At 71.0% G+C, this 57,671-nt stretch carries 52 protein-coding genes, 1 tRNA gene and 1 other RNA gene (1 of these 54 running past the window's edge); 27 read left to right on the plus strand and 27 right to left on the minus strand.

Annotated features, from left to right (window positions below):
• Positions 1–359 (minus strand): hypothetical protein (locus ACXJKD_RS19395; protein ID WP_457256576.1); only part of this gene is annotated, 359 nt, incomplete at its 3' end.
• A 234-nt stretch (positions 360–593) separates the two neighbouring features.
• On the opposite strand from ACXJKD_RS19395, the gene ACXJKD_RS19400 reads away from it, so the two are divergent.
• Positions 594–1,115: a hypothetical protein gene (locus tag ACXJKD_RS19400; RefSeq protein WP_457256577.1), complete on the plus strand. Its 522-nt coding sequence runs from the start codon at positions 594–596 to the stop codon at positions 1,113–1,115.
• A gap of 7 nt (positions 1,116–1,122) precedes the next feature.
• On the opposite strand, the gene ACXJKD_RS19405 is transcribed toward ACXJKD_RS19400, so the two are convergent.
• Entirely contained in the window at positions 1,123–2,673 is a 1,551-nt protein-coding gene (locus ACXJKD_RS19405; RefSeq protein ID WP_457256578.1) for a phytoene desaturase family protein, read from the minus strand.
• A gap of 295 nt (positions 2,674–2,968) precedes the next feature.
• Here ACXJKD_RS19405 and ACXJKD_RS19410 point away from each other — a divergent pair, with 295 nt between their 5' ends.
• Positions 2,969–5,377, plus strand: a complete 2,409-nt coding sequence (locus ACXJKD_RS19410; RefSeq protein WP_457256579.1) for an immune inhibitor A domain-containing protein — start codon at positions 2,969–2,971, stop codon at positions 5,375–5,377.
• A gap of 74 nt (positions 5,378–5,451) precedes the next feature.
• Here ACXJKD_RS19410 and ACXJKD_RS19415 read toward each other — a convergent pair whose 3' ends face one another.
• The gene (locus ACXJKD_RS19415) at positions 5,452–5,835 is read right to left on the minus strand and encodes a hypothetical protein (RefSeq protein ID WP_457256580.1); all 384 of its coding nucleotides are present in this window, start codon (positions 5,833–5,835) and stop codon (positions 5,452–5,454) included.
• Positions 5,836–6,105: 270 nt separating this feature from the next.
• Positions 6,106–8,418 (minus strand): immune inhibitor A domain-containing protein, encoded by a 2,313-nt coding sequence (locus tag ACXJKD_RS19420; protein ID WP_457256581.1) that lies wholly within the window; start codon positions 8,416–8,418, stop codon positions 6,106–6,108.
• A 326-nt stretch (positions 8,419–8,744) separates the two neighbouring features.
• On the opposite strand from ACXJKD_RS19420, the gene panB reads away from it, so the two are divergent.
• The 4 genes from panB to ACXJKD_RS19440 all read left to right on the plus strand — a co-directional run bounded on the left by panB (position 8,745) and on the right by ACXJKD_RS19440 (position 12,618).
• The gene (panB, locus tag ACXJKD_RS19425; protein ID WP_457256582.1) at positions 8,745–9,647 is read left to right on the plus strand and encodes a 3-methyl-2-oxobutanoate hydroxymethyltransferase; all 903 of its coding nucleotides are present in this window, start codon (positions 8,745–8,747) and stop codon (positions 9,645–9,647) included.
• 102 nt (positions 9,648–9,749) lie between these two features.
• Positions 9,750–10,814, plus strand: a complete 1,065-nt coding sequence (locus ACXJKD_RS19430; protein WP_457256584.1) for a M36 family metallopeptidase — start codon at positions 9,750–9,752, stop codon at positions 10,812–10,814.
• A 128-nt stretch (positions 10,815–10,942) separates the two neighbouring features.
• On the plus strand, positions 10,943–11,950 hold the full coding sequence (gene fgd / locus ACXJKD_RS19435; protein ID WP_457256585.1) for a glucose-6-phosphate dehydrogenase (coenzyme-F420): 1,008 nt from the start codon (positions 10,943–10,945) through the stop codon (positions 11,948–11,950).
• A gap of 41 nt (positions 11,951–11,991) precedes the next feature.
• Entirely contained in the window at positions 11,992–12,618 is a 627-nt protein-coding gene (locus ACXJKD_RS19440; protein ID WP_457256586.1) for a class I SAM-dependent DNA methyltransferase, read from the plus strand.
• A gap of 69 nt (positions 12,619–12,687) precedes the next feature.
• Here the strand turns inward: ACXJKD_RS19440 and ACXJKD_RS19445 are convergent, their stop codons facing one another.
• Complete coding sequence (locus ACXJKD_RS19445; RefSeq protein ID WP_457256587.1) at positions 12,688–12,870, minus strand: methionine aminopeptidase; 183 nt, start codon at positions 12,868–12,870, stop codon at positions 12,688–12,690.
• Positions 12,871–12,921: 51 nt separating this feature from the next.
• Between ACXJKD_RS19445 and map the strand changes: the two genes are divergently transcribed.
• A complete protein-coding gene (gene map / locus ACXJKD_RS19450; RefSeq protein ID WP_457256588.1) occupies positions 12,922–13,785 on the plus strand; it encodes a type I methionyl aminopeptidase in 864 nt (287 codons plus the stop codon).
• Between the two features lie 29 nt (positions 13,786–13,814).
• Positions 13,815–14,588 (plus strand): polyphosphate--glucose phosphotransferase, encoded by a 774-nt coding sequence (ppgK, locus tag ACXJKD_RS19455; RefSeq protein ID WP_457256590.1) that lies wholly within the window; start codon positions 13,815–13,817, stop codon positions 14,586–14,588.
• 40 nt (positions 14,589–14,628) lie between these two features.
• On the opposite strand, the gene ACXJKD_RS19460 is transcribed toward ppgK, so the two are convergent.
• The 5 genes from ACXJKD_RS19460 to ACXJKD_RS19480 form a co-directional block, all read right to left on the minus strand.
• Positions 14,629–16,200, minus strand: coding sequence for a hypothetical protein (locus tag ACXJKD_RS19460; RefSeq protein WP_457256592.1), 1,572 nt, complete (start codon positions 16,198–16,200; stop codon positions 14,629–14,631).
• Positions 16,176–17,000, minus strand: coding sequence for an ABC transporter ATP-binding protein (locus tag ACXJKD_RS19465; RefSeq protein WP_457256593.1), 825 nt, complete (start codon positions 16,998–17,000; stop codon positions 16,176–16,178). Before ACXJKD_RS19465 ends, ACXJKD_RS19460 begins: the two co-directional genes overlap by 25 nt.
• A gap of 17 nt (positions 17,001–17,017) precedes the next feature.
• Positions 17,018–17,230, minus strand: a complete 213-nt coding sequence (locus ACXJKD_RS19470; RefSeq protein WP_457256595.1) for a hypothetical protein — start codon at positions 17,228–17,230, stop codon at positions 17,018–17,020.
• 71 nt (positions 17,231–17,301) lie between these two features.
• Positions 17,302–17,961: an MBL fold metallo-hydrolase gene (locus tag ACXJKD_RS19475; RefSeq protein ID WP_457256597.1), complete on the minus strand. Its 660-nt coding sequence runs from the start codon at positions 17,959–17,961 to the stop codon at positions 17,302–17,304.
• A 60-nt stretch (positions 17,962–18,021) separates the two neighbouring features.
• Positions 18,022–18,453 (minus strand): DUF309 domain-containing protein, encoded by a 432-nt coding sequence (locus ACXJKD_RS19480; protein WP_457256598.1) that lies wholly within the window; start codon positions 18,451–18,453, stop codon positions 18,022–18,024.
• A gap of 109 nt (positions 18,454–18,562) precedes the next feature.
• Here ACXJKD_RS19480 and ACXJKD_RS19485 point away from each other — a divergent pair, with 109 nt between their 5' ends.
• A complete protein-coding gene (locus ACXJKD_RS19485) occupies positions 18,563–19,855 on the plus strand; it encodes an MFS transporter (RefSeq protein WP_457256599.1) in 1,293 nt (430 codons plus the stop codon).
• Between the two features lie 34 nt (positions 19,856–19,889).
• On the opposite strand, the gene rnpB is transcribed toward ACXJKD_RS19485, so the two are convergent.
• Together rnpB and ACXJKD_RS19495 are read right to left on the minus strand one after the other, a co-directional pair.
• Positions 19,890–20,287: RNase P RNA component class A (gene rnpB, locus ACXJKD_RS19490), an RNA gene on the minus strand.
• A gap of 1,198 nt (positions 20,288–21,485) precedes the next feature.
• Positions 21,486–22,934, minus strand: coding sequence for an RNB domain-containing ribonuclease (locus tag ACXJKD_RS19495; RefSeq protein WP_457256601.1), 1,449 nt, complete (start codon positions 22,932–22,934; stop codon positions 21,486–21,488).
• Positions 22,935–23,008: 74 nt separating this feature from the next.
• Between ACXJKD_RS19495 and ACXJKD_RS19500 the strand changes: the two genes are divergently transcribed.
• Together ACXJKD_RS19500 and ACXJKD_RS19505 are read left to right on the plus strand one after the other, a co-directional pair.
• A complete protein-coding gene (locus tag ACXJKD_RS19500; RefSeq protein WP_457256603.1) occupies positions 23,009–23,758 on the plus strand; it encodes a YaaA family protein in 750 nt (249 codons plus the stop codon).
• Positions 23,745–24,896: an SLC13 family permease gene (locus ACXJKD_RS19505; RefSeq protein WP_457256660.1), complete on the plus strand. Its 1,152-nt coding sequence runs from the start codon at positions 23,745–23,747 to the stop codon at positions 24,894–24,896. The genes ACXJKD_RS19500 and ACXJKD_RS19505 overlap by 14 nt, the downstream gene beginning before the upstream one ends.
• Before the next feature lie 31 nt (positions 24,897–24,927).
• Here ACXJKD_RS19505 and ACXJKD_RS19510 read toward each other — a convergent pair whose 3' ends face one another.
• The 9 genes from ACXJKD_RS19510 to ACXJKD_RS19550 all read right to left on the minus strand — a co-directional run bounded on the left by ACXJKD_RS19510 (position 24,928) and on the right by ACXJKD_RS19550 (position 31,881).
• A complete protein-coding gene (locus tag ACXJKD_RS19510) occupies positions 24,928–26,163 on the minus strand; it encodes a low temperature requirement protein A (protein WP_457256604.1) in 1,236 nt (411 codons plus the stop codon).
• Between the two features lie 22 nt (positions 26,164–26,185).
• Positions 26,186–27,385: an O-succinylhomoserine sulfhydrylase gene (locus ACXJKD_RS19515; protein ID WP_457256605.1), complete on the minus strand. Its 1,200-nt coding sequence runs from the start codon at positions 27,383–27,385 to the stop codon at positions 26,186–26,188.
• Positions 27,382–27,840, minus strand: coding sequence for a rhodanese-like domain-containing protein (locus ACXJKD_RS19520; protein ID WP_457256606.1), 459 nt, complete (start codon positions 27,838–27,840; stop codon positions 27,382–27,384). Before ACXJKD_RS19520 ends, ACXJKD_RS19515 begins: the two co-directional genes overlap by 4 nt.
• A gap of 217 nt (positions 27,841–28,057) precedes the next feature.
• Entirely contained in the window at positions 28,058–29,206 is a 1,149-nt protein-coding gene (locus ACXJKD_RS19525) for a bifunctional RNase H/acid phosphatase (protein WP_457256608.1), read from the minus strand.
• Between the two features lie 11 nt (positions 29,207–29,217).
• A complete protein-coding gene (locus ACXJKD_RS19530; protein WP_457256661.1) occupies positions 29,218–29,958 on the minus strand; it encodes a zinc ribbon domain-containing protein in 741 nt (246 codons plus the stop codon).
• The gene (locus ACXJKD_RS19535) at positions 29,955–30,815 is read right to left on the minus strand and encodes a Nif3-like dinuclear metal center hexameric protein (RefSeq protein WP_457256609.1); all 861 of its coding nucleotides are present in this window, start codon (positions 30,813–30,815) and stop codon (positions 29,955–29,957) included. The genes ACXJKD_RS19530 and ACXJKD_RS19535 overlap by 4 nt, the downstream gene beginning before the upstream one ends.
• A 1-nt stretch (position 30,816) precedes the next feature.
• Positions 30,817–30,889 (minus strand) — tRNA-Val (locus tag ACXJKD_RS19540).
• Positions 30,890–30,962: 73 nt separating this feature from the next.
• Positions 30,963–31,433, minus strand: a complete 471-nt coding sequence (locus ACXJKD_RS19545) for a peroxiredoxin (protein ID WP_457256610.1) — start codon at positions 31,431–31,433, stop codon at positions 30,963–30,965.
• Between the two features lie 22 nt (positions 31,434–31,455).
• Complete coding sequence (locus ACXJKD_RS19550) at positions 31,456–31,881, minus strand: DUF3052 domain-containing protein (protein WP_457256612.1); 426 nt, start codon at positions 31,879–31,881, stop codon at positions 31,456–31,458.
• Positions 31,882–32,018: 137 nt separating this feature from the next.
• Here ACXJKD_RS19550 and ACXJKD_RS19555 point away from each other — a divergent pair, with 137 nt between their 5' ends.
• Positions 32,019–34,352: an FdhF/YdeP family oxidoreductase gene (locus ACXJKD_RS19555; protein ID WP_457256614.1), complete on the plus strand. Its 2,334-nt coding sequence runs from the start codon at positions 32,019–32,021 to the stop codon at positions 34,350–34,352.
• On the opposite strand, the gene ACXJKD_RS19560 is transcribed toward ACXJKD_RS19555, so the two are convergent.
• Positions 34,349–35,803, minus strand: coding sequence for a PH domain-containing protein (locus ACXJKD_RS19560; protein WP_457256616.1), 1,455 nt, complete (start codon positions 35,801–35,803; stop codon positions 34,349–34,351). The two genes, ACXJKD_RS19555 and ACXJKD_RS19560, sit on opposite strands and share 4 nt — an antisense overlap.
• Positions 35,800–36,321 (minus strand): PH domain-containing protein, encoded by a 522-nt coding sequence (locus ACXJKD_RS19565; protein WP_457256617.1) that lies wholly within the window; start codon positions 36,319–36,321, stop codon positions 35,800–35,802. The genes ACXJKD_RS19560 and ACXJKD_RS19565 overlap by 4 nt, the downstream gene beginning before the upstream one ends.
• A gap of 71 nt (positions 36,322–36,392) precedes the next feature.
• On the opposite strand from ACXJKD_RS19565, the gene fdhD reads away from it, so the two are divergent.
• On the plus strand, positions 36,393–37,220 hold the full coding sequence (gene fdhD, locus ACXJKD_RS19570) for a formate dehydrogenase accessory sulfurtransferase FdhD (RefSeq protein WP_457256662.1): 828 nt from the start codon (positions 36,393–36,395) through the stop codon (positions 37,218–37,220).
• A 42-nt stretch (positions 37,221–37,262) separates the two neighbouring features.
• On the opposite strand, the gene ACXJKD_RS19575 is transcribed toward fdhD, so the two are convergent.
• From ACXJKD_RS19575 to ACXJKD_RS19585, 3 genes are read right to left on the minus strand one after another with little or no spacing between them, the layout of a single operon-like run.
• Complete coding sequence (locus tag ACXJKD_RS19575; RefSeq protein WP_457256619.1) at positions 37,263–38,066, minus strand: DeoR/GlpR family DNA-binding transcription regulator; 804 nt, start codon at positions 38,064–38,066, stop codon at positions 37,263–37,265.
• A gap of 30 nt (positions 38,067–38,096) precedes the next feature.
• Positions 38,097–39,131 (minus strand): 4-hydroxythreonine-4-phosphate dehydrogenase PdxA, encoded by a 1,035-nt coding sequence (pdxA, locus tag ACXJKD_RS19580; protein ID WP_457256621.1) that lies wholly within the window; start codon positions 39,129–39,131, stop codon positions 38,097–38,099.
• A 31-nt stretch (positions 39,132–39,162) separates the two neighbouring features.
• Positions 39,163–40,398 (minus strand): four-carbon acid sugar kinase family protein, encoded by a 1,236-nt coding sequence (locus tag ACXJKD_RS19585; RefSeq protein ID WP_457256623.1) that lies wholly within the window; start codon positions 40,396–40,398, stop codon positions 39,163–39,165.
• Positions 40,399–40,628: 230 nt separating this feature from the next.
• On the opposite strand from ACXJKD_RS19585, the gene ACXJKD_RS19590 reads away from it, so the two are divergent.
• From ACXJKD_RS19590 to ACXJKD_RS19640, 11 genes are all read left to right on the plus strand, one after another.
• Positions 40,629–42,263 carry an ABC transporter substrate-binding protein gene (locus ACXJKD_RS19590; protein ID WP_457256624.1) on the plus strand — a complete coding sequence of 545 codons (1,635 nt, stop codon included), beginning with the start codon at positions 40,629–40,631 and terminating at the stop codon, positions 42,261–42,263.
• Positions 42,264–42,266: 3 nt separating this feature from the next.
• The gene (locus ACXJKD_RS19595) at positions 42,267–43,199 is read left to right on the plus strand and encodes an ABC transporter permease (protein ID WP_457256626.1); all 933 of its coding nucleotides are present in this window, start codon (positions 42,267–42,269) and stop codon (positions 43,197–43,199) included.
• Complete coding sequence (locus tag ACXJKD_RS19600) at positions 43,199–44,098, plus strand: ABC transporter permease (RefSeq protein ID WP_457256628.1); 900 nt, start codon at positions 43,199–43,201, stop codon at positions 44,096–44,098. The genes ACXJKD_RS19595 and ACXJKD_RS19600 overlap by 1 nt, the downstream gene beginning before the upstream one ends.
• Positions 44,098–45,018, plus strand: coding sequence for an ABC transporter ATP-binding protein (locus tag ACXJKD_RS19605; protein WP_457256629.1), 921 nt, complete (start codon positions 44,098–44,100; stop codon positions 45,016–45,018). Before ACXJKD_RS19600 ends, ACXJKD_RS19605 begins: the two co-directional genes overlap by 1 nt.
• On the plus strand, positions 45,015–45,911 hold the full coding sequence (locus ACXJKD_RS19610) for an ATP-binding cassette domain-containing protein (protein ID WP_457256631.1): 897 nt from the start codon (positions 45,015–45,017) through the stop codon (positions 45,909–45,911). The genes ACXJKD_RS19605 and ACXJKD_RS19610 overlap by 4 nt, the downstream gene beginning before the upstream one ends.
• Complete coding sequence (locus tag ACXJKD_RS19615) at positions 45,908–46,894, plus strand: aldo/keto reductase (protein ID WP_457256632.1); 987 nt, start codon at positions 45,908–45,910, stop codon at positions 46,892–46,894. The genes ACXJKD_RS19610 and ACXJKD_RS19615 overlap by 4 nt, the downstream gene beginning before the upstream one ends.
• A gap of 8 nt (positions 46,895–46,902) precedes the next feature.
• Positions 46,903–47,694 (plus strand): HpcH/HpaI aldolase family protein, encoded by a 792-nt coding sequence (locus tag ACXJKD_RS19620; protein ID WP_457256633.1) that lies wholly within the window; start codon positions 46,903–46,905, stop codon positions 47,692–47,694.
• Positions 47,691–48,965: a sialidase family protein gene (locus ACXJKD_RS19625; RefSeq protein ID WP_457256635.1), complete on the plus strand. Its 1,275-nt coding sequence runs from the start codon at positions 47,691–47,693 to the stop codon at positions 48,963–48,965. Before ACXJKD_RS19620 ends, ACXJKD_RS19625 begins: the two co-directional genes overlap by 4 nt.
• A complete protein-coding gene (locus ACXJKD_RS19630; RefSeq protein WP_457256637.1) occupies positions 48,962–49,651 on the plus strand; it encodes an SDR family NAD(P)-dependent oxidoreductase in 690 nt (229 codons plus the stop codon). Before ACXJKD_RS19625 ends, ACXJKD_RS19630 begins: the two co-directional genes overlap by 4 nt.
• 182 nt (positions 49,652–49,833) lie before the next feature.
• Complete coding sequence (aceE, locus tag ACXJKD_RS19635) at positions 49,834–52,599, plus strand: pyruvate dehydrogenase (acetyl-transferring), homodimeric type (RefSeq protein WP_457256639.1); 2,766 nt, start codon at positions 49,834–49,836, stop codon at positions 52,597–52,599.
• Between the two features lie 122 nt (positions 52,600–52,721).
• Positions 52,722–53,609 (plus strand): NAD-dependent epimerase/dehydratase family protein, encoded by an 888-nt coding sequence (locus tag ACXJKD_RS19640; RefSeq protein ID WP_457256642.1) that lies wholly within the window; start codon positions 52,722–52,724, stop codon positions 53,607–53,609.
• A gap of 2 nt (positions 53,610–53,611) precedes the next feature.
• On the opposite strand, the gene ACXJKD_RS19645 is transcribed toward ACXJKD_RS19640, so the two are convergent.
• Positions 53,612–54,778 (minus strand): glycerophosphodiester phosphodiesterase, encoded by a 1,167-nt coding sequence (locus ACXJKD_RS19645; RefSeq protein WP_457256644.1) that lies wholly within the window; start codon positions 54,776–54,778, stop codon positions 53,612–53,614.
• A gap of 126 nt (positions 54,779–54,904) precedes the next feature.
• Between ACXJKD_RS19645 and ACXJKD_RS19650 the strand changes: the two genes are divergently transcribed.
• From ACXJKD_RS19650 to ACXJKD_RS19660, 3 genes are all read left to right on the plus strand, one after another.
• Entirely contained in the window at positions 54,905–56,095 is a 1,191-nt protein-coding gene (locus ACXJKD_RS19650) for a PucR family transcriptional regulator (RefSeq protein WP_457256646.1), read from the plus strand.
• Between the two features lie 151 nt (positions 56,096–56,246).
• Complete coding sequence (locus tag ACXJKD_RS19655) at positions 56,247–57,215, plus strand: ACP S-malonyltransferase (protein ID WP_457256648.1); 969 nt, start codon at positions 56,247–56,249, stop codon at positions 57,213–57,215.
• A 1-nt stretch (position 57,216) separates the two neighbouring features.
• Positions 57,217–57,671, plus strand: partial view of a beta-ketoacyl-ACP synthase III gene (locus ACXJKD_RS19660; protein ID WP_457256649.1) — the beginning only. 565 nt of this gene lie beyond the right edge of the window; 455 of the gene's 1,020 nt are visible here — the first part of the coding sequence; its start codon is at positions 57,217–57,219; the stop codon falls past the right edge of the window.

The following is a 57,671-nucleotide window of genomic DNA, read 5'->3' on the forward strand; positions in this document are numbered from 1 at the left end:
GCGCACACCACCCGGCGGGCGTGGTCGATCCGGGTCGACATGGTCCGCGGCGACACGTGCAGCAGCGCCGCGAGCGACCCCGCCGCGACCGCATGACCGGACAGCCGCTGACGCCGGCCACCGGACGCAACCGCGTCGGCCGCGTCGAGCTCGCTGCGCTCGTCGCACCGCCTCGCGACGGTCTCCATCGCCGACCGCTGCCGCGCCACCGCCGCGCTAACCACCCGCTGCGACGCCAGCACCAGCGCCTCGGCCGCCTCAACGGGCAGCTCGGCGATCTCGTCGTCGGTGAGGGTGAACAGCGCACCAGCAAGGACCGCCGGCTCGGTCACCTGCACGCCCTGCACGCTCTCGAACATGTATCCCATCGTAGAGACCACCACCGACAGCCGAAGGTCACCCATGGGGAAAACGGTTGGGACGAAAGGCGATTGCGAGCCACGTCGCCAAGCACTTCAGGGACAACAGCCGCACCCTCCAGACCCCGCCACCAGACCGGCCGGGCTCCCCGCGAGCGGCCGCCAGGACCACGGGCTACCCCGAATCTCCCCGATCGCGCGCCGGCCGCTGGACGCGGCACCTACCCTTGCCGCGTGCCCAGCGTCCAGGTCTCCGAGTCGACCTTCCGCCTCGTCCCGCTCCCGCGGGTCTGCGTCAAGACCGGGATCCCGACCGCCGACGTACTGACCATCAAGGGCAGCGCGGCACCCGGCTGGTCCTGGGTCATGATCGTCTTCGGGTTCTTGCCGTGGTTGTTCGCCAGTCTGGCCAGCTCGAAGAGCTACGAGATCCAGGTCCCCATGCAGGCCGCCGTGTGGCGTCGCCATCGCCGCGTGCGTCGAGCGGCTTTCGTCCTCTTCGTGGTCGGAGTGACCCTCGCCATCATCGCCACGACCCAGGGCCGCCAGAACTCCGCGTTCCTGCTCTTCCCAGCGTTCGTGGGGTTGGCCGTCTACGCCGGCAACGAGTGGTTCAACACCATCGGGGTCCACCTCTCGAGGGATGGCGGCCTCCTGCTCACCCGCGTCCACCCGGAGTTCGAGCGGGCCCTGCTCGACTTGACTGCGCGGGAGCCGCGCGGGAGCCGCGGGGCAGACCACGCCCCAGGGACCTGACGACCCCTCAGCCCTTGAGCACCGACATGGCGGCGTTGTGGCCCGGGATGCCGCTCACCCCTCCGCCGCGGCGGGCGCCGGCTCCGGCGATGCGAATCGTCGGGTACACCGTCTCCACACCCCAGCTGCCGACCTCGGACTCGCTCTCGGCCCACGGCCACTGCAGCGAGCGGTGGAAGATGTTGCCGCCCGGGAGGCCCAGCTCCGCCTCGAGCTCGACGGGGGTGCGCGCCTCCAGGCAGTACGCCCCCTCGGGGTCGCGCAGGAGCACGTCCTGGATCGGCTCGGCGAGCACCGAGTTGAGCGACCCGAGCGTCCGGGCGAGCGCGAGGTCCTTCGCCGCGTCGTGCTCCTCCCTGGTGCCGCGGAACAGCCGAGCCGGCAGGTGCAGGCCGAACAAGGTGAGCGTCTGCGCGTCGGTGGCCGCCAGCTCCGGGCCGAGGATCGACCGGTCCGAGAGGCTGTGGCAGTAGATCTCGCACGGCGGCAGCTGGGGCACCCGCCCGGCGTCAGCGGCGGCATACGCCTCGTCGAGCTGCGTCCAGCCCTCGTTGATGTGGAACGTGCCGGCGAAGGCGGCGGCAGGGTCGACCGACTCGTCACGCAACCGCGGGAGTCGCGAGAGCAGCATGTTGACCTTGAGCTGGGCGCCCTCGGACGCTTCCTCGGTGGGCACCGGGTCGGCCCCTGCGGCGCCGAGCAGCGAGTTCAGGACGGCGGGCGCGCAGGCCGCGTGGATAGTGGCCGCTCGCGCCGAGCCGCCCTCGAAGTGCACCTCCCCGTCCGGGTCGACCGCCAGCACCCGGGTGGAGGTGCGAAGCTCGGCACCGGCGGCGACCGCCGCCCGGGCGAGCCCGTCGGTGACCGAGCCCATGCCGCCAACCGGCACGTCCCAGTCACCCGTCCCGCCACCGATGAGGTGGTAGAGGAAGCAGACGTTCTGCCGCAGGTCCGTGCCACCCATCCGCGCAAAGGTGCCGATGAGGGCGTCCGTCGCGACGATGCCGCGCACCGTGTCGTCCGAGAACTCGGCCTCGAGCACCTCGGCCAGCGGGCGGCGCACCAGCGCGTCCCACAGGTCGTCGTCGCCGACGAGCCCGGCCACGTCCGCTTCGGTGCGCAGGGGCTCGAGCACGGTCGGGAAGACCCGCTCGGCCAGGTGCTGGACCCGCCCGTAGAACCGCTGCCAGGCGGCATACTCCCGCGGGCTGCCGGTGAGCTGCGCGAAGCCGGCCGCGGTCGCCCCGGGGTCCCCGTGGTCGACGAGCAGCCCGCGGGCGGGCTGCGACGGGACGGGAGTGAACGACGAGAACCGTCGCCGGATCAGCCGTACGTCGAGGTCGAGGTCGGTGATGACCTGCCGTGGCAGTAGTGAGACGAGGTACGAGTAGCGGGACAGCCGCGCGTCCACGCCTGGGAACGCCTGCGCCGACACGGCGGCACCACCGACGTGGTCGGCCGCCTCCAGCACGAGCACGCGCCGGCCTGCACGGGCGAGGTATGCCGCGGCCGTGAGCCCGTTGTGCCCCCCACCGATGACGACGTCGTCGTAGTCCACCGGGCGAGCCTACGGGCCGCCCGGGGTGGCCTCGACGCCACCCTCCCCCGGGCTGCGAGCGCTGGCCGCGAGCACATGACATCTGTCATGCCGGGCGCGGGGGACGACCCCGTCCGCCCCACACGACCAAGCCAGCGGAGGTCGTGATGTCACGAATGGATAACAAACCGGTTGTGGGGTGATCACATTTCGGACAGGCAGGTCTTCACTGTGAAAGTCCAGGTCACCCGCGTTCTTGTGGAGCGTCGCGGCCGGGCGCCAGGAGGAGTTCCCACCGATAGAAGGCAGGGTCCACGTGACACACACGGTCCACTCAGGAAGGCGCAGGGCATACAGCCTGGTCGCCATTGGCAGCATGGTGCTCGCCGGCTTCGTCGCCAGCACCGGCTCTGCCGCAGCCGTTCCACCCACGGACAAGGCTGGCGGAAAGATCAAGCACGGCAGCGACAACCTCCGCCCGCCGTTGGCGATCAAGCAGGACGCCCTGCGACAGACCGCTCTCCAGCGCAAGCTCAAGGGCGACAAGGCGATGCAGGGCTCGGTCGCCAAGCTCGGCAAGGGTCAGTACGTGGACCTCGCGAACGAGGGCACGGACAAGATCTTCGTCGTCATCACCGAGTTCGGTGACCAGCAGTACCCGAACCCGATCTTCCAGGGCCCGCCGCCTGACGGCAGTACCACGGACGTGACCGGACCGCTGCACAACCAGATCCCGGCGCCGGACCGCAGCGTCGACAACTCCACGCTCTGGCAGCAGAACTACGACCGCGCCCACTACGAGGACATGTACTTCAACCGGATGAAGAAGTACTACGAGACGCAGTCCTCGGGGCGCTACTCCGTCGACGGTGCTGTCACCGAGTGGGTGAAGGTCCCGTTCAACGAGGCCCTCTACGGACGTGACTACTGCGGCGACATCGTCTGCAACACCAGCAAGGCGCTGGTGCGCGACGCGCTCGCCGTGTGGGTCAAGGCCCAGCTGGACAGTGGCCAGACGATGGCCCAGATCCAGGACTACCTGAAGACCTTCGACCACCAGGACCGCTACGACATCGACGGTGACGGCAACTTCGCCGAGCCCGACGGCGTCATCGACCACTTCCAGATCGTCCACGCCGGTGGCGACCAGGCTGCCGGTGACCCGAACCAGGGCTCGGACGCCATCTGGAGCCACCGGTCCGGTGCCAACATCCAGGCTGGCGGCCCGCTCGGCGTCGGCGTCAACGTCGGCTCCAACGGCGGCATCGTGTCCAGCTCGCTGGTCCCCAACAACCCGACGGGCGTGTGGGTCTACGACTACACGGTCCAGCCCGAGAACGGTGGCCTCGGCGTGTTCGCGCACGAGTTCGGCCACGACCTCGGCCTGCCCGACCTCTACGACACCTCGGGCAACACCGGTGGGGCGGAGAACAACACCGCGTTCTGGAGCCTGATGTCCTCCGGCGCCAACATCGGCGACGGCAGCCCTGACGGCATCGGCGACGCCCCGACGGACCTCGGCAACTGGGAGAAGTTCCAGCTCGGCTGGCTCAGCGCCCAGGGCACCAGTGGCCCGTTCTACGAGGTGGCCCATGCCGGTGCGAAGTCGACCCACAAGCTTGGCCCGAACACCCCGGCCACCAAGTCGCCGCAAGCGGTCTTCGTGCTGCTGCCCGACAAGAAGCGCGTCGATGACGTGGGTGTGCCCGCGTCCGGGACGCAGTTCTTCTACAGCGGACAGGGCAACGACTTCACGCACACCATGACCAAGACGACCGGGATCACTGCCGGGTCGCTCACGGCCAAGGTCCGCTACAGCACCGAGCCCGACTTCGACTACGCCTTCCTCGAGGCCTCCAGCAATGGCGGCACCTCGTGGACGCCGGTGCTCACCAACCGGTCCAGCACCACGGACCCGAACAGCAACAACCCGTCGCACACCGGGATCACCGGCACGTCGACCGGGTTCGCCACGGGTGCCTACGTCGACCTGACGGCGACCCTGCCGGTAGGCACCAACGCCCTGCGGTGGCGCTACACCACCGACCCGGCGGTGATCGGTTACGGCATCGCCGTGGACGACGTCGCCATCAACGGGACCGTCGTCGGCAACGCCGAGACCGACGAGGGCTGGGTGCTCGACGGCTTCACCCGCACCACCGGAAAGGCCGAGAGCTTCCACTTCAACGCCTACGTGCTGGAGAACCGCCAGTACGACGGCTACGACGCCTCGCTCAAGACGGCCTACAACTTCGGGTTCCTCAACACCAGGCCCGACTGGGTGGAGACCTACCCGTACCAGAACGGGATGCTCATCAACTACTGGGACGAGTCGTTCGGCGACAACAACGTCGGCGAGCACCCGGGCGGCGGCCTGATCCTGCCGGTGGATGCCCACCCGCAGTTCAGCCACTGGCCGGACGCGACCCTGATGCGGCCCCGCATCCTGGCCTACGACTCGACCTTCGGGCTCGAGCGGACCGACGCGATCACGCTGCACAACAACAGCGTGGCTGGGTCGATCGCCTCCAAGCCGGCGGTGGCAACCTTCGATGACACCAAGTCCTGGTGGTCCAACTCCGACGAGCACGCCGCCACCGGCGCGCACGCCGGTCGGTACCAGCCCGGCTGGTACGGCGTGAACGTCCCCAAGACGGGCACGACCGTCAAGGTCAACGGCATCGCCAGCGGTGGTCACCTCAACATCACGGTGGCCCCGAAGTAGGTCTGCTGGCCAGCCAGCGCAACGAAGGGCCCCGTCAGCCAGCAGGCTGACGGGGCCCTTCCATGTGGCGGGTGCTAGCGCGGCGGCTGGTCGTCGACCGGTGCGCGCTCGCGCGAGGCGTCGACGCCGGCTGCGACGGGACCGTCTGCGGCCGAGTCCTCGGACCCTGGTGCCGCGGTCGCCGCACTGGTCCCCTGGTCGGCCGGCGGGGCGTCGTCGGCATCGGTGAGCTCGGGGATCTCGGGGTCGATCTCCTCGTAGCGCCGGTGCAGCTCGGAGGCGTCCGGCTCCAGGCCGATCTCCTCCAGCTCGGACGCCACGGCGGCGACCACGGCGTCGGGCCCCTGGCCGGCCGCCTTCGCCTCGCCGCGCAGCTGCGCGGCGACGACCTCGTGCCGTTGCTCCTCGGTCAGCTCGTCCTCCGAGCTGCTCTGTGCGACCTCGAAGCTATCTCCCATGAACTCCTCCTCAGTCGTGTCGCCGCACGGTCGGGCGACCTGCTTCGAGTCTGTCCCCGCGACCCGGATCGCACCACTGGAGTCCTCCACCCTGCCGGAGCTGGACGCGGCTGTCGGGGGTGGACGCGGCTGTCGGGGGTGGACGCGGCTGTCGGGAGTGCACGCGGCCAGCGCCGCTGTCGCCCAGGAACAGCGAAGCAGGGCCCCGAGATCGGTGATCCCGGGGCCCTGCCGTGTCGTGCGCGCACTGACCTCGGTCAGCGCGTCAGGTCACTTGAAGCTGACCTGGACCTGCAGCTGGTTGCCGCCGTCCTCCGACTTGTTGACCTTCATGACCGTGCCCGAGCCGGCAACCTTGACCGAGGACCAAGGGTTGGCTGCGGACCAGTACCTGTTCGGGTCGCTGTCGTCGAAGACCGGGATGGCCGGCTGCGACGGGACGTTCAGCGCGGTGCCGTTGCGGTGGAAGGTCACCGCGTCGGTGCGCTCGAGCCCGAAGGTGGCGTCCCACGGCTGACGCCGGTTGCCCAGCTTCACACCGTCGGCGAACCTCACCGGGGCCGGACGGGCGTCCACCGGCAGCGACTGGCCGCCACCCGGGTGACCCGAGGTGTTGTTGTCCGTGAACTCGCCGTCGACGTACCAGACCAGCAGGCCGTTCTGGTACGGGAACCGCTCCACCCAGTCGGGCTTGGTGTTGCCCCAGCCGAAGTTGTACGGGCCGGTCTTGAGGGTGTTGTCGTACCCGGTGTACGTGCGGTTCTCAGCCAGGTAGTAGTGGCTGACGACCTCGGACGTGGAACCGGTCATGCGGGTGAACCCGTTGGCCGTCCAGCCGTTGGTGCCGCCCTCGACGTCGTCGGTGACGGTGGTGCCGCCGACCGTGATGGCCAGGTCGTCGAGGAACGGGCCCTCGAAGTGCAGGCCGCCGTCGGTGGCGTAGCGGAAGCGGAACTGGACGCTCTTGCCGGCGTACGGCGTGAGGTCCCACGACTTCTGGGCCCACGGGGTGAGGCCGGCGTTGTCGGACGGACCGGAGATCGGCGCTGCCGCGTCCTTCCAGGTCGCGCCACCGTCGGTGCTCACCTCGGCGTACAGGTAGTCGTAGTCCTGCTCGATGTTGTACTGCAGCCAGGCCGAGACCGAGCCGGTGGTCGCGTTGGTGAGGTCCACCGTGCGGGTCAGGGTGTTGTTGAGGCTGTCGTTCGCCCCGCCCCACCACTCGTACGAGCCACCGTGGGGGGTGTTGTAGTCGGTCTTGACCGTCTTGTCCGGCAGCGTGACCGCGAGGGCCTGGTAGGTCGAGGTGCTCTTGGGCTGGTCCGCCGAACCGAGCTTGACCGTCATGTCCGTGCCGTAGGGCACGGTCTTGTAGTCGAGCCAGCCGAGCTGCAGCTTCTCGAGCGGGCCCATGTAGCCCGGGGTGGTGCCGATCGAGTCGGTGCCGTGGTTGAGCCACGAGCCACCGGACATCAGCGTCCAGAAGCCGGTGCCGTTGTCGCCACCCGCGGTGTCGTAGTAGTCCGGCAGACCGAGGTCGTGGCCGAACTCGTGGGTGAAGACACCGAGGCCACCGTTCTCGGGCTCGGTGGTGTAGTCACCGATCCAGATGCCGGAGTTGCCGAGCGGCACGCCGCCGAGCTTCGCACCCTCCGGGCCGGTCTTGCCGGCGTCGGTGGAGTACGCGTACCAACGGTGCGACCAGATGGCGTTGGTGCCCTGTGCACCACCGCCGGCCTCCTCGCCCTCACCGGCGTGGATGGCCTGGAAGTGGTCGATGTAGCCGTCCGGCTCGTTGAAGTTGCCGTCCTGGTCCGCGTCGTAGCGGTCGACCTTGTCGAACTGCTTCAGGTAGGTCGTGATCTCGGCGTCGCTCTTGCCGGCGGCCTTCTGGGCGTTGTACCAGGCCGTCGCGGTGTCCTTGACGTAGTTCCAGTAACCGTCGGCGTTGTTGCTCTTGCCGTAGCGAGCCTCGTTGAAGGGCACCGTGACCCAGTCGGAGACGTCACCCTTGGCCACGAAGCGACCGTTCGACTGCTTCAGGTAGAAGTCCTTGAACGACTCACCCTCGCCGAACATCATGTCCTGGTAGTGGGCGCGGTTGAAGTCCGCGGTCCAGTACGTCGAGTTGTCGTCGGTGGCGTTGCCGTCCCAGACGCGGTCGGGCGCGGGGATCTGGTTGTGCACCGGGCCGGGCGTCGCGTCGAAGCCGGTCTTGGTCTGGGTGCCGAAGTCGGTGAGGACGGTGAAGATGTCCTCCTCGCGCTCGACCGGGTAGGACACGAACCGGTCCGTCGCGGCCTTGCTCCCCTTCGGAGCCTTGGCGTTGCCCGCGAGCTTGATGACGCGCTGGCCGCCGCGCATCTCGGTGGTGGCCTCGCCCTTGACGAGCTTGTCGACGGCCTCCTTGCGGAGCGCGCGTGCGGCGTCGCCCAGGGGGTTCGGCAGGTCGTGCTCCCGGTTGGCAGCCTTGGGCTCCGAGTCCTTGGACGCAGGGGTCGCCTGCGCGGGAGCGGAAACCAGACTCAGGGTGACGGCCGCGATGGCCGCACCCGAGAGAGCGCTCAGATGACGTCTCTTCACAAATCCTCCAGTTGAAATTGGCGGTCCTTGTTCGGACACGCAAGGGCGACCCAAACACGGTTGCGCTACCAGACCAATGGTTCGGTGGTTAAGAACTTGGTAAAGAAACCTTTGCACGGCGGAGAAGGGCGTACGTGGGAGCACGAACCCCGAAAGATCCGCGGTTCACCGCGCCCGTGCCCGACAACGCCGCAACTGTTCCCCTCGCCCGAAATAACCGATCTTCCGGAGCCAGCGCCCGGAGGGCCGGGAGGACGGAGGTGGCTCTCACGGTCGGCACCCACGGTCGACTCCCACGGGGTCCGGCCCGTCGATAGGGTCCTTGCATGAGCGAGCAGCCCCCGAGTTCCGCGCCGGTCCCCGGCTCCACCGCCGCCGCAGCCGGGGAGGTGGCCGCGCCCTATGGCACCGGCGCCCAGGCCGCGCCGCAGCGCCGCGTGCGCATCCCCCACCTCCGGGCGATGAAGGAAAAGGGCGAGAAGTGGGCCATGCTCACGGCCTACGACATGTACTCCGCGGAGATCTTCGACGAGGCCGGGATCCCCGTGCTGCTCGTCGGCGACTCGGCCGGCAACAACGTCTACGGCTTCGAGACCACCGTGCCGGTCACGGTCGACCACCTCGTGCCGCTGGTGCGCGCGGTGACGTCGGCGGCCAAGCACGCGATGGTCGTGGCCGACCTGCCGTTCGGGTCCTACCAGGCCAGTCCGCAGCAGGCGCTGGCCACGGCCACCCGCTTCATGAAGGAGGGCCTGGCCCACGCGGTCAAGCTCGAGGGCGGGAAGCCGATGGTGCCCGAGGTCGAGCTCCTCGTCCGGGCCGGCATCCCGGTGATGGGCCACATCGGCTTCACGCCGCAGAGCGAGCACGTCCTCGGCGGCTACCGCGTCCAGGGCCGTGGCGACTCCGGCGACCGCCTCGTCGAGGACGCCGTCGCGCTGGAGAAGGCCGGTTGCTTCGCCATCGTCATGGAGATGGTCCCGGCTCCACTGGCCGCGCGGGTGACCGAGGTGCTGTCCATCCCGACCATCGGCATCGGTGCGGGACCCGACTGCGACGCGCAGGTCCTCGTGTGGCAGGACATGGCCGGACTGCGCGGCGGCAAGGCGCCGCGGTTCGTCAAGAAGTACGCCGACCTCCGTGGCGAGCTCGCCAGGGCAGCCGCCGCGTATGCCGCGGACGTCGCCTCCGGCGCGTTCCCCGCCGGGGAGAACTCCTTCCTCGAGTGAGCCGAAACTCCCGCATCGGTAGGACGCGACTCGGGGATCTCACCCGCTAGCGTCCCCCCGGTGGGTCCCGACCGGGCCCGCCCCACACCGAGGAGGACACCCGTGCCCCAGCGACTTCGCACCACTGCGCTCGTCACCGTCACCGCCGCCTGCACCGCCCTGGCGCTGGCTGCCGCCACCCCGGCAGCGGCCACCAAGCCCGGGAGCGGCAGCGCGACGGGCACCGGGAAGGTGTTCATGGTGAACCCCGTCCAGTCGTCCGGCGACCAGACGCTGACCGACCAGAAGGACTCCGACGCCGCGGTGCCGGCCAGCGCCTACGCCACCGTCCCCCTGCGCAACCTCGACGGTTCCGGTTACCTGCGCGGCAAGTGGGCCAACGTCGAGTCCTCCACGGGCACACCGGCATTCAGCACGACGAACACCTTCAACTACACCCGGCACCAGGACCAGTTCGAGCAGGTGATGGGTTACTTCTGGGTCAACCAGGCACAGGAGTACCTGCAGTCGCTCGGCTTCGGGTCGGCCCTCCCGGGCATCGTCAAGCAGCCCTTCGAGGTCAAGATCGACCAGTACGGCGGCGACAACTCCTACCAGACCTCCAAGCCCTACCGGATCCGTCTGGGCAAGGGTGGCGTCGACGACGCGGAGGACGCCGAGGTGATCGTGCACGAGTATGGCCACGCCGTGCACGAGTCCCAGGTCCCCGGCTTCGGCAGCACCCTGGATGCCGGCTCGATCGGTGAGTCGTTCGGCGACTACCTCGCGGTGTCGGTCGGGCTGGCCGCCGCAGGTCAGTACGGCTGGCCGGTGCGCGCCGAGCAGGCCTGCCCGATGGACTGGGACGCGACGTCCTACACCGATGCGCCGCACTGCATCAGGCGCTTCGACACCGGGATGACCGTGAAGACCCGGGAGGGCGAGGTCCACGCCGACGGCCAGATCTGGAGCCAGGCGCTCTGGGAGATCCGACTCGGGTACGTCGCGATGGGCAAGACGACCCGCAACTGGGACACCACGCTCATCGACGCGCAGTTCCGCTTCGCGCCGGACACGTCGTTCTCGGCTGCGGCCAAGACGACCTATGACACCGCCCTGGCCCGTGACGGCGCGACCGCCGCGGCGTTGGTCAAGGCGCGGTTCGCAGCGCGCGGCATCAGCTTCTAGTCCCCCGCTGCGGCGGTGCACCGCACCGCCGCAGCGCCATGACGGCACAGCCCAGCGCCACGTCGGGCGGCTCCCCGGGCAGCCCGACCGGACAACGCACGGCCGGCCACGCGGCATACGGTGGGGCCATGACCCTGCGCATCGGTTACAAGGCCTCCGCTGAACAGTTCGCGCCCCGAGAGCTGCTCGACTTCGGGGTGCTCGCCGAGCAGGTCGGGCTCGACAGCGTGCTCGTCTCCGACCACTTCCAGCCGTGGCGCCACGACGGAGGGCACGCCCCCTTCTCGCTCGCCTGGCTCGCGGCGCTCGGCGAGCGCACCGAGCGGGTGCAGGTCGGCACCTCGGTCATGACACCGACGTTCCGGTACAACCCGGCGGTGGTGGCCCAGGCCTTCGGCACCCTCGGCGCGCTGTACCCCGGTCGCGTCATGCTCGGCATCGGCACCGGGGAGGCGCTCAACGAGGTCGTCGTCGGGTCGGTGGACGAGTGGCCCGAGTTCAAGGAGCGGTTCGCGCGGCTGCGCGAGGCGGTCACGCTGATGCGCACGCTCTGGACCGAGGAGCGGGTCACCTTCGACGGCGACTACTACCGCGTCGTGGACGCCACGGTCTACGACCGTCCCGACCAGCCGGTGCCCCTCTACGTGGCCGCGGGCGGCCCCCTCGTGGCGCGGTATGCCGGTCGGTCCGGTGACGGGTTCATCTGCACCTCGGGCAAGGGCGAGGAGCTCTACCGCGACAAGCTGCTCCCCGCGGTGGACGAGGGGCTGGCCAAGTCCGACCGCACCCGCGACGACCTCGACCGGATGATCGAGATCAAGCTGTCCTGGGACCCGGACCGCGAGCAGGCCGTGACGAACTGCCGCTTCTGGGCGCCGTTGTCGCTCACCGCCGAGCAGAAGCACGGCACCAGTGACCCGGTCGAGCTGGGGCGGCTCGGTGACGCGCTGTCGGACGAGCAGATCGCCTCACGATGGATCGTCTCCGACGACCCGGACGAGGTCGTCGCCGCCGTGCAGCCTTACGTCGACTGGGGTTTCAACCACCTGGTCTTCCACGGGCCGGGGCACGACCAGGCCCGCTTCCTCACCACGTTCGCCGACCGGGTCCTGCCCGGGCTGCGCGAGCTGGGCTGACCGGGTTCCCCTGCACCCCAACCGAATCTAGGCTGGATGGCATGACCGAGATGGGGCCCCGCACCCGGTGGTCCGAGGTGTCCGGCGGCCCGGGCGCCGCGACCGCGTACCAGCGCCGGTTCGACGACCTGGCCGCCCAGGGCATGGACATCCACGGCGAGGCGGCCTTCGTCGCCTCGGTCCTGTCGCCGCCCGCCCGGGTGCTCGACGCCGGGTGCGGCACCGGTCGGGTCGCCACGCAGCTCACCGCCCTCGGCTACCACTGCGTCGGGGTCGACGCCGATGCCGCCATGATCGAGGTGGCCGCGCAACGCGACCCCGCGACGACGTGGGTGCGCCAGGACCTCAGCCGGTTGCAGCTGCGGTCGCAGGCGTTCGAGCTCGCCGTGCTCGCCGGCAACGTCATCCCGCTGCTGGCCCCCGGCACCCTGCTCGCCGCCGTGCTGCGGCTGGCCGCCCACCTCCAGCCCGGCGGCCTGCTCGTGGCCGGCTTCGGGCTCGATGGCGCCCACCTGCCCCAGGGCTGCCCGGTGACCCCCCTGGACGACTACGACCGGGCCTGCGAGGTCGCCGGACTGACCCTCGTGCGGCGGCACGGCACGTGGGACCGCGAGTCGTGGCGGCCCGACTCCGGCTACGCCGTGTCCGTCCACCGCCTCGGCGGCTGACGGGCTGGAGGGGGCAGTAGTTCCCAGCAGCTCAGTCCGCCCACGCGGAGCGTGGGACCCGGGAGCGGCTCAGTCCTCGCCTTCCTCCCACGCCTTGTCCTCGGCGTCCCACTTCTCGGTGCGCTCGCGTGCGGTCTGCAGCGCGTTGGACGCCTCTTCCTGCGAGTCGTAGGGACCCATCAGGTCGTCCCCCTGGCTCTTGTTGTCGTCGCTCTCGACCTGACCGCTGCTGACGTTGTACCAAAAGGCCATGGGGGTGCCCTCCAACTCGACGGATCTGCGTACGTCCCTAGACTCCACCGTATGCCGTTGACGTACGCAAGCGTGGCACCGGGCGTGGTCTCCCCACGCCGTCCGGTGCCCGCCTCGATCGTGCGGCCCGAGTACGTCGACCGGCCCGCGCCGGCACGGGACACCGGGTCGGAGGTCAAGGACCCGGAGACCATCGACCGGATGCGGGTGGCCGGGCGGATCGCCGCCCAGGCCATGGCGGCAGCCGCCGCGGTCATCGCGCCGGGAGTCACGACGGACGAGATCGACCGGGTCGGCCACGAGTTCCTGCTCGACCACGGCGCCTACCCCTCGACCCTGGGGTACAAGGCCTTCCCGAAGTCGCTGTGCACCTCCGTGAACGAGGTCGTCTGCCACGGCATCCCCGACGACCGTCGCCTGGAGGACGGCGACATCGTCAACATCGACATCACCGCCTTCATCGACGGGGTGCACGGCGACACCGACGCCACCTACCTCTGCGGCGACGTCGACGAGGAGTCGCGGCTGCTGGTCGAGCGCACCCGCGAGGCGATGATGCGCGGCATCAAGGCCGCCATCCCCGGCCGCGAGATCAACGTGATCGGGCGGGTGATCCAGAGCTACGCGCGGCGCTTCGGCTACGGCGTGGTGCGGGACTTCACCGGGCACGGGATCGGGCGCAGCTTCCACAGCGGCCTGGTCATCCCCCACTACGACGCGGCGCCCTCCTACAGCACCGTGATCGAGCCGGGCATGACGTTCACCATCGAGCCGATGCTCAACCTCGGCACCCCCGAGTGGGAGATGTGGGACGACGGGTGGACGGTCGTGACAGCAGACCGCCGTCGTTCGGCACAGTTCGAGCACACCATCCTCATCACCGAGACCGGCAACGAGATCCTCACGCTGGCATAGCACGGCAACACCGCACGGAAGGCGGACCGATGGCGAAGGAAGCCAAGCAGGCCAAGCACGGACTCCCGTTGGGGATCGACGTGGGTGGCAGCGGCATCAAGGGTGCGCCCGTCGACCTGGCGAAGGGCTCCTTCGCGTCGAAGCGGATGAGGATCGACACCCCCACGCCCTCGACCCCCGAGGCCGTCGCTGCGGTGATCGACCAGATCGTCGACCACTTCGACGACGTCCGAGGCGACTCCCCCATCGGCGTGACCATCCCCGGGGTGGTGACCCACGGCATGGTCCGGTCCGCCGCCAACATCGACAAGTCCTGGCTCGACTTCGACGCCGAGCCGATGCTCGAGAAGGTCCTGGGCCACGACATCGTCCTGGTCAACGACGCCGACGCCGCAGGGGTCGCCGAGCTGCACTACGGCGCTGCCAAGGGCCAGAAGGGCCTGGTCGTCATGACGACGCTGGGCACCGGCATCGGCACGGCGCTGATCTACGACGGCGTGCTCATCCCCAACTCCGAGCTCGGGCACCTCGAGATCGACGGCTTCGACGCCGAGTCGCGCGCGGCCTCCTCCATCAAGGACAAGGAAGACCTCTCGTACCCCGTGTGGGCCGAGCGCCTGCAGCGCTACTACAGCCACCTCGAGGCCCTGTTGTGGCCCGACCTCATCGTGGTCGGTGGCGGAGTGTCCAAGGACGCCGAGCAGTTCCTGCCGCTCCTCAAGCTCAAGACGCCCATCGTGCCGGCGACGCTGGAGAACAAGGCGGGGATCATCGGCGCTGCCCACCTCGCCGCCCACAAGTAGGCCAGCCCGCTCGAGGGACCCGGCGGCCGCCGCCGGGTCCTCAGCGCATCGCGACGAGGTCCTGCAGGAGCAGCGCCTGGCGACGACGGAACAGGTCGGCGCCCAGCCGGGTCCCGACCGCCAGCGCCACCCCGCCCAGCAATGGGCCGAGCACGAGCGCGGCCCAGGCCGCCCACTCCACGCCGAGGTATGCCGCGACCGCCAGTCCCAGCGCCGGGAGCGACAGCGTCCACACCGCAACGCCGCAGACGGCCTGGACGCCGAGCGTCACCCCGGCCGACCCCGGACGGCTGGTGAACGGGTTCTCGCCCGGTGCCGGCACGGCATACTGCTTCACCGCGCTGGTGACGCAGGCCACCGCGAAACCGTTGAGCGCCAAGGCGCAGGCAGTGCCGAAGATCGCCGGCAGCATGCGCCACGGCGCGCCGAACACGGGTCCCAGCAGGCAGTAGACGGGGATGCAGACCACGGCCATCAGTCCTGAGGGGAAGAGCCGGCCCAGCCGGTCGCTGACCCCGTCGACCCCCGAGGCGACGTGCAGCCAGAACGCCGTGGAGTCGTAGCCGACGTCGTTGTGCTGTCCCCAGCCGATGAGGTAGGCCGACGCCAGAGGCATCCCGAGGAGGGCCGCCTGGGACCCGGAGCCGAGGCCCGGGATGAGCAGCCCGGCCGGCAGCAGGATGGTCATGATGGCCGGGACGTTGAAGCGGGGGTCGCGGACCCAGTAGGTGCCGGCCCGTGCCGCGATCGCGCCCATCGGGGTCGCCGGGAGCCTCCCGAAGAGCCCCAGTCCCGCCGAGACCTTGCCGCCGTCCGCGGAGGCCGACCGCGGGTTGCGCAGGACGGAGATGAGGAGCCGTTCCCAGACCACGAGGAGGACCAGGACGAGTGCAGCAGCCAGGGCGAGGTGCGTGAGCCCCGTGCTCCACTCCCCCAGGGTGAAGTCGCCGGCCGCCGCCCAGGCCCAGCCCAAGGGGGTCCAGGCCAGCACGTGGGCCGCGCTGTCCAGGGTGGAGCGGTCGATGCCCCCGTCGGAGAGCCCGCCGATCAGCGGGCCGGCCACGATGAACAGCAACAGGCCCCCGACCCCCGCCACATCGCGGCCGCGACGGGTGGCGAGGACGGCCGCGGCTGCTGCGGTGACGATCCTGCTGAGGAGGACACAGGTCAGCAGGCCGAGCAACCCACCGACGAGCGCGGCCACGGTGGCGGACACCGAGCGCGAACCCGCCACCACGGTCCCGAGCACCAACAGGATCGTGGCGACCCCCGGCAGCCCGACCAGGGCCGTGAGGACCAGGCCGACCGCCAGCGTCCGCTCTCGGACGGCGAAGGTCGCGAACCTGGTGGGGTCGAGGGTCGGGTCGACCCCGAAGAGGATGATCGGCAGCAGTGACCAGCCGGCCACGAGCACCGACCCCGTCACCACGACGACCGACCCGGGGAGCTCGAGGTCGCCCTGCGCGCGCAGCGCCACCAGACCGGCGAGGGCGAGCACCACGAACCCACCGCCGTAGATCACGCCGATCACCATTCCCACGACCGCCGCGACGCTGCGCCGCAGGCCGTTGCGCAGCAGGTGGAGCTTCAGTCGGACGAGGTGCGCAACCACGCCAGCCCCTCCACGGTCGTGCTGCCGCCGACGAGGTCGAGGAACCGGTCCTCCAGGCTCGCGCCGGCTCGGACCTCCTCCAGGGCGCCCGAGGCACGCACGACGCCGGCGGCGATGATCGCCACGTCGGTGCAGATCCGCTCGACGAGGTCCATCACGTGGCTCGAAAGGACCACGGTCCCGCCGTTGGCCGCGAAGTCCTCGAGGATGCCCCGGATGGTCCGGGCGGACACCGGGTCGACGGCCTCGAACGGCTCGTCGAGGACCAGCAGGCGGGGGGCGTGGATGAGGGCGCAGGCGAGGGTGATCTTCTTGGTCATGCCCGCGGAGTAGTCGATGACGAGCTTGTCCTTGGCGTCGGTCAGCCCCAGGGCCGCGAGGAGCTCGGCGGTGCGCTCCGCGACGAGCTGGCGGTCCATGCCGCGCAACAGGCCGGCATACGTCACCAGCTGCTGGCCGTTGAGGCGGTCGAACAGGCGCAAGCCGTCGGGGAGGATGCCGATCTGGGACTTGGCGGCGACCGGGTCGTCCCAGACGTCGACGCCGAGCACGTGGGCCGTGCCGGAGTCCGGGCGCAGCAGCCCGGTCGCCATCGAGAGCGTCGTGGTCTTGCCCGCTCCGTTGGGGCCCACGAGGCCGTAGAACGAGCCCCTGGGCACATCGAGGTCGAGGTGGTCGACGGCGGTGGTCTGGCCGAAGCGCTTGGTCAGCCCGCGCAGGCCCAGGGCGACCTCGGGCACTCGCGTGGTCACGGGCGTGGCCCCTGCGGCTGGCTCGGTGGTGGTCTGCGGGTCCGACATGGGACGACGCTAACCCGTCACCGCTGTCGCGCGACGAGCATTGCCTTCTTCGGCACGTTCTTCTCGACCGTGTAGCGCCGCGGCTTGTCCGCGTCGCGCTCGGCGTAACCCATCTTCTCCAGGCGCATGAGCACCACAGGACAGAGCGCGCAGCGGGGCTTGTCCTTGCAGCACTTCTTCTTCGCCTTGGCGACCTTGGCTCCCTTGGGGGCCTTGGAGTTCTTGGGCACGGAAGGAGAGTAGGTGAGGCTAACCTAAGAACAAAATCCGACTCGCCCCGTGGACGGACGACTGGGCCTGGTCAGCCGGCGGCGAACTCCTGCGGCTCTCCCCCGGCGAGGTCGTGGATCCGCGTCTCCTTCGACCCGAGGTTGCCCGCCTGGGTGAGGTAGAGGGTGCGGCCTGCTGCGTTGAGCAGCCCGTCGTGCACCGGGATCGCGTGCGGGGCGGCCAGCCGGCGCAGGAAGGCCGTCATCTCGCGGCTGCGCGCCCACGGGGCGTTGAGGGGAAAGGCCAGCACGTCGACCCCCTCGGGCTCGGCGTCGAGGGAGTCACCGGGGTGGAAGAAGGTGGGCTCGCCGTCGGCGCTGATCCGCATCCCGGTGTTGTGGATCCGGGGGATCTCTTCGTGGATGAGGGCGTGCAGCTCCCCCACGCCCGTCACGGTCACCGACCCGACCGTGGCGGTGTCGCCCGCAGCGAACGCCGTCACGTCGATGCCCTTGTCCCGCAGGATCGCCGCGGTGTCGGGGTCGGTGACGACCTGCGCACCCGGGTTCGCCTTCAGCAGGTCGGGCAGCCGCTCCTGGTCGAGGTGGTCCGGGTGCTGGTGCGTGACGAGCACCGCGTCGAGGTCGCGCAGCTCCTGGGCCGCCGGCGACCAGGCGCCGGGGTCGAGCAGGAGGCGGGTGTCCGCGACCTCGAGCAGCAGGCTGGCATGACCGAGGTGGGTGATTCGCATGGACCCACGGTATGCCGGGTGGCCGGCCCGGCCCACTCGGCGGACCCGCGCACGGGCCCTTCACAGCCTTCCGACGTGACCTCGCGCCGACTCCAAAACGGCAGCCAGGTCGACTCCGTAGGCCGAGCGTCCGGTCGCAGCGAATGCCGTCAGCCGCTCCGCGGCACGGTCGAAGAGCCGGTCGGCTCCCACCTGGTTGCCGCGGGCCGCATGGGTCATGGCGACGCAGACCTGGGCGAGCCCCTGCCACAGGTCGCGTTCCTCGACCGGTCCGGCCTTCCACCGCGCCTCCAGCACCTCGTGGGCGGAAAACGGTCGTCCTGCTCCCACGAGCTCCCGAGCTGCCGCGAGAGTCTCCTCGGGGGGCAGCGGCTCCTCCGAGACCGGCTCGACACCTTCAGCGCCATAGGGCAGCGGTCGGCCCAGGGCGTCACGCGGCCTGGCCTGGCGGGCGCGGCCGGTGGTGTCCCTGTCACGATCAGAGTCAGTCATGCGACCAGTCTCCCAAGGAGCGGCGTCGGGTGCCCAGTGCACGGCCCGAGCAGCGCGACTCATCCGTTCGCCCGTCGACGTCGAGCCGTCGGCGCGCTTGAGTGGTTCCGTGTCGAATGCCTCTCCCGTCACGACGGCACGGGAGGTCGAGCGGACCTACCTGATGCTGCTCCTCGGCAACACCCTTGCCCAGGCGCTGATCTGGGGCATCAACACGATCTTCCTGCTCGACGCCGGCCTGTCGAACCTCGAGGCCTTTGCGGCGAACGCCTTCTTCACCGCGGGCATGGTGATCTTCGAGGTGCCCACCGGGGTGGTGGCCGACACGATCGGTCGCCGCGCGTCGTACCTGCTCGGCACGATCACGCTCAGCGCGGCCACCCTGGCCTACGTGGCGCTCTGGCACTGGCACTCGCCGTTCTGGCTGTGGGCCCTGGCGTCCATCGGGCTCGGACTGGGCTTCACCTTCTTCTCGGGCGCGGTCGAGGCATGGCTCATCGACGCCCTGGCCGCGGTCAACTTCACCGGCACCGTCGAGTCGGTGTTCGGCCGCGGTCAGGTCGTGGGCGGGGCCGCGATGCTGGTCGGCTCGCTCGGCGGCGGCGTCATCGCCCAGCACACGTCGGTCGGGGTGCCCTTCGTGCTGCGCGCGGCGATCCTCGCGGTGATGTTCCTCTTCGCGTCGGTCGTGATGCACGACATCGGCTTCACACCCGACCCGCGCGGCCGCCCGCTCGCCGAGATGCGGCACATCGTGGCGACCTCGGTGGACCTCGGGTGGCGGGTGCCCGCCGTCAAGTGGTTGATGGTCGAGTCGCTGTTCACCGGTGGTGTCGCCATCTACGCGTTCTACGCCCTGCAGCCTTACCTCTTGGAGCTCTACGGCGACCCGCACGCCTACCAGATCGCCGGCCTCGCAGCGGCGATCGTGGCCGGGGCCCAGATCCTCGGGGGCCTGCTCGGTCCCCGGCTGCGCCACTTCGTCCACCGCCGGACGAGCGCCCTGGTCGCGATCTCGGTCCTGGGGACCCTTTCCCTCGCGCTGATGGGGCTCCTGCAGAGCTTCTGGGTCGTCATCACCCTGGTGAGCGTGTGGGGTCTGCTCTTCGCGGCGGCGATGCCGATCCGCCAGACCTACCTCAACGGCCTGATCCCCTCCAAGCAGCGCGCCACGATCCTGTCGTTCGACTCGCTCATGGGCTCCAGCGGTGGGGTCTGGGGCCAGCCGGTCCTCGGCAAGTCTGCTGACGTGTGGGGCTACGGACCGTCGTACCTGGTCGGCGCTGCGATCTCTGCACTGGCGGTGCCCGCACTCCTGCTCTCACGGCGCCAGAACGCCCCTGCCGACCGGGTCACGTCCAGCCCCACCACGCCCGGTGTCGCCCCCACCGCCCCCGCCTGACCACGACCGCGGCAGTGCCCGGGCCGAGGTGGGGTGGATGAGTCGGTCGATACGCCGGGTTCTGTCACCGCTGGTCGTTGCCGGCCAGCGGGAGACGGTCATCCATCTAGGACAGCCGTTGCCGACTGCCTCTAGCGCCCTACCCGTGCACTCGGGCGGGCCGCCCTCGAACGTGCACTGTCTGAGCTTGCTCCAGGTGGGGTTTACCTAGCCGGACCAGTCACCTGGCCCGCTGGTGGTCTCTTACACCACCGTTTCACCCTTACCGCGGTGCCTGTCCGGCCGGAGCCGGGTGGTCCACCGTGGCGGTCTGTTCTCTGTGGCACTGTCCCGCGGGTCACCCCGGGTGGCCGTTAGCCACCACCTTGCCCTTCGGAGCCCGGACGTTCCTCGGCGGTGATTGCTCACCGACGCGACCGCCTGACCGACTCATCCGTCGCCAAGGATAGGGCAGGTATGCCGCGCGGCCCGCCACGCGGCATACCCCGCCTCGCGTCCTCCCCTGTTGGAAGCGAAACGCCCGGCAATCCGGAAGTAGTTGCTCGCACTCGGGAAGCGACGGCCAAGGCCTCGGCGACCTGACCCAGGAACGCTGCAGTTTCGAGGCGCAGCCCCACCAGGTCGATCGCGAGGGTGATCTCACCACCGATCTGCAGCGCGTTGCGCCTGAGGTTGTCCACCGTGACGGCGAGCCCTTGCCGATGCTGGGCGCCGTCGATCTCGGCGACGACACCGTGCTCCTCCCAGGCGACGTCGAGGTAGATCCGTCCCCTGGGTCCATGCCGGACCACCTGCCGGGTCGGCGCTGGAATCCCCCACGCCCGGCACATGCGAGCGAAGTCGAGCTCGCCCAGGGCCTGCGCCCCATCGGCCACGTCGCGGACCAGAGTCGTGATGAAAGCCCGACGCGTTCTGCCGTGGCAGCGCGACGATGTCGCCAGCAGGGCGGACCCCGTGACCAGGCGCTGCTGGGCAGCCAGGCACACGATGAGTGCAGCCTGTCTGTCAGAGACCGCCCAGTGCGCTCCGCGAATGGCGGCGATCGGCGGGCGAACCCGAGGGATGCCGGCGCCCAGCAGGTCGCCCTCGTCGCGGGCACAGACCACGTGCACTCGCACTCCGGAGACGGGGGGAGGGCGATGCGTGGCGGGTACTGACACGTGGATGACGTCCGTCTGGTACCCCGTCAGCCCGGCGGCCTGGAGGGCCGAGACGCCGTCGAGCGCGGCGCCTGCGCCAACCTCCCAGATGGCGCGCCACCGATGGGCCACCACTGACAGCACGCCGTTGTGGAGCGCGACCGTGTGCCGTCCGTGCGAGCGCCAGCGGCCCGCTGCAACCTCGCGGCTGGTCGCCTGGCGCGTGATGCCAAGCGCGAGAAGGCCGCTACGGGTCATGACCCCGTCGTGTCGATCTGCGGCAGCGACGGCCCGCCGACGAAGTTCGGTTCGCGTTTGTGCAGCCATCGCTCCAGCATTCGCACCTCGGCCCTCCCCGCCCATAGGTCGGCCCGGCGATGGTGCACAGCGGCTTCCGTGGATGGGACCGGTGGACAGGGCGACGATTCGGTGCCGTTCCTTCCGGATATCCGGAAGGAACGCTTCCAACAGGGCGAGAGGGGCGAGCTGGGTCAGTGCATGATCTCGAAGTGCACGGTGCCGGTCGCGACGGTGGCCTCGGTGAGCCGGACCTTGACGGTGGTGCCGAGCTCGGCCTGCCCGGCGGCGTTGGCGAGCACGGCGGGGTCCTGGATCTGCACGACGGCCCCGCCCTTCTCGCGCTGGTCGACGACCACCGCGTCGAACACCTCGCCGACCCGGTCCTCGAGGGCCGCGGCCTCCACTGCGTCGGCGCAGGCGCGCTCCACCCCGCTGGCCACCTTGTCCGAGGCGGCCATCACCTCGGGCAGCGACGGCAGCGCCGCACGCGCCCAGGCAGGCACCTCCGCGCCCGAGCTGACCGCCTCGCAGATGGCGAGCCCGAACCGGTCGACGAGCCGGCGCAACGGCGCGGTGACGTGGGCGTAGGGGGAGGCGACCGCCGCGTGCTCGGTCTGCTCGGGGAGCTCCCCGTCGAACGGCGTGTAGCCGGCTCCACGGAAGAGCGACGTCGCCTCGTGGATGAGCGCGAGGTGCTTGGGGTTGGTGCGGTCGAGGGTGCGCAGGAACTCGCCGTAGGGCGTGCCCTTCTGCCACTCGACCCCGAGCGCGCGGCTCGCGTGGCGGAACCGGCCGACGGCGTTCTGGTCGGGGGCCGGCATGGTGCGCAGGATGCCGACCTTGGCCTTCATCATCATCTCGGCCGCGGCCATGCCGGTCATCAGCGAGATCTGCGCGTTCCAGTCCTCGACCTCCAGCGGTGGCCGGAAGTAGAGCCGGTAGTGGCCCTGGTCGTCCTCGTTGACCTCCTGCTCGGGCATCGGCAGGCTCGCGCCACCCCGGCGACGCTCGAACTCGATCCGCTTCAGCCCGACCTCCTTGAGCAGCAGGAGCCGCTCGTCGGCCGAGCCGTCGTCGATGGCCTTCTGCACTCCTTCGTAGTCCAGCCGGTCGGTGCTGCGCACCATCGCGCGGTAGACCACGACGTCGGTGCCCTCGCCGTCGGGCTTCAGGGTCATGTCCCAGACGAACGCCGGGCGGGTCTGCCCGGCGAGGAGGCTGGCGGCGTCCTCACTGAGCACCGGCGGATGGAGCGGGGTGCGCTGGTCGGGGGCGTAGATGGTCTGGCCGCGGCGACGGGTCTCGGCGTCGACGGCTCCCCCGGCGCGGACGAAGGCGGGCACGTCGGCGATGGCGTAGCGGACGCGGTAGCCGTCACCGGCACGCTCGATGTGCAGGGCCTGGTCGAGGTCCATCGACCCCGCCGGGTCGATGGTGAGGAACGGCAGGGCGGTCTCGTCGCGCTCGGGCAGCTCGGGGGCGTCCGCGGCAGCCTTCGCCTCGGACTCCACCTCGGGCGGGAACGCCTCGGGGACCTTGAGCTCGGCACGGATGGCGTCGAACCTCGCGACCAACGCTGCGGACTGCTCGACGGTCTGCTCGCGGGTGGGTTCCTGGACGTGGATGCTGCGCTTGGGCATGACCCCAACCTAACCAGCACCCACCGCCCGGAGCCGTCGGCGAACCGCCGGACCGCTGGTCCTAGGCTGTCCGTGTGCTCATCCTGCTGCCTCCGTCGGAGTCGAAGACCGGGCGCACCCGGGGCCGGTCGGTGGTCCCCGAGCACCTGTCCTTCCCCGAGCTCGCGCCGACCCGCCAAGCCGTCGCCGACGCGGTCGCCAAGGTGAGTGCGCACCCCGACGCGGCAGCCACGCTGGGCGTCAGCGCCAACCTCACCGCCGAGATCGCCCGCAACCTCGTGCTGCACACCGCGCCGGCCCTGCCCGCCTCCCGCGTCTACTCCGGGGTGCTCTACGACGCGCTCGGCTACGCCGACCTCGACCCCGCTGCGAAACGCCGGGCCAACCGCTGGATCGTCGTCGTCTCGGCCCTCTACGGTGCCGTCCGACCCACCGACACGATCGCGCCCTACCGCCTCTCGATGGCCGTGAACCTCCCCGGCGTCGGACCGCTCGCGAGCGCCTGGAAGCCCGAGCTCACCGGCGTCCTTCCCCAGGTCGCCGGCCGTGGCGTCGTGGTCGACTGCCGCTCCAGCACGTATGCCGCGGCGTGGACGCCCACGCGCGACCTCGCCGACCGCTGGGTGCAGGTCCGGGTCCCGGGCGCCACCCACATGGCCAAGCACACGAGGGGCCTCGTCGCCCGCGAGCTGTGCCGCGTGGGACGCGACGTCCGGCGGGTGCCCGACCTCGCCACGGTGCTCGAGGAGTCGTTCGACGTCGAGCTCACGCCGCCGGGCAAGGCTGGGCGGCCCTGGGTCATCGACACCACTGCACGCGCGTGACGCAGGCGCCGCGGTCGCTGCGGTCGTCCCGGTCGACGCGGTGAACGCCGCCGAGCTGGGCGATGTCCTGCTGCGGGTGCTCCCGGTCCTCATCTTCTTCGTGGCGATCACCGTGCTGGCCGAGATCGCCGACGCCGCAGGGGTTTTCGACGTCGCGGGTCATTGGGCGTCCCGGGCCGGACGGCACCGTACGCCGGTGTTGTGGCTGCTGTTCGTCCTCGTCGCGGTGGCGTGCACCGTCGTCCTCAGCCTCGACACGACGGCGGTACTGCTCACCCCGGTCGGGCTGGCGATCGCCGCCCAGCTCGGCATCTCCCCCGTGCCGTTCGCCCTGACCACCCTGTGGATCGCCAACACGGCCAGCCTTATGCTGCCGGTATCCAACCTCACCAATCTCCTTGCCCTGCATCACTTCGAGCTGCTTGGTGTGGGGCACACGGGGTACGTCCGGCTGGCCGTGCTGCCCGCCGTTGCTGCGGTGGTCGGCACGGTGCTGGTCCTCTACGTCCTGCACCGGCGCGAGCTCGCAGGGCGCTACCTGCCCGACGCCCCGCCCGACCCGCACGACCAGGTCCTCCTGCGGGTCTCGGCCGCGGTGTGCGTGGCCGTCGGTCCGCTCTTCGCGGTGGGGCTGCCCCCGGCCTGGGTCTCGGGGGTGGCCGCCGTCGTCCTGGTCGTCGCAGCCTGGTCGCGCGACCGCGACCTCGTGCGCCACCTCACCGTGCCGTGGAAGATGGCGCTGGCGGTGGCCGCGCTCTTCGTCGTGATCGACGCCGCGCTCCAGCTGGGCCTCGAGCCCGCCCTCGCGTCGCTGGCCGGCGACGGCACCTCGGCCGCGGACCTGGCGCAGGTGGCCGGTGCGGGAGCGGTCGCGGCCAACGCCGTGAACAACCTGCCCGCCTACATCGCCCTCGAGGCCGTGACCTCGGACGCCCCCCAACGACTGATGGCGCTGCTCATCGGGGTCAACGTCGCACCGTTGGTGACGCCGTGGGCCTCGCTGGCCACCCTGCTCTGGGCGCAGCGGTGCCGCGCGCGCGGCATACAGATCTCGATGTGGTCGCTCGCCGTCCAAGGGCTCCTGTGCGCTGTCGTGGCGGGCGGTCTGGCGCTGGGCGCCCTCGTCGTCAGCGCTTAGTCGGCCTTGGCTCGCCCGGTCGCGCGCGCGGTCAGTCGTCGAGGAGCCTGGCCAACGCCTGCTCGCGGCGACGGGCCACGACCCGCTCGTCACTGACGATCGCCGGCACCGGCGCGAGCATCACCACGAGGAGACACCAGGGCACCCCGACCCCGGAGGCGGCGAGGACGACCGCGAGCGTGAGCAGCACCAGGGCGGCGAGCCCGTTGCGCAGGGCCGCCTGGTCCAACCCGACGAGCAGGGCGTAGAGGGCGGCGAGACAGAGGCCGAACACCGCCACCGGCACCGCCGTGGCGAGGACGACCCCGACCGGGCCGAGCGTCGACTCGCCCTCGAGGTAGTAGGCGGCGACGTGCAGCCCGGCGCCTGTGGCGGCGATCGCCATGAAGACGGCGATGTGGCCGTAGCCCCAGCGGAAGCCGAGCCGGCGCCTGCGGTGCAGCACGTCAGCCGACGGGAGAGTGAAGTACAGCCACCACATGGTGAAGGCCAGACCGGTGCCGGCCAGACCCAGCACGACGACGTCGACGCTCAACCCGTGTTGTTCCTCCACGAGCACCGACAGCGCGGCGATGGTGCCGAGCAGGCACTCGCCGAGCGCGATGATGGCCAGCAGGCCGTGCCGCTCGGCGACGTGGTGCGCGTGCCAGGGCGTGCCACCGCGTCGACGCTCGGCGAACAGCGGCCCGCCGAGCTCCACGACGTAGAGCGGGAGCATCAGGACGAAGGTCTGCCAGGGTGTGGTGTGCACGGCGATGAGCACCACCCAGCCGACCTGTGCCAGGGCGATGGCCTTCGCGTAGGCCAGGCAGGCGGACCGACGGGCCGGGTCCTGCTTGGCGGCCCGCAGCCACTGGAAGACCATCGCGAGCCGCATGATCACGTAGCCGGCGACCATCAGGCCGTTGTCGAGGTGCTCGCCGTGCTCGAGCGAGGCGAACAGCGGCGGGATGCCGATGGCGAGGACGAGCACCCCGACCATCTGCACCATCGTGGTGACGCGGAACAGCCAGTCGTCGGTGTCGTAGGCCGAGGCGAACCAGGTGAAGTTGATCCACGCCCAGACGATCGCGAACATGCTGAAGACGAAGCCGACCAGCCCGCTGGAGAGGTGGTCGGCCGCGACGGCATGGGAGAACTGCGCGGAGGCCGCGCTGAAGGCGAGGACGAAGCTCAGGTCGAAGAACAGCTCGAGCGGCGTCGCGGTGCGGTGCGACTCGTCCTCGCTCCGACCGGTCATCCTGCTGAGCCGGTGCGTCGTGGCCATGCGGGCAGCCTAGGGGTGCGGCTCAGCCGAGCCCGCGGACGAGGTCCTCGATCACGTCCAGCGGATCCTCGAGGCCGACCGAGATCCGGACCGTACCGTCGGTGATGCCGACCGCAGCGCGCGCCTCGGGCGTGAGCCTGCGGTGGGTCGTGGTGGCCGGATGGGTCACCATCGACTTGGCGTCACCGAGGTTGTTGCTGATGTCGACGACGCGGAGCCCGTTCATGAGGGCGAACGCCTCGTCCTTGCCGCCGTCGATCTCGAACGTCACCACCGTGCCCCCACCCAGCATCTGGCGCCGGGCGAGGTCGTGCTGTGGGTGGGACGGCAGCCACGGGTAGAGCACCGTCGTGACGCGCGGGTGCGCCTCGAGGGCCTCCGCGACGGCCAGCGCGTTCGCGGCCTGCTTCTCGACCCGCAGCGAAAGGGTCTCCAGCCCCTTGACCAGGACCCACGCGTTGAACGGCGACATCGACGGACCGGTGTGCCGCATCAGGTTCTTGACCGGGCCGTTGACGAACTCCGCCGTGCCCAGCACCGCGCCACCCAGGGTGCGGCCCTGGCCGTCGATGTGCTTGGTCGCGGAGTACACGACGATGTCGGCGCCGTGGTCGAGCGGCTTGGAGAAGACCGGCGTGCCGAAGACGTTGTCGACGACCACCTGGGCGCCGGCCGCATGCGCGAGGTCGGACACCGCGCGCATGTCGACGAGCTCCTGCATCGGGTTGCTCGGCGTCTCGAAGAACACCGCCTGGGTCGGCACCGACAGCGCCTCGCGCCACTGGTCGAGGTCGGGCCCGTCGACGAACACCGTCTCCACGCCCCACCGCGGCAGGATCTCGTCGAGGATGACGAAGCAGGAACCGAACAGCCCGCGCGAGGAGACGACCCGGTCGCCCTGGCCCAGCAACGCGGCCAGCGCGACGAACACCGCCGACATCCCCGACGCCGTGGCGAAGCAGGCCTCGGCACCCTCCAGCTGGCGCAGCCGCTCCTCGAACATGGTGACCGTGGGGTTGCCGTAGCGGCTGTAGATGAAGTGGTCGACCTCGTCCTTGAACGCCGCCTCGGCCTGCTCGGCACTCTCGTAGACGAAGCCCGAGGTGAGGTAGAGAGCCTCGGCGGTCTCGTCGAAGTTGCTGCGCGCCAGTCCGCCTCGCACGGCGACCGTGTCGGGGCGGAACGTGGGGCCCTCCCCCGAGTCCGGGGTCAGCTCGCTCATCCCTGGCGCCACGGCAGTCCGGCGTTCTTCCACCCCGAGACGGCCCGGTGGTGGTGCTCGTCGTGCGGTCCCTCGAAGCCCTCTAGGACGTTGTAGGCCGGACCGAGCCCCGCTCGCGTCGCGGCCTTGGCGGCGGCAGCAGACCGCACGCCGGACCGGCAGATGAAGTAGATGGGGGCTCCGTCCGGCAGGCCCACGTCCTGGAGCTGCTCGACGAAGTCGCCGTTGACGGCTCCGTCGGGATAGCGCTGCCACTCGACACAGACCACGCGCTTGCCGAGCGCGCTCAGGTCGGGCAGCCCGACGTAGCTCCACTCGGCCCTCGTCCGCACGTCGACGAGGACCGCGTCGTCGTCGGCTGCCAGCGCGGCATACGCGTCGTCGGGGGTGACGTCTCCGGCATAGGTGCTCGACGCAGCGTTGGTGGCCCCGGCGTTGGTTGACTCCGCGCTCATGTCGCCCAGCGTAGGACTCTCGCCACATGGCGAGACGAGCGGCCCACGTCGTGGACGTCTCGCACGGGCATCGCGCGTATCGGCAGCCAGGCCCTGCGGCGCTTGTCCATGCAAAAGGCGAGTTAGCGCCGGTCGCAGGTCGCTCACTCGCCTTTTGTATGGATCAGCGCCGGGTGGTGACCACCGGTGCCGGCAATGGCAGGCGTGAGACGCGAGGCTACGTGCGGTTGGTGAAGGCGACCGAGACGTTGCCGTCCGGCCAGACCTCGAGCGCCGTCAGCGACCCGGGTGCCGCGGCAAGCCGCCAGACCTTGTCGTGCGGGATGCCCAGCACGTGCGCGAGCACGCACATGATCGGCTTGCGGTGGCACACGACGACGGTGGTGCCCCCTGCGGCGACGATGCGGTCGAACGCCGCCACCACCCGCGCGGCGAGCTGGTCGTGCGACTCCCCGCCCGGACGCGCGTAGGCCGGGTCGACCCGGAGCGCCGTGAGCGCGTCGGCCTGGTCGCGGACCAGGTCGGGGATGCTGGCGCCGTCCCAGTCGCCGAAGTCCTGCTCGTCCCAGTCGGGGTCGACCGCGGGCGTCACCCCGATGGCCTCCGCCACCGCCGCGCCGGTCTCCATGGCCCTCGCCAGTGACGAGGTGACCACGCGCGCCGGGGCGCCACCCAGCAGGTGGGCGGTCGCCCGGCCGGCGGCGGCGGCTTGCGCCTGCCCGGCGGTGTTGAGCGAGGGGTCGGAGCCCCCACGTCCGTCGAGGCGGGAGGCGACCGTGAAGTCGGTGACGCCGTGGCGCACGAGCACGATGCGGGTCGGCGTGCCCTCCCCCGGGCCGGGTGGGGCCGGGCTGGGCGCCGGGTCGATCACCTCGTCGACCACCTCGGCCACGGTCGCGTCATCAGCCGAGTCGCCCTCGCCGACGAGCATCCGGTCGATGGTCTTGCCGTCCATGCCGTCGTTGGACAACGCGTCGGCGTCCTTGTTCCGCTCACGCGGGATCCAGGTGAACGTGACCGATCCGCCGGCAGCGCTGATCTGCGCGGCCAGGTCGCGGGCCTCCAGCGCGAGCTGGCGCATGTCGGGGTGCTTGATCTTCCAGCGCCCGGCCATCTGCTCGACGACCAGCTTGGAGTCCATCCGCACCTCGACGTCGGCGCTCGCGTCGATCCGCAGCACCGCCCCGAGCCCGGCGATCAGGCCGGAGTACTCCGCGACGTTGTTGGACTCCTTGCCCAGCGGGGCAGCGCCCTCCCAGAGCACCCGGCCACTGGCACCGTCGCGCACCAGCGCGCCATAGCCCGCGACGCCAGGGTTGCCCCGGGAACCACCGTCCGCCTCGACGACGAGCGTGCGTCCAGTCATGCCGACACGGGTCAGAGGCCGGACTCGGCGGTGCGCACGAGGATCCGACGGCACTCCTCGCACCGGAGCAGCTCGTCCGCGGCAGCCGCCTTGATGCGGTTCATGTCAACGTTGTTGAGCTCGAGCTGGCAGCCACCGCACCGGCGCTGGCGCAGCGGCGCGGCACCGAGGCCACCGCTCTGCGCGCGGATCTTCTCGTAGAGGGCGACCAGGTCGTCGCCTACGCCGGCCACGATGTCGGCCCGCGGGGCGGCGACCTTGACGGCCTCGGCCTCGAGGTCGGCGAGCGCGGCGTCCCGGGCCTCCTGGGCGGCGGTCAGCTGCTCGGTGAGCGTGGCGCGCTCGGCGTCCAGCTGGGTGACCGCCGACTCGGCGTCCTCAGCGCGCTCCATGACCTCGAGCTCGACGTCCTCCAGCTCGGACTGTCGCCGGAGCAGGGAGGTGAGCTCGTGCTGGATCGCCTGGAGGTCCTTGGCGGAGCCGGCGCCGGCGTCGAGCCGGGCCTGGTCGCGCGCCGCGCGGTCGCGCACCAGCTGCACGTCGGCCTCGGCCTTGGCGACCTCGCGCTGGATGTCGCCCAGCTCCGTCCTGGCGCGCACCAGCAGGGAGTCGAGGCCCTCGGCCTTGGTCTCGAGGTCGGCCAGCCGGGCGTGCTCGGGCAGGCTCTTGCGGGCGTGCTCGATCTGGTCGAGACGGGTGTCTATCGCCTGCAGGTCGAGCAGTCGCCACTGACGGGACGGGTCGGCTTTCAGGACGTACCTCCAGGGCCAGCGGGCGGTTCGGCTCCGACCACGAAGTCCCACGGGTCGGTGCGCAGTGTTGAGATGTGGGTCTCCACCTTAGAGGTGCCGTCGCCGGTCGCCGCAATCGCCGTCCGCACCCGCTCCGCGGCACCGGCCAGCCACAGCGACTCGGTCGCCCAGTGCCCGGCGTCGACGATGTAGGGCGGGCCACCCCGGGCCTCCTCGCGCGCCTCGAGCACGGGGTGGTGACGCAGGTCGGCGGTGACGTAGACGTCGGCCCGACTGGCCCGGACGTGGTCGAACAGGTCGTCACCGGCACCCCCCATCACGGCGATGCGCTCGACGCGGGCGTCGGGTGGCCCGGCGACCCGGAGCCCACCCGGGGAGGGCGGCAGGGCGGCATACAGGGAGGCGGTGAACTCGGCCAGCGTGACGGGTGGGTTGAGCCGGCCCACCCGGCCCAGCGCCTGTCCCTCGACGACGGCGAGCGGCTCGACGTCGGTGAGGCCGCAGCCCTGGGCCAGCGCGTCGTTGACACCGGGCTGCGCGACGTCGGCGTTGGTGTGCGCCACGTAGAGCGCGAGGTCGTTGACCACCAACGCCGTGACCGTCGCGCCCTTGGCGCCGGTCGTGGCCACGCTGTGTATGCCGCGCAGCAGCAAGGGGTGGTGCGTCACCAGGAGGTCGGCCCCCAGGGCCCGCGCCTCCTCCACCACGGCGAGCGTCGGGTCGACGGCGAAGTGGATCCTGCGGACCGGCTGGCTGAGGTCACCGGCCACCAGCCCGACCTGGTCCCAGGACTGGGCGGTCGACGGTGGGTAGAGGTGGTCGAGCACCCGGACGACCTCGGCGAGGGTGGTGTGCATGTGGGCCCGGCCGGGCTCGAACCGACGACATCCACGGTGTAAACGTGGCGCTCTACCAACTGAGCTACAGGCCCCGTGTCGTCACGCCGCGGGAACGCCGCGATCGGACAGCGGCGTCATTCTGTCAGGTCACCGCGCGACGTGTGGTCAGCCGCGCAGCTCCGCCAGGGCGGCGTGGTAGCCGCTGAAGTCGCGGGGCTCGCCGATCTCGTTGACCAGGGACCAGCGCACGATCCCCTCGGTGTCGATGAGGAAGGTGCCGCGCAGCGCGGCGCCGGCCTGCTCGTTGAAGATGCCGTACTGCTGGGCGACCGCCCCGTGCGGCCAGTAGTCGGACAGGAGGGGGAAGAAGTACCCCTCCTTGTCGGCCCACGCACGCTGGCTGAACATGTGGTCACAGGAGGCGGCGAGCACCTGCACGTCGTCGCCGACGAACCCACCGAGGTCGTCGCGGATCTCACAGAGCTCACCCGTGCAGATGCCCGAGAAGGCGAACGGGTAGAACACCAGCACGACGTTCTTGGTGCCCCGGAAGTCGGCCAGCGAAAACGCCTGGCCGTTCTGGTCCCTGAGGGTGAAGTCCGGAGCCGGCGTGCCCACTGCGATCGGTGACGTCATGGTCGGCAGTCTGCCAGCGGGGTCAACGCCGTCCCGTCTTGGGTGCGACCAGCTTGGTCGCGGTCCAGTCGTCGCAGGCGTTGACGGTGCCCGAGGTGTGCAGGCCCGCCGTCGTGGCGGCCTCCTCGATGTCGCTCGCCTCGACGTGCCCGCGGCGGCCGGCCTTGAGCGTCAGCACGACGACCGAGCCCCCGTCGCCGAGGTTGGTCAGTGCGTCGACGACCGCGTCGACGAGGTCGCCGTCGTCCTTGCGCCACCAGATCAGCGACGAGTCGGCGACGTCCTGGTAGTCATCGTCCTCGAGGTCGGTGCCGGTGTGGTCCTCGATGGCGAAGCGGAAGTCGTCGTCGACGTCAGAGTCGTAGCCGAACTCCTGGATCACCTGTCCGGCGGTGAAGCCAAGTCGGCCCACCGATGTCTGCAGCGCAGATTGCGCTGGCGTGGTCACACCCTTCTCCATCCCCTCGAGTCGGTCAGTTGCAGGTAAGTCCATCGGGTTGGGCCGGGTTTTTCAACCGAGTCGCCGGAATACGCACAGTTTCCCACCGCGTGGACAGCCACGCCGGCGGGGTTAGGGTCGGAACCATGGCTGACCAGCAGCGTTCCGACGGGCACCCCGAGACCAGCACCGAGGCCCTGAGCGTCGTGGACCCGACCGGTGCGGTTGACGCCCACGAGCCCAAGCAGTGGGCCGCCGGGCTGCCGGCCGTGGCCAACTCCTTCCGCCACGGCATCGAGCAGATGGGGCTGCCGCGGACCGCGCGGGTCTTCGGCCGGCTCAACCAGGACCACGGGTTCGACTGCCCGTCGTGCGCGTGGCCCGACCCGGAGGCCGGTCACCGCCACGTCGCCGAGTTCTGCGAGTCCGGCGCGAAGGCGGTCGCGTGGGAGGCGACCAAGCGGCGGGTCGACCGCGACTTCTTCGCCAAGCACTCGGTGGCCGACCTCGACGCGCAGAGCGAGTGGTGGCTCGGGCAGCAGGGGCGGCTCACCGAGCCCATGCACCTGCGACCAGGCGGCTCCCACTACGAGCCGGTGTCCTGGGACGAGGCCAACTCGATCATGGCCCGCCACCTGCGAGCCCTCCCGTCCCCCGACGACGCGGTCTTCTACACCTCCGGGCGCACGAGCAACGAAGCGGCGTTCCTCTACCAGCTGATGGTCCGGGCCTACGGCACCAACAACCTGCCCGACTGCTCCAACATGTGCCACGAGTCCTCCGGGACCGCGATGAGCGAGCAGATCGGCATCGGCAAGGGCGCCGTCACGCTCGAGTCGCTGGAGCAGGCCGAGCTGATCGTCATCGCCGGGCAGAACCCCGGCACGAACGCCCCACGCATGCTGACGCACCTCGAGCGGGCGAAGGAGAACGGCGCCGTCATCGTGGCGGTCAACCCACTGCCCGAAGCCGGGCTGATCCGGTTCAAGAACCCCCAGTCCCCGCGCGGCCTGGTCGGCGCGGGCACGGCGCTCGCCGACGACCACCTGCAGATCCGGCTCGGGGGTGACCACGCGCTGTTCCGGGCCGTGGGTCACCTGCTGGTCGCGGCCGAGCTGGCTGCCCCCGGCACCGTCGTCGACCGCGCGTTCGTCGAGGCGCACACCGCAGGCTACGACGCCTACGTCGACGCCGTGCGCGAGATCGACTGGGACGCAACGGAGCTCGCGACCGGGCTCCAGCGCTCTGAGATCGCGGCGCTGGCCCAGCGCTTCACCGAGTCGAGGGCCACCGTCGTCTGCTGGGCCATGGGCCTGACCCAGCACGTGCACGCCGTCATGACGATCCAGGAGATCGTGAACGTCCTGCTGCTCCAAGGCAACATCGGCAAGGACGGAGCGGGACCGTGCCCGGTCCGCGGCCACTCGAACGTGCAGGGCGACCGCACGATGGGGATCTGGGAGCAGATGCCCCAGTCGTTCCTCGACGCGCTCGGCGCCGAGTTCGGCTTCACCCCTCCGACCGCGCACGGCGTCGACGCGACGGCCACCGTCCAGCGACTGCGCGACAAGTCGGTGCGCGTGTTCGTCGGCATGGGCGGCAACTTCGCGATGGCCACGCCCGACACTCCCGTGGTCCACGAGGGCCTGCGCGCGTGTGACCTGACGGTGCACGTGTCCACCAAGCTCAACCGCTCGCACACCGTGACCGGCACGGAGGCACTGATCCTGCCCTGCCTGGGCCGCACCGACCGCGACTCCACGCCGAAGGGCGACCAGGGCGTCACCGTGGAGGACTCCCAGGGGCAGGTGCACCTCTCACGAGGGCGGCTCGACCCGCCCTCGGAGCACTGCCGGTCCGAGGTCGCGATCGTGGCCGGCCTCGCCCACCGGATCGTGCCCGGGGTCGGGACGATCGACTGGCGGGCGCTCGGCGAGGACAACGACCTCGTCCGCGACCGCATCTCCCGCGTCGTCCCGAACTTCACCGACTACAACGACCGGGTCCGCGAACCGGGCGGGTTCCTGCTCCCCCACAAGCCGCGCGACCTGCGTGAGTTCGACACCCCGAGCGGCAAGGCGGAGTTCCTCGCCGGGACCGTGCCCCAGCTCGAGGTGCCCGAGGACCGCCTGCTGCTGCAGACGATCCGCAGCCACGACCAGTTCAACACCACCATCTACGGCCACGCCGACCGCTACCGCGGCATCTCCGGCAACCGCCGGGTCGTCCTGGTGAACCCCGACGACCTCCACCGGCTCGGGTTCCATGCCGGTCAGGTGGTCGACGTGGTGAGCGAGTTCGAGGGCGTCGACCGGCGGGCCGAGGGCTTCACCCTCGTCGCCTACCCCACCGCCGCCGACTGTGCTGCGGCCTACTACCCCGAGACCAACGTGCTCATGTCGGCCGACCACGTCGCACTGCGCTCGAACACCCCGGTGGCCAAGGCGCTGGTCGTCCGCTTCGAGGCTCGCCAGCCCTAGACCCGCTGCCGGGCGCGGCTGGAGCGCAGCACCTGCTCGTTGAGCAGCCGGACCGCGTCGGGTTCGTCGAGGTGGGCGACGGTCGGTGACACCGGACCGACCGTGGAGACGATGCGGACGGTGGCCACGCCCCTGCGGCGCTGCACCGGCCCCTGCTCCACCTTCAGCGACTGGATCCGGGCGTGGGGCACGAACTGCGCCGCGCGGTACCACGCGCCCCGGCGCGTCAGCAGCCCGTCGGGCAGCACGGCATACCCCTGACGGCTCCAGCTGAGCGGGTCGAGGCGGCGGGCCCGAGCGGTCGAGGTGACGAAACCCTCCGCCGTTCCCTGCCCTTCCAGCGCGGCCAGGGCCGCGTCACGGGGTATGCCGGGGTGCACGAGGGTGAGCACGCGCAGGGCCTCCTCGCGGTTGCCCACCGGCATGAGGACGGTTTGCGTCTCGGCGTCACCGGTGCCTGCGCCGGCGACGTTGACCTGGATGCGCCACCAGCCGGTGAGCCGCCACGGCAGCGACTGGCTGACCTCGACCGCCTGGATGCGGTGCACCGGCACCGTCGTGGTGCGCAGGTCGGTGAGGCCGTGCCGGATGCGCAGGCGGTCGCCCTGGTGGACCAGCTCGAAGTTGCACTCCTGGGTGAGCCGCTTGAGGTGGGCGCTGCCGATCGCGAGGGTCATCGGGCCGAGCCAGGCCACCATCTCGGGCACCCCCAGCGCGACCGAGAGCACCAGCGCGGGCACCGCGACCACGATGGCCAGGCCGGGACCGCTGTAGAGGACCGACTGCAGGATCCGAGCGTTGGGGATGGCCAGCACCCGGTCGCCAGCCGGGGCGGGCGCCGGCAGGTCGGCGTAGTCGGCCTCGGTGAGGCCCGACGCGTCGACGCCGACCCGGCCCGCGACGCCGTCGGCTGCCGAGGCCCACGAGCCGGTGGCCTCGTCGCTGCGGCCGGCCAGCGCCATCAGCTGCTCGCGCACCTGCTGGGCCTGCGCGTCGGTGAGGAAGGAGAGCTTGAGGTGGGAGTCCTTTCCACCCGCGGACTGGACCACGACCTCCGACAGCCCGGTCAGGCGCGCGAGCAGCGGACGCCCGAGGTCGACGGCCTGGATGCGGTCGAACCGCACCTGCCGGTGCTGGCGGAAGAGCACTCCGGTGCGCAGCTCGATCAGCGTCTCGGCGACCCGGAAGCGCGAGAAGCGCCACGACACCCACGCCCCCGCGATGATGGCGAGCAGGACCACGACGACCCCGATGGCTGCGAGGCCCAGGTGGCCCTGGGTGGGGTCGTCGCGATCGGCACCGAACAGCGAGTCCGCCTGCTGCGACACGATGTAGGCCAGCACCGCCAGGAAGGCGATCCCACCCCTGAGCAGGGGCGAGAGCGGGTGCAGGTGCCGCCACTCCCCCGAGTCGTCGCCGGGGCGAGCAGCTCCCGGCTCCTCGGTGGTCACAGACCGGCCCGCTGCGACTCGCCTCGGGCGGCCAGCCGCTCGCGCAGCGCCTCCGCCTCGGCCGTCGGCAGCCCCGGGATCTGGCCGCCGCTCTGGGGCGACGCGGTGTGCAGCTCGACCGTCGCCATGTCGAACCGGCGCTCCAGCGGCCCGGACTGCACGTCGACGAACTGCAGCCGGCCGTACGGGACGCTGACGAGGGTGCGGAACATCCGGCCGCGGCGCACCACCAGCTCCTCGGCCCCCTCGGCCCAGGTGATCGCCGGGACCTGTCGACGGATCAGCCAGGTGCCGAAGGCGAGCGCGGCCGCGACGACGAGCGCTCCGATCCAGAAGCCCTTCCACACGAACGCCGCGAGCCCGAGCAGCGCCAGCAGGAGCGGCACCAGGAACACGGAGAGGACGAGCAGCCGCGCCGTGGCGAGCTTGGGTGACACCGGCCGCCACGGCATACCGGCGTCGCCGAAGAGGCGCACCTCGGTCGGGGACGGGGGCTGGTCGTGCGGGGCGTCGCTCACCCCTCCAACTTATCCGGCGACCCCTCGCGCCCGGCATCCACCGCGCGGCATACATTGCAGGCGTGGGACGGGTGACGAGGCGGACGCCAGCGGTCAGGGTCGAGGTGACCCCGGACGGTGTGCGCACCACCGCGCGCCCGGACACGCTCGCCGTCGAGGAGCCGTTGGAGATCCGGGTGGGTGGCAGGTCCGTCACCGTGACGATGCGTACCCCTGGCGACGACTTCGACCTGGCGCTGGGCAACCTGCTCACCGAAGGGGTGCTGCGCCGGGGCGACGACGTGGCCCAGCTGATGCACTGCCTCGACGAGGACGAGTCCGGCTCCCCGACGTACAACGTCGTCGACGTCACGCTCGCCCCCGGGGTCGTGCCCGACCTCGATCGGAGCGCCCGCACCGGCTACCAGACCAGCGCCTGCGGCGTGTGTGGCAAGACCAGCATCGACGCCATCACCGCCACGAGCCCGTATGCCGTGGCCGACGATCCCGTCGTGCTCTCACCGGTGGTGGTCGCCGGGCTGCCCGACGCGATGCGGGCCAGCCAGAGGGTCTTCGACAAGACCGGGGGGCTGCACGCCGCCGGGATCTACACCCCCGACGGGGAGGCCCTGGTCGTGCGTGAGGACGTCGGCCGCCACAACGCCGTCGACAAGGTGATCGGCTGGGCCGCCCGCCAGGCGCGACTGCCACTCACGGGACACGTGCTGGTGGTCAGCGGCCGAGCCAGCTTCGAGCTGGTGCAGAAGGCGGTGATGGCGGGCCTGCCCGCCCTCGTCGCGGTGTCCGCGCCGTCGTCCCTGGCGGCAGAGCTCGCGGAGCAGAGCGGGCTGACGCTGGTCGGCTTCGCCCGGGCGCCGCGGCTGACCGTCTACGCCGGCGCCCACCGGCTCGGGCTCTAGCCCTGGAAGGGCCTCTGGCTCCGGCTCTGGCCGGGTCGGGGATCAGGCCCCCCTGTCCTCCGCGTCTTCGGGGAAGACGTCGACGACGACGACCTCGACACCCGCCGCCTCGAAGGGGCGGATCTGCTGCGGTGTCGCGCTGTCGTCGGTCACCAGGGTCCAGCGGGCCGGCATGACAGCCCAGGCGTGGAACGGCGCCTCCCCGAGCTTGGCGCCGTGGGCCAGGACGTAGACGTGGTCGGCCCGGCTCATCATGAGCTCCTTGAGCCGGGTCTGCTCCAGGTCCTTCTCGCAGATGCCGCGATCGGCGCGCACGCCGTCGGCACCGATGAAGGCCCGGTCGAAGGACATCCGCTCGAGGGCCGCCTCGGTGACCGGCCCGACGAAGCTCTGGCTCACGGTGCGCAGCCGTCCGCCGAGGAGGATCACCTCGATGTCCTCCGCGTCGGTGAGGGCCTCGAGCGAGGTGAGGCCGATGGTCGCCACCGAGAGCCCGCGGAAGTGCTTGAGCTCGGCCGCGAGTGCGGCGTTGGTCGACCCACCGTCGAGCACGACGTTCTCGCCAGGGATGACCTGGGCCGCGGCCCAGGCGGCGATGGCCTGCTTGGCCTCGTGCGCCTCGCCCAGGCGCTGTCGCAGGGACGCCTCGGGGTGTGGCTCGAGGCTGAGCGCCCCACCGTAGGTGCGGGCCAGCTTGCCCTGGGCGGTGAGCAGGGCCAGGTCACGACGGATGGTCGAGGCGGTCACCCCGAGCCTGGCCGAGAGCTCCTCGACGCTGGTCAGCCCGTGGGACGCCGCGAGCCGAGCGATCTCGTTGCGGCGGTGCTCAGACCGTGACCGTGCCATCAGTGGCGCACCCTATCCGAGATCATCTGGTCACCGAGCCGGTTCCGGGGTGGTGGTCGCGGTGGGTGCGGTGGGGGTCGGCGCCATCTCGGCCGCCAGCCGCAGGGCCTCGACCATCGACCGGTGGTCGGCGATCCCCTTGCCCGCGATGTCGAACGCGGTGCCGTGGTCGACCGAGGTGCGGATCACCGGAAGTCCGACGGTGATGTTGACGCCCGCCTCGAGGCCGAGGATCTTCACCGGCCCGTGGCCCTGGTCGTGGTACATCGCGACGACCAGGTCGTAGTCGCCACGCCCGGCGAGGAAGAACAGGGTGTCCGCCGGCAGCGGGCCCACGACGTCGATGCCGTCGGCCTGCGCGGCGAGGACACCGGGGGCGATCTTGTCCTCTTCCTCACCGCGTCCGAACAGGCCACCCTCGCCGGCGTGGGGGTTGATCCCGCACACGCCGATCTTCGGCTCGCTCACCCCGGCGTCGACGAGGGCGCCGTAGCCGCGGCGGATCGTGCGCTCGACCAGGCCGGGCTCGATGCGGTCGACGGCGTCGACCAGACCGATGTGGGTGGTGACGTGGATGACCCGCACCCGCGGTGTCGCCAGCATCATCGACACCTCGGTGGTGCCGGTCAGCTTGGCCAACAGCTCGGTGTGGCCCGGGAAGATGTGCCCTCCCGCGTGGAGCGCCTCCTTGTTGAGGGGCGCGGTGCAGATGGCCTGCACCTGGTGCGCCATCGCCAGCTCGGACGCGACCCGCACGTAGTGGTAGGCCGCGTCGCCGGCGACCGCGGACAGCTCACCGAAGGGCAGGTCCTCGGGGATCAGCCCCAGGTCGATGACGTTGATCCGACCGGGGACGAACTCGCACTCGGAGACGTCGGCGACCGTGACGATGTCGGGCTCGAGCCCGACGAGCTCGGCCGCTCGACGCAGCCTGGCGGCGTCGCCGACCACCACGCAGTTCGAACGACCCGCGCACTCGGGGTCGAGCAGGGCGCGCACGATCACCTCGGGGCCGATGCCGGCGGCATCCCCCATCGTGACGGCAATGCTGGGCAGGACGGTCATCGTGGCTCCTAGGTCAGGTGTGCGTTCGAGATCAGTGGGGATCAGTGGTGGACGGGTCGGTCTGGTGGGCGGTGGCGAACGGTGCCAGTGCGTCGTGCAGCGACGAGGCGAAGGCCCCGTGACTGCCGGGCCTGGTGATCACGACCAGCCCGTCGGGGGCGTGTGACGTCACGGCTGCGGCGTGGGTCGAGTCGGGCGTGAGCGTGCTCACGCCCAGGGAGTCGAGGACGGCCCGGGCGGTCTCTCCCCCGGTCGCGAACAGGACGGTGGCCCGGCCGGTCGCAGGTGCGGCGGCTGCGGCCAGGGCCGCACTGAGGCGCCGGGCCGAGCGTCGGTCGACGGAGACCGACTGGTCGAGGGCAAGCACCAGCCCGTTCGCCGCCCACGCCTCGCCGACCCGGTGAGCCGCCCCCTGCGGTGACTCGAGGAGCTGGTGGGGGTCGAGCGTCAGGACGGGGAGCCCGAGCTCGGCCAGCCGAGCCACCTGCTCCGTGATCCCCGGCGCGGCGGACCCGACGACGGCGACCACCACGTGGTCACCGGAGCTGGTGGTCGGGGGGTTGCGGACCGGGTCCGGCGGGAGCTGCCTGGCGGCTGCGGCGACGAGCGCGGCCGAGCCCACGAGCAAAGGACTCCTGAGCACGGTCGCGGCGGCCACGACCGCATCGAGGTCGGCGTCGGTCTCCGCGTCGCAGACCGCTGCCGTGCCCTGCGTCTCGGCCGCCGTCAGGGCGGCCCGGAGCAGGGCAGCGTCGCGGACGACCCCGAGCGGGACGATGACGTGGTCGAGGCCGGTCAGCACGTCACCGACCGTCGCGGGAGCCGGGCCGTCCTCCGCGCCCCAGAGGTTCGTGGCGGCCAGCGGGGTGCCCTCCACCAGCGGCACCCCGTCGACGACGGTGCGTCGCGCCGACGGCAGTGCGGTGGCGATGACGGCCGTGCCGTCGAGCATGGCGGCGAGCGCGGCCACCTCGGAGCCGAGGTTGCCGCGCAGGAGTGAGTCGACCTTCTTGACCACGCGCGTGGTGCGCGACGCGCCCACGAGCTGCGCGGCATACCGGGCCACTGCCTCGCCCGCGTCACCCGGTGACGCATGACGGGTGTCGGAGTCGAGGACGACCACCCGGGGGCCCGCGTCGCCGAGGTCGGGGACCTCGAAACGGTCAGACGCAAGAAGCACCGCGATGCGCGTTGTGCGCAGGAGGAATGTCGCCGCAGACTCGGCCGCACCTGAGAGATCATCCGCGACGACCAGTCGTTCGAGCACGGTGACCTCCTCTGGAACATCGCGCAATCTCCATATACAGCAACATCATTGATGCCGTATGCCGGTGCTTCAACCTCGTCTGCACGCATGCCTTCCGACTCGCTGGCTGAGATTTCCGACGCGAATGACGCTACAGGTATTGCGCACAACGCGCAACTGTGTCAATGTTTGGAACGCGAAACACGGCGCCCATCGTCAGGGCCGCTCAGAAACTTCAAGGAGGAAGTTCGATGACCCACAACATCCCCATGGGTGGCACGAGCGGTGCAGAGGTGGTCGCCGAGGGCGGCGTATCCCGCCGCTCGATCCTGCAGCTCGCCGCGTTCCTCGGTGCCGGCACCCTGCTCGGCCCGACCCTGGCCGCCTGCGCCGGACCGCAGACCACCGGTGGTGGCGGGTCCGCGACCGGTGGCACCGGCGGCAAGCTGAGCATCACCCTCAACCGCAACCTCGTGAGCCTGGACAACAAGCTCAACCAGTACGACGCCGCGGTGACCGTCCAGCGGGCCGTGCGCCAGGCGCTGACCCGGATCGGGCTCGACCTCAAGCCCGAGCTGGTGCTGGCGAAGTCCTTCACCCAGACCTCCCCCACCGTGTGGACCGTGGCCCTGCGCGACGACATCCACTACTCCGACAAGTCGCCGGTCACCGTCGCCGACGTCGAGACCGCGATCAAGCTCTACTTCCAGGTCAAGGCCGGCTACGTCGCCTCGCAGTTCCCCGAGCAGCCCAGCTTCACCAAGGTCGACGACAAGAGCTTCACGCTCACCACCAAGAAGCCGGTCGTCACCCTCGACTCGCTGATGTCCAACATCCTCATCACGCCGGCTGCGGCCAACAAGGCCGAAGAGCTGCGCGAGGGCATCGGCTCGGGACCGTTCACGGTGGCGGCTGCGGACTCGGGCACCGGCACGTACCGCTTGGTGCGCAACGAGAACTACTGGGGCGAGAAGGCCCTGCTCGACGAGGTCAACGTCAGCTACCAGGAGGAGGAGGGTGCGCGAGTCATCGCCCTCACCTCGGGCCAGACCGACGTCATCGACACGATCACCCCCGAGTCGGCCGAGAGCCTCAAGACGAACAAGGACATCGAGGTCCTCCAGACCAAGGGCACCCGCCTGATCCACCTCTTCTACAACTTCCGCAAGCCCGCCGGGCACCCGCTGAGCAAGCCGGCGGTGCGCGAGGCCCTGTCCCACGCGATCGACCACGACGCCCTGATCAGCTCGCTGATGGCTGGGCAGGTGACCTCCGCCGAGGGTGTCGTCCCGTCCACGCTGGCGGGCTTCGCGGCGACCGGCACCTACACCTTCGACGTCGCCAAGGCGAAGTCCATGCTGGCCGCCGAGGGAGTCTCCGGGCTCAAGCTCCGCGCCATCTGGGAGGACTCCGAGTTCGCGGGCGCTGCCCGGGTCATGGAGGCGATCGTCGGGATGCTGGCCGACGTGGGCGTCAAGCTGGAGCTCAAGCAGATCCCCAAGGGCGGCGACATCAACGCCTGGCGTCGTGGCGAGGCCGGTGACTGGGACATCCTGGGCAACGGCTACGGCAACCAGACCGGTCTGGCCATCACCAACCTCCAGGGCCAGTACGGCGGCACCGCCGAGAAGGAGAAGACCCGCGACACCTACCACGGGTTCGTCTTCCCCGAGGTGACCACGCTGCTCGACCAGGCCTCGCAGAACCCCGACGTGGCAGCCCGCGACGCGCAGCTCAAGCAAGCCCAGGAGAAGATCTGGGCGCTCTGGCCGGCGATGTGGGCCTGGACCCCGAACAACCTGCTCGCGCGCCGCAAGCGCGTCACCACGTTGGACCTGTCGCCCGGCAACTTCTACGACCTGTCCACCGTCAAGGTCTCCGGCTGACCGATGGGCCGCTACGTCCTCAAGAGGGTCGCCCAGACGATCCTGACCGCCTGGTTCACGGTGACGGTGGTGTTCGTGCTGCTGCGCCTCGCCCCCGGCGACCCCGCCGTCAGCTACGCGCCGCCGAACCCGAGCTCGGAACAGCTGGATGCGATCCGGGCCGAGTTCGGGCTCGACCAGCCACTGCTGAGCCAGTACTGGACGTTCATGGCCCACCTGCTCCAAGGCGACGTCGGGCAGTCGTTCCAGTTCCGGCAGTCAGCGATGACTGTCGTGCTGGATCGGCTGCCCTACACGATCACCCTCGCCGTGGCGGCGATCGTCATCACCGCCCTGCTGGCGATCCCGCTCGGGGTGTGGATGGCCCGACGGGCCAACACGGCCGGAGAGCTCGGGGCCAACATCGCGACCATCGCGGGTCAGTCGATGCCCGACTTCTGGATCGGGTTCGTCCTGCTCATCCTGTTCGCGGTGAACCTGCAGTGGTTCCCCTCGTCGGGCTTCACGTCGGTCACCTCGCTGGTGCTGCCCACGCTCACCATCGTCGTGCTCCAGGTGGCCCTCATCTCCCGCCTCGTCAGGCGTGAGATGTCGGCCAACCTGGGCGCGCCGTACGTGACCATCGCCCGGTCCCGCGGGGTGTCCGAGCGCCGGCTGACCTGGCGATACGCGTTCTCCAACTCGGCGATCCCCGTGGTCACCGCCCTCGGCACCCGGTTCGCGGCCATGCTCAACGGCGTGGTCATCGTGGAGGTCGTCTTCCGGTGGCCCGGTGTCGGTGAGCTCGTCGTCGACGCCCTCGAGCGTCGCGACCTGCCCGTCATCCAGGCCACCGTGCTCGTGACCGTCCTCCTGGCGCTGTTCGTGCAGCTCGCCGTCGACCTGATCTACCCGCTGCTCGATCCGCGGGTCCGACTCGGAGAGGGTGCCCGCTGATGGCCCTGGACCAGAAACCCGTCCCCACCGCGGTCACGCCCCGGCAGCTGCGCCGCTCCTCTGCGGCCCGCCAGGCCCGGCACAGCACGATCAAGATCTGGCTGGGTGCGTTCTGCGCGTCGATCGTCGTGATCCCGGTCGCGCTGGCCCGCGTCCTGCCCCTTCCCGACCCGGTCCGAGGTGTCCTGCGTGACAGCTCGCTTCCGCCGTTCTCCGAGGGGCACCTCCTCGGGACCGACCCCAACGGGCGCGACCTGTTGTCGCGGATCCTGTTCGGCGGCCAGACCAGCCTCGTCATCGGCCTCCTGGCCATCGTGATCTCCGGGCTCGTCGGGATCGTCCTCGGAGCCGTCGCCGGCTACTACGGCGGCTGGGTCGACACCATCATCTCCCGGGCCCTCGAAGCCCAGATGTCCCTACCCCTGCTCCTGATGCTGCTGCTCGTCGTGGCGCTCTTCGGTCCATCGGTGCCGGTCATCACGCTGGTCATCGCCCTGGCCCAGTGGCCCGAACCAGCGCGCCTCACCCGAGCCCTCGTGCTCGTCGAACGCGAGAAGCCCTACGTCGCCGCGGCCCAGGTGCTGGGCCTGCGCAGGCCCAGCGTCATCGGCCGCCACATCATCCCGAACATCCTCCCGCAGGTGCTCGTCGTGGTCTTCCTCCTGCTGGCCCAGGCCGTCCTGCTCGAGAGTGCCCTGAGCTTCCTCGGCGCCGGGGTGCAACGTCCGTACCCGACGTGGGGCGGGATCATCTCGGACGGCCGCGAGCTCTTCGTGACGGGCAAGTGGTGGCTCGTCACCATTCCCGGTGTGGCCATTGCCCTGCTCGTCATCGGGGTGAACCTGCTCGGCGACGGGCTGCGCGACCGCACCCGTCGGACCAAGGCCGGTGACGCGTGATGTCCGTCCTCACCGTCAACGACCTCGTGGTCGAGCTGATGACCCCCCGAGGTGTGATCCGTGCCGTCGACGGCGTGAGCTTCGACATCGCCGCCGGAGAGACCGTCACCATCATCGGCGAGTCGGGCTCCGGCAAGTCGACCACCGCCATGGCGCTGCTGCGACTGCTTCCCGACGACCTCGCGGTCATCTCCGGATCGGCCCAGATCGACGGCCAGGACGTCGTGGGCACCCGCAAGCACATCGGCACCCTGCGCGGGCGCTCCGTCGCCCTGATCCCCCAGGACCCGATGACCGCCCTCAACCCGATCGCGACGGTCGGGAAACAGATGGTCGAGGCGATCCGGCACGCCCACCCGTCGCTGTCGAAGGCGCAGGCCAACGAGCGAGCCCTCGACCTGCTCCGCCAGGTGCACCTCAGCGCACCCGAGCGGCGGGTCAAGTCCTACCCGCACGAGCTCTCCGGAGGCATGCTCCAGCGGGTGCTCATCGCGATGGCGCTGTCGACCGAGCCACGGCTCATCGTCGCCGACGAGCCGACTTCCGCCCTCGACGTCACGGTCCAGGCCGGCATCCTCGACCTGCTCCTGGAGATGCAGGAGCGCACCGGTGTCGCCATCCTCCTCATCACCCACGACCTTGGCGTCGCCCGGCTGATGAGTGACCGGATCCACGTCATGCACCGCGGGCTGTTCGTCGAGGACGGACCCGTGGAGCAGGTCGTCGACCAGCCCGCGCACGACTACACGCGAGCGCTGCTCGCCGCGATCCCCGAGCTGGGCGAGTGGGACGATCCCGAGGACCCGGGGCACCCAGAGCTGATCGACCCGGTGCCCGCCCCGGGGGCCGAGCAGGCCGACGCACCGATCGCACCCGAGCAGGCCGGCATACCCGCCACCGACGGAGGCTCCCGACCATGACCACGACCACGCCCACGGGTCAGCACGACCTGACCCCGCCCGCCACGGGCACCCCGCTGCTCGACGTCAGGGACCTCGTCGTCGAGTACCGCCGCGGCGGCGAGACCTTCCGGGCCGTCGACCAGGTGTCCTTCTCGGTCCCCCGAGGCGGGTGCCTGGCCGTCGTCGGCGAGTCCGGCTGTGGCAAGTCCACCATCGCCAAGGCCCTGGTCCGGCTGGTCAAGCCGACGGCCGGCTCGATGGTCTTCGACGGCACTGATCTCGCCACCGTGTCCGAGCGCGCCCTGCGGCCGATGCGCCACCGGATCCAGATGGTCTTCCAGGACCCCTACGGCTCGCTCGACCCGCACCTCACCGCGCAGCAGATCGTGGCCGAGCCGATGCAGGTCCGCGGCGAGCGCTCTGCGACGGTGCGCAGACAGCGGGCCGCGCAGCTGCTCGACCAGGTCGGGCTGCCCACCTCCGCCCTGCAGCGCAAGCCGCACGAGTTCTCCGGCGGCCAGCGCCAGCGGATCGGCATCGCGCGCGCCCTCGCCTCCGAGCCCGACCTGCTTGTCCTCGACGAGGCGACCAGTGCCCTCGACGTGTCGGTGCAGGCGCAGGTGCTCGACATCCTCGCCCGGCTGCGCCAGGAGACCGGGCTGACCTACCTGTTCATCTCGCACAACCTCGGGGTCGTGCGGGCCATCTCTGAGGAGGTGCTGGTGCTCCGAGCCGGGACGGTCGTCGAGCGGGGCGAGACCGAGCAGGTGCTCGCCCACCCCACCGACCCCTACACCCGCCGGCTGCGCCGCTCCGCACTCGAACCGGCGCGGATGGTCGGGCGCAAGCCGCGCGAAGTCGTGCGCGGGGTGGCCGCCGCCCGCATCGCCGAGAGCGCTGCGAGCGCATGAGCCAGAACGAGCTCCCGGGTGGTGCCGGGCCGGACACCCCGCTCCCCCGGCTGGTCCTGGGCACGATGACCTTCGGTGACACCGCTGACGCGGCCACCTCGCGGGCCATGGTCGACACGGCTCTCGACGCCGGGATCTCGTGGCTCGACACGGCCAACGGGTATGCCGGCACCCGCACCGAGACGATCCTGGGCGAGGTCCTCGCCGGTCGCCGTGACCGGGTCTCGCTGGCCACGAAGGCGGGCATCTACCCGGGTGACGCCGGGGGCGAACCGCTGTTGTCCCGCAAGGGGATTCGCTCCTCCCTCGAGGCGAGCCTGCGCCGCCTCGACACCGACCACGTCGACTTGTTCTACCTCCACCAGCCCGACCGCTCGGTCAGTGTCGAGGAGACCGCCGAAGCCCTGGCGGACATCGTCTCGGCCGGGTTGGCCAAGGCCGTCGGGGTGTCCAACTTCGCTGCCTGGCAGATCGCCGACCTCGCCGCGGCCTGTGACCGGGTGGGTGCGCCGCGACCGGTCGTCGCGCAGCAGCTCTACAACCTCGTCGCGCGACGCGTGGAGGACGAGTACGCCGAGTTCGCCACGACCCACGGGCTGGCCACGATCGTCTACAACCCGCTGGGCGGTGGCCTCCTGACCGGGCGGCACAGCTTCGACGACGCCCCGGGTGAGGGTCGCTTCGGCTCCTCCGCGCTCTCGAGCATGTACCGCGAGCGCTACTGGAACCGCAGTCTGTTCGAGGCGGTCGACGCCCTCTCCACCATCGCGGCCGACGCCGGCCTGGGGCTGCCCGAGCTGGCCCTGCGCTGGCTGCTGTCRCGCCCGCTGGTCAACGCCGTCCTCCTCGGCGGGTCCAAGCCGGACCAGCTGCGGGCCAACATCGCCGCGGCCGCACGCGGTCCCCTGTCCCCCGACGTCATCGCCGCGTGCGACGAGGTCGGCGCCACCCTGGCCGGTCCGATGCCGGCCTACAACCGATAGGAGCCTCGGTGAGTTCCGAGCAGCAGCCCACCCCGACCGCACAGGACTTCACCCGGAGGTTGAGTGGGCGCCAGCGCGCCGTCGGCTACTGGGTCGTGCTCGACGCACCCGTGGCCACCGAGCGGATCGCGCGGCTCGGCTACGACTACGTCTGCCTCGACGCGCAGCACGGGCTGCTCGGCTACAGCGGGCTCCTCGCCGGCCTGATGGCGGTCGACGCAGGTCGCACGTCGGTCGGGCTCGTCCGCGTCGGGGCCAACGACCCGTTCCACATCGGGCAGGCCCTCGATGCCGGGGCTGCAGGCGTCATCGTCCCGTTGGTCAACACCGCGGACGACGCCCGCCGCGCCGTGGCCGCCGCGACCTACCCGCCCACCGGGGTCCGGTCCTACGGCCCGATGCGGTCCGGACTGCGGGTCGGGCCCGTCCCGGCGGAGGCCGATGCCTCGGTCTCGTGCCTGGCCATGATCGAGACGCCCGAGGGCCTGGCCAACGTCGAGGAGATCTGTGCCGTCCCCGGCCTCACCGGCATCTACGTCGGGCCCTCCGACCTGTGCCTGGCCGTCGGTGGCGCATTCCCCGGCGACCCTGCCGTCGCTGACGAGTTCGAGGCGGCGCTGGTACGCATCAGCAAGGCGGCGGAGGCGGCCGGCGTGGCCGCCGGGATCCACACTCCTGCAGGGGCCGACGCCGCGCGACGGCTCGGCCAGGGCTTCACCTTCGCGACGGTCTCGTCCGACCTGGTCCACCTCGAGCGCGCGGCTGCCGAGCACCTGGCGGCGGCCGCTGGGGCGCCGTGACCGCCCCCGCCGCCCTGGACACCGACGGCATCCTGCGTCCTCGGACCGGAGCCGACGGTGTCGAGGGCGTCGAGGGCGTCGAGGGCGTCGAGGGCGTCGAGGGCGTCGAGGAGGCCTTCCTGCCCGCCCCGACGGTGCAGTCCCACGCGGCCAACCTGTCGGTGCTCGGCGACGGCAGCCTCGGCTGTGTGTGGTTCGGCGGGACGCAGGAGGGCGTGGCCGACATCGACGTGTGGTTCTCGCGCCTGGTGCCCGGGACCGACCGGTGGACCGCACCGGTCCGGCTGTCCGACGACCCGACTCGCTCCGAGCAGAACCCCGTCCTCTTCCCCGCCCCGGACGGCCAGCTCTGGCTGTTCCACACGGCACAGCATGCGGGCGACCAGGACACCTCCTTCGTGCGGGCGCGGACCTCACCGGACCACGGCGCGACGTGGGGCCCGGCCCGCACCCTGCTCGAGAGCGAACGGGGCGGGGTCTTCGTCCGCCAGCCCCCTGTCGTGCTGCCCTCGGGCGCATGGGTGCTGCCCACCTTCACCTGCGTACGCGTGCCCGGCGAGAAGTGGGTCGGCGACCGCGACACCAGCAGTGTGTGGGTCTCGACCGACGAGGGCCGCACCTGGACCGAGCGCGAGGTGCCGGACTCGACGGGCTGCGTCCACATGAGCATCGTGCCCAGGGCCGACGGTGGGTATGCCGCGTACTACCGGAGCCGGTGGGCGGACCACGTCTACCGCAGCGTGTCCGACGACGGACTCGACTGGTCCGCCCCTCAGCCCACCGGGCTGCCCAACAACAACTCGTCGATCCAGGCAGCGCCGTTGTCCGGCCACCGAACGGCGTTGGTGCTCAACGAGAGCAGCCGACTCGACGCCGTCGCGCGTCGGGTGTCCCTGTATGACGAGATCGACGACGACGGCATCAGCGACACCGCTCCAGCTGAGCCCGAGACGGTGACGCAGGAAGAGCTCGCCGCAGTCCGGGGCGCGTTCTGGGGCGCTCCCCGTGCGCCGCTGACCCTCGCCGTCTCGGATGACGACGGGGGGACCTGGCCGGTGCGGTGGGTCCTCGAGGACGGCGACGGCTACTGCCTGAGCAACAACTCCCGCGACGGCGTGAACCGCGAGCTGAGCTACCCCTCGGTCTGCCAGGACGCGACCGGCACGGTGCACGTGGCCTTCACGTACCACCGTCGCGCCATCCGCCACGTGCGAATCTCGCCGGCCGCCCTCGACGCACGGACCGCGACCGCCGAGTCGCCCTCCGCATGAGCCGGACCGCCGTCGTCACGGGCGTGAGCTCCGGGATCGGCAGGGCCATCGCCCGACGTCTCCTCGACGACGGGTGGCAGGTGGTGGGTCTGTCGCGGCGGCAGCCGAAGCCGGAGGAGCTCCCAGGGCTCGACTGGCGCGCGGTCGACCTCGCCGACACCACTGTCTCGTCCGGCGTCGTCGCAGCCGTGGCCGACCTCGGCACTGTCGATGCCCTCGTCCACGCCGCCGGTTTCCAGGAGTCGGGCCCGTTGACCGACCTCGACCCTGCTGCCGGCGACCGCATGCACGCGGTCCACGTCGGCGCCGCCGTGCGGCTCGCCTCGTCCCTCGAGGCCCGCCTGGTCGACGGCGGCCGAATCCTGCTCATCGGCAGCCGCACCGCCGAAGGCGCCTGGGGCAAGAGCCAGTACGCAGCAACCAAGGCCGCCCTCCGGGCGCTGGGCCGGTCGTGGGCGATGGAGCTGGCCCACCGGGAGATCACCGTCAACGTCCTCGAGCCCGGTCCCACGGAGACGGCGATGACCGCCGACCCTCGTCGCGCGGCGACACCGGCACGCACTCCTCCCCTGGGTCGGCTGGTCCGGGCGGAGGAGGTCGCGGCCTACGCCTCGTTCCTCCTCGAAGGCACCGGCGCGATGGTCACCGGACAGCACGTGGTGATCTGCGCCGGCGCCTCCCTCTGAGCCGCCCCGTCCCGCCCCACCCGGCGGGCCCGGCAGAGATATATGTCGCACACGCTCCGGATACTGGCCAGTAGGGCGGTCCGGTTGTGACCTGCGACTCTTCCGGGTGGAAGATGGACGCGGAGGTCGCAGGCAACCCCGCGGCCCCTCGTCAACACTGGCGCGAGAAAGGACTCACGACCGTGGCCGCACGCGAGGAAGCCGGACCGATTCTCAACGGCATCCCCAGCCAGCTCCCGGACATCGACCCCGAGGAGACCAAGGAGTGGCTCGACTCCCTCGACGGGGTCATCGAGGAGGGCGGTCGGCAGCGGGCGCGCTACGTGATGCTCAAGCTCCTGGAGCGGGCACGGGAGATGCAGGTCGGGGTGCCGTCGCTGACGGCGACCGACTACATCAACACGATCTCGCCCGAGCAGGAGCCGTGGTTCCCCGGTGACGAGGAGGTCGAGCGCCGCTACCGCGCCTACCTGCGGTGGAACGCCGCGGTCATGGTGCACCGCGCGCAGCGTCCCGGCATCGGGGTCGGTGGCCACATCTCCACCTACGCCTCGGCCGCGACCCTCTACGAGGTGGGCTTCAACCACTTCTGGCGCGGCCAGGACCACCCGGGCGGCGGCGACCAGGTCTTCTTCCAGGGCCACGCCTCCCCCGGCATGTACGCCCGGGCCTTCCTCGAGGGTCGCCTCTCCGAGGACCAGCTCGACGGCTTCCGCCAGGAGAAGAGCCACATCGTCGCGGGCCAGCCGCTCGCCCTGCCGTCCTACCCGCACCCGCGGCTGATGCCGGACTTCTGGCAGTTCCCCACGGTGTCGATGGGCATCGGCCCGATGAACGCCATCTACCAGGCGCAGTTCAACAAGTACCTCCACAACCGTGGCGTCAAGGACACCAGCCAGCAGCACGTCTGGGCCTTCCTCGGCGACGGCGAGATGGACGAGCCCGAGTCGCGCGGCCTGCTGCAGCTCGCCGCGGGTGAGGAGCTCGACAACCTGACCTTCGTCGTCAACTGCAACCTGCAGCGGCTCGACGGCCCGGTCCGGGGCAACGGCAAGATCGTCCAGGAGCTCGAGGCCTTCTTCCGCGGGGCCGGCTGGAACGTCATCAAGGTGGTCTGGGGCCGCGGCTGGGACCCGCTGCTCGCCCAGGACCGTGACGGTGCCCTGGTGCACCTCATGAACACCACGAGCGACGGCGACTACCAGACCTTCCGCGCCAACGACGGCAAGTACGTCCGCGACTTCTTCTTCGGCCGCGACCCGCGCACCCGCGAGATGGTCAAGGACTGGTCCGACGAGGACATCTGGTGGAAGCTCAAGCGCGGTGGCCACGACTACCGCAAGGTCTTCGCCGCCTACCAGGCCGCGATGAACCACACCGGCCAGCCGACGGTCATCCTCGCGAAGACGATCAAGGGCTACGGCCTCGGCAGCCACTTCGCCGGCCGCAACGCGACCCACCAGATGAAGAAGCTGACCCTCGACGACCTCAAGGGCCTGCGCGACAGCCTGAAGCTGCCGATCTCCGACGAGGTGCTCGAGCGCGACCCCTACGCCCCGCCCTACTTCCACCCCGGACCCGACGACCCGAGCATCCAGTACCTGCGCGAGCGGCGCGAGAAGCTCGGCGGACCGATCCCGGTGCGGCGGGTCCAGCACGAGCCGCTCAAGCTGCCCGACCACTCGGCCTACGACATCGTCAAGAAGGGCACCGGCAAGCAGCAGGTCGCCACGACGATGGCCTTCGTGCGACTGCTCAAGGAGCTGATGCGCGACAAGGAGTTCGGCAAGCGCGTGGTGCCGATCATCCCTGACGAGGCCCGCACGTTCGGCATGGACTCGTTCTTCCCGACGATCAAGATCTACAACCCGCACGGCCAGAAGTACACCTCGGTCGACGCCGAGCTGATGCTGGCCTACAAGGAGGCGAAGGACGGCCAGATCCTGCACCTCGGCATCAACGAGGCGGGGTCGCTGGCGGCGTTCACGGCCGCCGGCACGTCGTACGCGACGCACGGCCAGCCGATGGTCCCGATCTACGTCTTCTACTCGATGTTCGGGTTCCAGCGCACCGGCGACTCGATCTGGGCGGCCGCCGACCAGATGGCGCGCGGCTTCCTCATCGGGGCCACTGCAGGTCGCACGACCCTCACCGGTGAGGGGCTGCAGCACGCCGACGGCCACTCACCGCTGCTGGCGGCGACCAACCCCGCGGTGGTGTCGTACGACCCGGCCTTCGCGTTCGAGATCGGCCACATCATGGAGGACGGGCTGCGCCGGATGTACGGCGACGACCCCGAGAACGTCATCTACTACATGACCGTCTACAACGAGCCGATGAGCCAGCCGCAGGAGCCGGAGAACGTCGACCGCGAGGGCATCCTGCGTGGCATGCACCTCTTCGCTCCGGGCATCCCGGACGGCCTCCCGGACGATGCCCCCCGCGTGCAGCTGCTCGCCTCGGGTGTCGGTGTGCCGTGGGCGATGGAGGCCCAGGACCTCCTGCGCAACGACTGGGGCGTCGTGGCTGACGTGTGGTCGGTGACGTCGTGGAGCGAGCTGCGCCGCGACGGCATGGCCTGCGACGAGCAGCGTTTCCTCCACCCGGACGGCGAGGCCCGCACTCCCTACGTGACCGAGCGGCTGCGTCACACGCGCGGTCCGGTCATCGCGGTGTCGGACTACATGCGCCAGGTGCAGGACCAGATCCAGCCGTGGGTGCCGGGAGACTTCGCCTCGCTCGGCGCCGACGGGTTCGGGTTCTCCGACACCCGCCCGGCCGCGCGCCGCTTCTTCCACATCGACGGCCCCTCGGTCGCGGTGCGCGCCCTGCAGATGCTGGTCCAGCGTGGCGAGATCGAGGGCGGGGTGGCCCGTGAGGCGGCCTCGCGCTACCGCCTGCTGGACGTCACCGCCGGCACGTCCGGCAACGCGGGCGGCGAGAGCTGACCGCAGCCTGGCCCTGCTGATCCGACGAAACCCCTTGCACGACAAGGTATGCCGCCCGCTCACCTGAGCGGGCGGCATACCTTGTCTTGGGGTGGGGTGAGCCCGTGGGGCAGGATGAACCGGTGACCTCCCAAGCCAGCACGACCCGCCCTGTCCGCGTCGCCGTCACCGGCTCCACCGGCAAGCTCGGCCGCACGGTCGTCGCCCACCTCGTCGAGCAGGGCTACGACGTCCTCGCGCTCGACCGGGTCCGGCCGGCCAGCTCCACGACCTCGTTCGTCGCCGTCGACCTCACCGACTACGGCCAGGTGCTCGAGGCGCTGTCAGGGGGTGTCGACGAGCACTCGACGCCGGTGGACGCGGTGGTCCACCTGGCCGCGATCCCCGCGTCCGGCCTGACCACGAACGCGGCGACCTTCGCCAACAACTCGGCCGCGACCTACAACGTCTTCGCCGCCGCCCGTGCCCTGAAGGTGCGTCGGGTGGTGTGGGCGTCGAGCGAGACAGTCCTGGGCCTGCCCTTCGACACTCCCCCGCCCTATGTGCCCGTCGACGAGGAGTACGACCCGCGACCGGAGTCGACCTACTCGCTGAACAAGGCGCTCGAGGAGGCGATGGCCCGGCACTTCTGCCGCTGGGACCCCGAGCTGGTCATGGTCGGCCTGCGCTTCTCGAACGTCATGGATCCCGAGGACTACGCGGCCTTCCCGTCGTTCGACGCCGACCCCTCGCTGCGCAGGTGGAACCTGTGGGGCTACATCGACGGCCGTGACGGAGCGCAGGCGGTGCGGCTGGGCCTCGAGCGGACCGAGCCCGGGTGCGAGGTCTTCGTCATCGCCAACGCCGACACCGTCATGAGCCGCTCGAGCGCGGACCTGGTGGCCGAGGTGTTCCCGGGGGTCGAGGTGCGCAAGGAGCTCGGCGAGCACGAGACCCTGCTCGGCATCGACAAGGCCCGACGACTGCTGGGCTACCAGCCGGCCCACTCCTGGCGCGACCATGTTGGTTGAGTTCACGAGCCCAGGAACTCCTTGCGAGCCGTGACGCAGATGTCCGGCTGGTCGCAGAAGACGCCGTCGACACCGGTGCGCAGGTAGGCCACGACCTCGTCGATGGCCCGTCCGAAGTCGGCGGGGTTCGTGCCGACCCGGTAGTCGACCGGGAGGAAGGTGTTCTCGGCCCGGAACGTGTAGGGAGTGACCTTCAGCCCGGCCGCGTGTGCGTCGGCCACGAGGCCGGTGGGGCTCCCCAGCGTCCCGTCGGCGCGCCTCGGGATGACGAGGGCCTTGTCCGGGCCGATGCCGTCGACCCACCGGGACAGCGAGGTCAGGCCGGCCGGGGCCAGCAGGTCGCGGTACGTGCGCGGGTCGTCCGCGACGACGAGGTCGTACGGCGCCCCGCTGGCGCTGGCGAGGAAGACGGACTTGGCCCGGTAGCCGTGCTGCTCGCGGAGGGCGACCAGGTTGCCGAGCTCGAAGCTCTGCACCCAGAGGGGGGCCGACGAGCGGTTGAGGTGGTGCCGGGAGACGGCGTCCACCAGGGCGCGCTCGGGGTTGAGCCCCGCCGCGTGGAAGTACGTCGAGTGCTTGATCTCCGGGATGATGCCGATCTCGCGGCCGTACTCCCGGGACAACCGCTCGCGCACCCGCAGGACCTCCTCGAAGGTCGGCACCTCGTACCGGCCGTCGTACAGGGTGTTCTCCTGGCGGACGGCGGGGAGCCGCTCGACGGCGCGCAGGGTCCTCAGCTCGGCGAGGGTGAAGTCCTCGGTGAACCATCCCGTGGTGCTGACCCCGTCGAGCACCTTGGTGGTCTTGCGCGAGGCGAACTCCGGGTGGGCGGCCACGTCCGTGGTCCCGGAGATCTCCGGCTCGTGGCGGTCGACGAGCACCCCGTCACGGGTCATCACGAGGTCAGGCTCGATGTAGTCGGCCCCCATCGCGACGGCGAGCTCGTAGGCGGCGATGGTGTGCTCGGGCCGGTAGCCCGAGGCGCCCCGGTGGGCCAGGACGAGCGGGGTGGTCGTGGCACGGCGCTGGTCGGCGGCGGGCTGGGCCACTGCGGGGTGGTCGGAGACCGCGGAGGAGGTGGGCGCACCCTGGGCGGTGCTGACCGCCACGGCGGTGGAGCCCACCAGGAGGAGTCCGGTGACGGCAAGGACGGGAAGGAGTCTGGTCATGCCGGCGACGCTAGGAAGCGCCGCCCGGCGGGGGGCGACCGCTCGGTGACGCGGGGGTGAAAGGGTGCCGAACTCTGCCCAGCGACACGGGGTGGGTTGTCGGCGGCATACAAATAGACTCGGGGTATGCCGCCCGCTCGCGTGACCACCTCGGCCGCCACCCTGCAGCGCGTCGAGCGGTCTGCCGGTGAGCTCTCGTCCGCGGCGACGCGGCGGATGGAGTCGGCGCACGACTGGTACCGAGTGCTGTCGGCCGAGGACCGTTCGTGGGTCGGGCTCGTGGCCCAGGCCGGCATCGCGGCCTTCATCGCCTGGCTGCGCCAAGGGGGCGACCAGACCCCGGTCACGGCCGACGTCTTCGGCACCGCGCCGCGCGAGCTGACCCGGTCGATCACGCTGCGCCAGACCCTCGACCTGGTGCGCTCGGTCGTCGACGTCGTGGAGCAGGACGCCACCGCCCTCGCCGAGCCCGGGGAGGAGCAGGCCCTGCGCGAGTCGGTCCTGCGCTACTCCCGTGAGATCGCCTTCGCTGCTGCCGAGGTCTACGCGCATGCCGCGGAGGCCCGCGGCGCGTGGGACGCGCGCCTCGAGGGACTGGTCGTCGACGCCGTGCTGCGCGGTGAGGCCGACGACTCCATGCAGTCCCGGGCCGCCGCCCTCGGGTGGGGCTCCACGACACGGGTCGCGGTGATCGCGGGCAGCACCCCACCGGGCGGGTCGGAGGGGGTCGTCGACGGCCTGCGGCGTGCGGCCGAGCGGGTAGGGGTGGACACCCTGGCCGCGGTGCAGGGGCGCCGGCTGGTCGTCATCTTCGGCAACGTCGACGACCCGATGGCGGCCGCCCGGGCGGTCGCAGACCACTTCGGCGACGGCCCCCTCGTGGTCGGGCCGACCGTGCCCCACCTGTTCGCTGCCGGGCGCTCGGCACGGGCGGCACTGGCCGGCCAGTCGTGCGCGCACGCCTGGCCCGGAGCACCGCGGCCGGTCACCGCCGACGACCTCCTGGCCGAGCGGGTCCTGGTCGGCGACGCGCCGGCCCGTGCCCTCATGCTCGACCGCATCTGGCATCCCCTCTCGTCCAGCAGCGGCGCCCTCCTGGAGACGGCCTCGGCCTATCTCGAGTCCGGCGGCGGCCTCGAGGGCACCGCCCGTGTCCTGTTCGTGCACCCGAACACGGTGCGCTACCGCCTGGGCAAGATCGCCGAGCTCACCGGCTACCAGCTGACCGACCCGCACGACGCCCACACCGTGCGCATCGCCCTCGCCCTGGGACGGCTCAGCCGCCCGGTCACCCAGCGGACCGTCCCCCAGCGGTGACCGGCCCGCAGCCCGCTGAGACCCTGCTCACACCGCACCGCGTCGAAGGCGCACTTCCCTGCTGCTTTTGTAGACATCCTCCAAAAGACCTTGTCGATGTTCGTGCCAAACGGTCACGCGGGCGGCCCGGTCCGACCGCAAGGGTGGAGGCGTGCTAGCAATCGTCTGCCCCGGACAGGGCTCCCAGACCCCCGGCTTCCTCGCGCCCTGGCTCGAGCTGCCGGGCTTCCGTGCGCGGCTCGAGTCGCTCTCCGACGTGGCCGGCCTCGACCTGGTCGCGCACGGCACGACGTCGGACGCCGAGACGATCAAGGACACCGCCGTCGCCCAGCCGCTGATCGTGGCGGCCGGCCTGGCCGCCGCCGCGGTGGTCCTGCCCGGTGGAGCTGGAGGCACGGTCGGCGTCACCGCCGGGCACTCGGTCGGCGAGATCACCGCCGCCGCCTTCGCAGGGGTGCTGTCCGACCACGACGCGATGGTCTTCGTCCGTGAGCGCGGCGCGGGGATGGCCGCTGCCAGCGCGATCACCCCGACGGGCATGAGCGCGGTCCTGGGTGGCGACCCCGCCGAGGTGGCCGAGGCGCTGGCCCGGTACGGGCTCACCGCCGCGAACGCCAACGGCGCGGGCCAGACCGTCGCCGCCGGCACGCTCGAGCAGCTCGCGGCGTTCGCCGCCGACCCGCCGGCCAAGACCAGGGTCATCCCGCTCCAGGTCGCCGGCGCGTTCCACACCACCCACATGTCCCCCGCCGTCGAGGCCCTCGAGCGGCTGTCCGCGGACTTCGACGTCAGCGACCCGGGCGTCACGCTGCTGTCCAACGCCGACGGCCAGCCCGTCGCCGACGGCGCCGACGCCCTGGCGCGCCTGGTCGCGCAGGTGAGCAGCCCGGTCCGCTGGGACCTGTGCATGCAGAGCATGGTCGACCTCGGTGTCACCGCGCTGGTCGAGCTGGCCCCGGCCGGCACCCTCGTCGGGCTCGCCAAGCGGGCGATGCCCGGAGTTGCCACACTGGCAGTCAAGACGCCCGACGACCTCGAGGCGGCGCAGCAGCTGGTTCGCGACCACGGCGGAGACCCCGCCGACGCAGGATCCCTCCCGACCGACGCGCAAGAGGCCTGACATGAGCACACCAGCCCCCAAGGGCACCGGCTCCATCACCCCGTCCGACGGGGCGACCTACGCCCGCATCATGGGCGTCGGTGGCTACCGACCCGAGCGCGTGGTGATGAACTCTGAGATCATCGAGGCGATCGACTCCTCCGACGAGTGGATCCAGGAGCGTTCGGGCATCAAGAGCCGTCGCTTCGCAGCCAAGGACGAGTCCGTCGTCGACATGTCCGTCGAGGCCACCCGTGAGGCCCTGACCGCCTCGGGCCTCGAGGCCTCCGACGTCGACGCCGTGGTGGTGGCCACGGTCACGCACCCCTACCAGACGCCTGCTGCCGCACCGATCCTCGCCGACCGGCTGGGCATCCGTGGCGCGGCCTTCGATATCTCCGCCGCCTGTGCCGGCTACTGCCACGCGATCAGCCTGGCCAGCGACATGGTGCGCGGCGGCAGCGCCCGCCACGTGCT

This window comes from Pedococcus sp. P5_B7, assembly GCF_054049895.1.

Coding starts and splice junctions, on each gene's coding strand:
- ACXJKD_RS19555 (WP_457256614.1), top strand. CDS start 32,019: ATGGCTGACCAGCAGCGTTCCGACGGGCACCCCGAGACCAGCACCGAG.
- ACXJKD_RS19595 (WP_457256626.1), top strand. CDS start 42,267: ATGGGCCGCTACGTCCTCAAGAGGGTCGCCCAGACGATCCTGACCGCC.
- ACXJKD_RS19525 (WP_457256608.1), bottom strand. CDS start 29,206: ATGACTGGACGCACGCTCGTCGTCGAGGCGGACGGTGGTTCCCGGGGC.
- panB (WP_457256582.1), top strand. CDS start 8,745: ATGAGCGAGCAGCCCCCGAGTTCCGCGCCGGTCCCCGGCTCCACCGCC.
- ACXJKD_RS19600 (WP_457256628.1), top strand. CDS start 43,199: ATGGCCCTGGACCAGAAACCCGTCCCCACCGCGGTCACGCCCCGGCAG.
- ACXJKD_RS19545 (WP_457256610.1), bottom strand. CDS start 31,433: ATGACGTCACCGATCGCAGTGGGCACGCCGGCTCCGGACTTCACCCTC.
- ppgK (WP_457256590.1), top strand. CDS start 13,815: ATGGCGAAGGAAGCCAAGCAGGCCAAGCACGGACTCCCGTTGGGGATC.
- ACXJKD_RS19610 (WP_457256631.1), top strand. CDS start 45,015: ATGACCACGACCACGCCCACGGGTCAGCACGACCTGACCCCGCCCGCC.
- ACXJKD_RS19440 (WP_457256586.1), top strand. CDS start 11,992: ATGACCGAGATGGGGCCCCGCACCCGGTGGTCCGAGGTGTCCGGCGGC.
- ACXJKD_RS19650 (WP_457256646.1), top strand. CDS start 54,905: ATGCCGCCCGCTCGCGTGACCACCTCGGCCGCCACCCTGCAGCGCGTC.
- map (WP_457256588.1), top strand. CDS start 12,922: ATGCCGTTGACGTACGCAAGCGTGGCACCGGGCGTGGTCTCCCCACGC.
- ACXJKD_RS19520 (WP_457256606.1), bottom strand. CDS start 27,840: ATGAGCGCGGAGTCAACCAACGCCGGGGCCACCAACGCTGCGTCGAGC.
- ACXJKD_RS19605 (WP_457256629.1), top strand. CDS start 44,098: ATGTCCGTCCTCACCGTCAACGACCTCGTGGTCGAGCTGATGACCCCC.
- ACXJKD_RS19590 (WP_457256624.1), top strand. CDS start 40,629: ATGACCCACAACATCCCCATGGGTGGCACGAGCGGTGCAGAGGTGGTC.
- ACXJKD_RS19535 (WP_457256609.1), bottom strand. CDS start 30,815: ATGCACACCACCCTCGCCGAGGTCGTCCGGGTGCTCGACCACCTCTAC.
- ACXJKD_RS19645 (WP_457256644.1), bottom strand. CDS start 54,778: ATGACCAGACTCCTTCCCGTCCTTGCCGTCACCGGACTCCTCCTGGTG.
- fgd (WP_457256585.1), top strand. CDS start 10,943: ATGACCCTGCGCATCGGTTACAAGGCCTCCGCTGAACAGTTCGCGCCC.
- ACXJKD_RS19575 (WP_457256619.1), bottom strand. CDS start 38,066: ATGGCACGGTCACGGTCTGAGCACCGCCGCAACGAGATCGCTCGGCTC.
- ACXJKD_RS19445 (WP_457256587.1), bottom strand. CDS start 12,870: ATGGCCTTTTGGTACAACGTCAGCAGCGGTCAGGTCGAGAGCGACGAC.
- ACXJKD_RS19415 (WP_457256580.1), bottom strand. CDS start 5,835: ATGGGAGATAGCTTCGAGGTCGCACAGAGCAGCTCGGAGGACGAGCTG.
- ACXJKD_RS19630 (WP_457256637.1), top strand. CDS start 48,962: ATGAGCCGGACCGCCGTCGTCACGGGCGTGAGCTCCGGGATCGGCAGG.
- ACXJKD_RS19515 (WP_457256605.1), bottom strand. CDS start 27,385: ATGAGCGAGCTGACCCCGGACTCGGGGGAGGGCCCCACGTTCCGCCCC.
- pdxA (WP_457256621.1), bottom strand. CDS start 39,131: ATGACCGTCCTGCCCAGCATTGCCGTCACGATGGGGGATGCCGCCGGC.
- ACXJKD_RS19510 (WP_457256604.1), bottom strand. CDS start 26,163: ATGGCCACGACGCACCGGCTCAGCAGGATGACCGGTCGGAGCGAGGAC.
- ACXJKD_RS19495 (WP_457256601.1), bottom strand. CDS start 22,934: ATGCCCAAGCGCAGCATCCACGTCCAGGAACCCACCCGCGAGCAGACC.
- ACXJKD_RS19475 (WP_457256597.1), bottom strand. CDS start 17,961: ATGCGAATCACCCACCTCGGTCATGCCAGCCTGCTGCTCGAGGTCGCG.
- ACXJKD_RS19465 (WP_457256593.1), bottom strand. CDS start 17,000: ATGTCGGACCCGCAGACCACCACCGAGCCAGCCGCAGGGGCCACGCCC.
- ACXJKD_RS19480 (WP_457256598.1), bottom strand. CDS start 18,453: ATGACTGACTCTGATCGTGACAGGGACACCACCGGCCGCGCCCGCCAG.